56 protein-coding genes (1 of these 56 cut by a window edge) are annotated in these 50108 nt (G+C 61.0%); 28 read left to right on the forward strand and 28 right to left on the reverse strand.

Annotated elements, in window-relative coordinates:
• Positions 1-299: the start of an ABC transporter ATP-binding protein gene (locus AC07OP_RS22495; RefSeq protein ID WP_005786391.1), read on the reverse strand. The gene continues 385 nt to the left of window position 1, outside the view; the window shows 299 of its 684 coding nt (coding positions 1-299); its start codon is at positions 297-299; its stop codon lies off the left edge, out of view.
• Positions 300-309: 10 nt separating this feature from the next.
• Here AC07OP_RS22495 and AC07OP_RS22500 point away from each other — a divergent pair, with 10 nt between their 5' ends.
• From AC07OP_RS22500 to AC07OP_RS22510, 3 genes are all read left to right on the forward strand, one after another.
• Complete coding sequence (locus AC07OP_RS22500) at positions 310-915, forward strand: arylesterase (RefSeq protein ID WP_065939983.1); 606 nt, start codon at positions 310-312, stop codon at positions 913-915.
• A 58-nt stretch (positions 916-973) separates the two neighbouring features.
• A complete protein-coding gene (locus AC07OP_RS22505) occupies positions 974-1267 on the forward strand; it encodes a hypothetical protein (protein ID WP_003172705.1) in 294 nt (97 codons plus the stop codon).
• A 73-nt stretch (positions 1268-1340) separates the two neighbouring features.
• Positions 1341-2309: a L,D-transpeptidase family protein gene (locus AC07OP_RS22510; RefSeq protein ID WP_027606975.1), complete on the forward strand. Its 969-nt coding sequence runs from the start codon at positions 1341-1343 to the stop codon at positions 2307-2309.
• Positions 2310-2447: 138 nt separating this feature from the next.
• Here AC07OP_RS22510 and oprI read toward each other — a convergent pair whose 3' ends face one another.
• A complete protein-coding gene (oprI, locus tag AC07OP_RS22515) occupies positions 2448-2699 on the reverse strand; it encodes an outer membrane lipoprotei OprI (RefSeq protein ID WP_003172710.1) in 252 nt (83 codons plus the stop codon).
• A 611-nt stretch (positions 2700-3310) separates the two neighbouring features.
• Here oprI and AC07OP_RS22520 point away from each other — a divergent pair.
• Positions 3311-3592, forward strand: a complete 282-nt coding sequence (locus tag AC07OP_RS22520) for a GNAT family N-acetyltransferase (RefSeq protein ID WP_027606976.1) — start codon at positions 3311-3313, stop codon at positions 3590-3592.
• A gap of 77 nt (positions 3593-3669) precedes the next feature.
• On the opposite strand, the gene AC07OP_RS22525 is transcribed toward AC07OP_RS22520, so the two are convergent.
• A complete protein-coding gene (locus tag AC07OP_RS22525; RefSeq protein ID WP_495101271.1) occupies positions 3670-4746 on the reverse strand; it encodes a 3-deoxy-7-phosphoheptulonate synthase in 1077 nt (358 codons plus the stop codon).
• 130 nt (positions 4747-4876) lie between these two features.
• Complete coding sequence (locus AC07OP_RS22530; protein WP_065924429.1) at positions 4877-5311, reverse strand: PilZ domain-containing protein; 435 nt, start codon at positions 5309-5311, stop codon at positions 4877-4879.
• Between AC07OP_RS22530 and AC07OP_RS22535 the strand changes: the two genes are divergently transcribed.
• The 5 genes from AC07OP_RS22535 (at position 5310) to cysB (ending at position 9212) form a co-directional block, all read left to right on the forward strand.
• On the forward strand, positions 5310-5696 hold the full coding sequence (locus AC07OP_RS22535; protein WP_027606979.1) for a thioredoxin family protein: 387 nt from the start codon (positions 5310-5312) through the stop codon (positions 5694-5696). The genes AC07OP_RS22530 and AC07OP_RS22535 overlap by 2 nt on opposite strands.
• Positions 5693-6646: a putative 2-dehydropantoate 2-reductase gene (locus tag AC07OP_RS22540; RefSeq protein WP_495101272.1), complete on the forward strand. Its 954-nt coding sequence runs from the start codon at positions 5693-5695 to the stop codon at positions 6644-6646. The genes AC07OP_RS22535 and AC07OP_RS22540 overlap by 4 nt, the downstream gene beginning before the upstream one ends.
• Positions 6647-6661: 15 nt before the next feature.
• Entirely contained in the window at positions 6662-7579 is a 918-nt protein-coding gene (locus AC07OP_RS22545; RefSeq protein WP_027606981.1) for a 5'-nucleotidase, read from the forward strand.
• A gap of 53 nt (positions 7580-7632) precedes the next feature.
• Positions 7633-8133 carry a universal stress protein gene (locus AC07OP_RS22550; protein WP_027606982.1) on the forward strand — a complete coding sequence of 167 codons (501 nt, stop codon included), beginning with the start codon at positions 7633-7635 and terminating at the stop codon, positions 8131-8133.
• Between the two features lie 104 nt (positions 8134-8237).
• Positions 8238-9212 carry an HTH-type transcriptional regulator CysB gene (gene cysB / locus AC07OP_RS22555; protein WP_003189876.1) on the forward strand — a complete coding sequence of 325 codons (975 nt, stop codon included), beginning with the start codon at positions 8238-8240 and terminating at the stop codon, positions 9210-9212.
• Between the two features lie 5 nt (positions 9213-9217).
• On the opposite strand, the gene AC07OP_RS22560 is transcribed toward cysB, so the two are convergent.
• Together AC07OP_RS22560 and AC07OP_RS22565 are read right to left on the reverse strand one after the other, a co-directional pair.
• On the reverse strand, positions 9218-9700 hold the full coding sequence (locus AC07OP_RS22560) for a GreA/GreB family elongation factor (protein ID WP_027606983.1): 483 nt from the start codon (positions 9698-9700) through the stop codon (positions 9218-9220).
• Between the two features lie 5 nt (positions 9701-9705).
• Complete coding sequence (locus AC07OP_RS22565) at positions 9706-10074, reverse strand: hypothetical protein (RefSeq protein WP_115488068.1); 369 nt, start codon at positions 10072-10074, stop codon at positions 9706-9708.
• Between the two features lie 132 nt (positions 10075-10206).
• On the opposite strand from AC07OP_RS22565, the gene earP reads away from it, so the two are divergent.
• Both earP and AC07OP_RS22575 read left to right on the forward strand, forming a co-directional pair.
• The gene (gene earP, locus AC07OP_RS22570) at positions 10207-11340 is read left to right on the forward strand and encodes an elongation factor P maturation arginine rhamnosyltransferase EarP (protein WP_495101273.1); all 1134 of its coding nucleotides are present in this window, start codon (positions 10207-10209) and stop codon (positions 11338-11340) included.
• A 48-nt stretch (positions 11341-11388) separates the two neighbouring features.
• On the forward strand, positions 11389-11961 hold the full coding sequence (locus AC07OP_RS22575; protein ID WP_003172723.1) for an elongation factor P: 573 nt from the start codon (positions 11389-11391) through the stop codon (positions 11959-11961).
• Between the two features lie 63 nt (positions 11962-12024).
• Here AC07OP_RS22575 and AC07OP_RS22580 read toward each other — a convergent pair whose 3' ends face one another.
• From AC07OP_RS22580 to AC07OP_RS22595, 4 genes are all read right to left on the reverse strand, one after another.
• Entirely contained in the window at positions 12025-13041 is a 1017-nt protein-coding gene (locus AC07OP_RS22580; protein WP_495101274.1) for an alpha/beta hydrolase, read from the reverse strand.
• 27 nt (positions 13042-13068) lie between these two features.
• The gene (locus AC07OP_RS22585; RefSeq protein ID WP_027606987.1) at positions 13069-13488 is read right to left on the reverse strand and encodes an organic hydroperoxide resistance protein; all 420 of its coding nucleotides are present in this window, start codon (positions 13486-13488) and stop codon (positions 13069-13071) included.
• Positions 13489-13725: 237 nt separating this feature from the next.
• The gene (locus AC07OP_RS22590; RefSeq protein WP_495101275.1) at positions 13726-14178 is read right to left on the reverse strand and encodes a MarR family winged helix-turn-helix transcriptional regulator; all 453 of its coding nucleotides are present in this window, start codon (positions 14176-14178) and stop codon (positions 13726-13728) included.
• Positions 14179-14257: 79 nt separating this feature from the next.
• Positions 14258-15208: a LysR family transcriptional regulator gene (locus AC07OP_RS22595; protein WP_065924436.1), complete on the reverse strand. Its 951-nt coding sequence runs from the start codon at positions 15206-15208 to the stop codon at positions 14258-14260.
• 108 nt (positions 15209-15316) lie between these two features.
• Between AC07OP_RS22595 and AC07OP_RS22600 the strand changes: the two genes are divergently transcribed.
• Entirely contained in the window at positions 15317-16066 is a 750-nt protein-coding gene (locus AC07OP_RS22600; protein WP_495101276.1) for a sulfite exporter TauE/SafE family protein, read from the forward strand.
• On the opposite strand, the gene AC07OP_RS22605 is transcribed toward AC07OP_RS22600, so the two are convergent.
• Positions 16056-16937, reverse strand: a complete 882-nt coding sequence (locus tag AC07OP_RS22605; protein ID WP_043293698.1) for a LysR family transcriptional regulator — start codon at positions 16935-16937, stop codon at positions 16056-16058. The genes AC07OP_RS22600 and AC07OP_RS22605 overlap by 11 nt on opposite strands.
• Positions 16938-17007: 70 nt before the next feature.
• Here AC07OP_RS22605 and AC07OP_RS22610 point away from each other — a divergent pair, with 70 nt between their 5' ends.
• Complete coding sequence (locus tag AC07OP_RS22610; protein ID WP_227451553.1) at positions 17008-17214, forward strand: DUF1127 domain-containing protein; 207 nt, start codon at positions 17008-17010, stop codon at positions 17212-17214.
• 45 nt (positions 17215-17259) lie between these two features.
• A complete protein-coding gene (locus AC07OP_RS22615) occupies positions 17260-18480 on the forward strand; it encodes a winged helix-turn-helix domain-containing protein (protein ID WP_495101277.1) in 1221 nt (406 codons plus the stop codon).
• Between the two features lie 61 nt (positions 18481-18541).
• Here the strand turns inward: AC07OP_RS22615 and AC07OP_RS22620 are convergent, their stop codons facing one another.
• On the reverse strand, positions 18542-19888 hold the full coding sequence (locus AC07OP_RS22620) for a class II 3-deoxy-7-phosphoheptulonate synthase (RefSeq protein ID WP_027606994.1): 1347 nt from the start codon (positions 19886-19888) through the stop codon (positions 18542-18544).
• Positions 19889-20012: 124 nt separating this feature from the next.
• Between AC07OP_RS22620 and AC07OP_RS22625 the strand changes: the two genes are divergently transcribed.
• Positions 20013-20768 (forward strand): spermidine synthase, encoded by a 756-nt coding sequence (locus tag AC07OP_RS22625; RefSeq protein WP_027606995.1) that lies wholly within the window; start codon positions 20013-20015, stop codon positions 20766-20768.
• A 1-nt stretch (position 20769) separates the two neighbouring features.
• On the opposite strand, the gene AC07OP_RS22630 is transcribed toward AC07OP_RS22625, so the two are convergent.
• A complete protein-coding gene (locus tag AC07OP_RS22630) occupies positions 20770-21561 on the reverse strand; it encodes a crotonase/enoyl-CoA hydratase family protein (RefSeq protein ID WP_065924442.1) in 792 nt (263 codons plus the stop codon).
• Positions 21562-21984: 423 nt separating this feature from the next.
• On the opposite strand from AC07OP_RS22630, the gene AC07OP_RS22635 reads away from it, so the two are divergent.
• Positions 21985-23658, forward strand: coding sequence for a DEAD/DEAH box helicase (locus AC07OP_RS22635; RefSeq protein WP_027606997.1), 1674 nt, complete (start codon positions 21985-21987; stop codon positions 23656-23658).
• 69 nt (positions 23659-23727) lie between these two features.
• Here AC07OP_RS22635 and AC07OP_RS22640 read toward each other — a convergent pair whose 3' ends face one another.
• Positions 23728-24495, reverse strand: coding sequence for a DODA-type extradiol aromatic ring-opening family dioxygenase (locus AC07OP_RS22640; RefSeq protein WP_495101278.1), 768 nt, complete (start codon positions 24493-24495; stop codon positions 23728-23730).
• Positions 24496-24600: 105 nt separating this feature from the next.
• Here AC07OP_RS22640 and AC07OP_RS22645 point away from each other — a divergent pair, with 105 nt between their 5' ends.
• Positions 24601-25257, forward strand: a complete 657-nt coding sequence (locus AC07OP_RS22645; protein WP_495101279.1) for a thiopurine S-methyltransferase — start codon at positions 24601-24603, stop codon at positions 25255-25257.
• Between the two features lie 54 nt (positions 25258-25311).
• Here the strand turns inward: AC07OP_RS22645 and htpX are convergent, their stop codons facing one another.
• Both htpX and AC07OP_RS22655 read right to left on the reverse strand, forming a co-directional pair.
• The gene (gene htpX / locus AC07OP_RS22650) at positions 25312-26199 is read right to left on the reverse strand and encodes a protease HtpX (RefSeq protein ID WP_495101280.1); all 888 of its coding nucleotides are present in this window, start codon (positions 26197-26199) and stop codon (positions 25312-25314) included.
• Positions 26200-26502: 303 nt separating this feature from the next.
• Positions 26503-27714 carry a pyridoxal phosphate-dependent aminotransferase gene (locus AC07OP_RS22655; RefSeq protein WP_027607001.1) on the reverse strand — a complete coding sequence of 404 codons (1212 nt, stop codon included), beginning with the start codon at positions 27712-27714 and terminating at the stop codon, positions 26503-26505.
• Between the two features lie 202 nt (positions 27715-27916).
• Between AC07OP_RS22655 and msrB the strand changes: the two genes are divergently transcribed.
• The 3 genes from msrB (at position 27917) to AC07OP_RS22670 (ending at position 29501) form a co-directional block, all read left to right on the forward strand.
• The gene (msrB, locus tag AC07OP_RS22660) at positions 27917-28309 is read left to right on the forward strand and encodes a peptide-methionine (R)-S-oxide reductase MsrB (protein ID WP_495101281.1); all 393 of its coding nucleotides are present in this window, start codon (positions 27917-27919) and stop codon (positions 28307-28309) included.
• A 218-nt stretch (positions 28310-28527) separates the two neighbouring features.
• On the forward strand, positions 28528-29013 hold the full coding sequence (locus AC07OP_RS22665) for a glutathione peroxidase (protein WP_027607003.1): 486 nt from the start codon (positions 28528-28530) through the stop codon (positions 29011-29013).
• Positions 29010-29501 carry a MarR family winged helix-turn-helix transcriptional regulator gene (locus tag AC07OP_RS22670; protein ID WP_027607004.1) on the forward strand — a complete coding sequence of 164 codons (492 nt, stop codon included), beginning with the start codon at positions 29010-29012 and terminating at the stop codon, positions 29499-29501. Before AC07OP_RS22665 ends, AC07OP_RS22670 begins: the two co-directional genes overlap by 4 nt.
• Here the strand turns inward: AC07OP_RS22670 and AC07OP_RS22675 are convergent.
• The gene (locus AC07OP_RS22675; RefSeq protein WP_495101282.1) at positions 29455-31764 is read right to left on the reverse strand and encodes a hybrid sensor histidine kinase/response regulator; all 2310 of its coding nucleotides are present in this window, start codon (positions 31762-31764) and stop codon (positions 29455-29457) included. The genes AC07OP_RS22670 and AC07OP_RS22675 overlap by 47 nt on opposite strands.
• A 163-nt stretch (positions 31765-31927) precedes the next feature.
• Between AC07OP_RS22675 and AC07OP_RS22680 the strand changes: the two genes are divergently transcribed.
• A complete protein-coding gene (locus tag AC07OP_RS22680; RefSeq protein WP_027607006.1) occupies positions 31928-32818 on the forward strand; it encodes an ATP-binding protein in 891 nt (296 codons plus the stop codon).
• Positions 32815-33297 (forward strand): GAF domain-containing protein, encoded by a 483-nt coding sequence (locus AC07OP_RS22685; RefSeq protein ID WP_281111999.1) that lies wholly within the window; start codon positions 32815-32817, stop codon positions 33295-33297. Before AC07OP_RS22680 ends, AC07OP_RS22685 begins: the two co-directional genes overlap by 4 nt.
• A gap of 29 nt (positions 33298-33326) precedes the next feature.
• Here AC07OP_RS22685 and AC07OP_RS22690 read toward each other — a convergent pair whose 3' ends face one another.
• The 8 genes from AC07OP_RS22690 to AC07OP_RS22725 all read right to left on the reverse strand — a co-directional run bounded on the left by AC07OP_RS22690 (position 33327) and on the right by AC07OP_RS22725 (position 42105).
• Positions 33327-36959, reverse strand: coding sequence for a transporter substrate-binding domain-containing protein (locus AC07OP_RS22690; protein ID WP_495101283.1), 3633 nt, complete (start codon positions 36957-36959; stop codon positions 33327-33329).
• 8 nt (positions 36960-36967) lie between these two features.
• Positions 36968-37588, reverse strand: coding sequence for a response regulator transcription factor (locus AC07OP_RS22695; protein ID WP_065939963.1), 621 nt, complete (start codon positions 37586-37588; stop codon positions 36968-36970).
• A 256-nt stretch (positions 37589-37844) separates the two neighbouring features.
• Entirely contained in the window at positions 37845-38240 is a 396-nt protein-coding gene (locus AC07OP_RS22700; RefSeq protein ID WP_115488081.1) for a response regulator, read from the reverse strand.
• A gap of 171 nt (positions 38241-38411) precedes the next feature.
• Positions 38412-39743, reverse strand: a complete 1332-nt coding sequence (locus AC07OP_RS22705; protein WP_495101284.1) for a deoxyguanosinetriphosphate triphosphohydrolase — start codon at positions 39741-39743, stop codon at positions 38412-38414.
• Between the two features lie 71 nt (positions 39744-39814).
• The gene (locus AC07OP_RS22710) at positions 39815-40978 is read right to left on the reverse strand and encodes an EAL domain-containing protein (protein ID WP_495101285.1); all 1164 of its coding nucleotides are present in this window, start codon (positions 40976-40978) and stop codon (positions 39815-39817) included.
• 90 nt (positions 40979-41068) lie between these two features.
• Positions 41069-41407 carry a hypothetical protein gene (locus AC07OP_RS22715; RefSeq protein WP_141157130.1) on the reverse strand — a complete coding sequence of 113 codons (339 nt, stop codon included), beginning with the start codon at positions 41405-41407 and terminating at the stop codon, positions 41069-41071.
• The gene (locus AC07OP_RS22720) at positions 41404-41787 is read right to left on the reverse strand and encodes a phage holin family protein (RefSeq protein WP_065939958.1); all 384 of its coding nucleotides are present in this window, start codon (positions 41785-41787) and stop codon (positions 41404-41406) included. The genes AC07OP_RS22715 and AC07OP_RS22720 overlap by 4 nt, the downstream gene beginning before the upstream one ends.
• Before the next feature lie 3 nt (positions 41788-41790).
• The gene (locus tag AC07OP_RS22725) at positions 41791-42105 is read right to left on the reverse strand and encodes an ElaB/YgaM/YqjD family protein (RefSeq protein WP_012723021.1); all 315 of its coding nucleotides are present in this window, start codon (positions 42103-42105) and stop codon (positions 41791-41793) included.
• A gap of 347 nt (positions 42106-42452) precedes the next feature.
• Here AC07OP_RS22725 and AC07OP_RS22730 point away from each other — a divergent pair, with 347 nt between their 5' ends.
• Positions 42453-43661, forward strand: a complete 1209-nt coding sequence (locus AC07OP_RS22730) for an ammonium transporter (protein ID WP_065940001.1) — start codon at positions 42453-42455, stop codon at positions 43659-43661.
• Here the strand turns inward: AC07OP_RS22730 and AC07OP_RS22735 are convergent.
• Positions 43648-45384, reverse strand: a complete 1737-nt coding sequence (locus AC07OP_RS22735; RefSeq protein WP_495101286.1) for a cation:proton antiporter — start codon at positions 45382-45384, stop codon at positions 43648-43650. The genes AC07OP_RS22730 and AC07OP_RS22735 overlap by 14 nt on opposite strands.
• Before the next feature lie 194 nt (positions 45385-45578).
• On the opposite strand from AC07OP_RS22735, the gene AC07OP_RS22740 reads away from it, so the two are divergent.
• From AC07OP_RS22740 to AC07OP_RS22750, 3 genes are all read left to right on the forward strand, one after another.
• Entirely contained in the window at positions 45579-45815 is a 237-nt protein-coding gene (locus AC07OP_RS22740; protein ID WP_027607016.1) for a glutaredoxin family protein, read from the forward strand.
• A 74-nt stretch (positions 45816-45889) separates the two neighbouring features.
• Positions 45890-46225 (forward strand): hypothetical protein, encoded by a 336-nt coding sequence (locus AC07OP_RS22745; RefSeq protein WP_010565034.1) that lies wholly within the window; start codon positions 45890-45892, stop codon positions 46223-46225.
• 67 nt (positions 46226-46292) lie between these two features.
• On the forward strand, positions 46293-47183 hold the full coding sequence (locus tag AC07OP_RS22750) for a pseudouridine synthase (RefSeq protein WP_027607017.1): 891 nt from the start codon (positions 46293-46295) through the stop codon (positions 47181-47183).
• Positions 47184-47238: 55 nt separating this feature from the next.
• Here AC07OP_RS22750 and AC07OP_RS22755 read toward each other — a convergent pair whose 3' ends face one another.
• Together AC07OP_RS22755 and mobA are read right to left on the reverse strand one after the other, a co-directional pair.
• Entirely contained in the window at positions 47239-47460 is a 222-nt protein-coding gene (locus tag AC07OP_RS22755; RefSeq protein ID WP_010211805.1) for a YgdI/YgdR family lipoprotein, read from the reverse strand.
• Between the two features lie 81 nt (positions 47461-47541).
• A complete protein-coding gene (gene mobA, locus AC07OP_RS22760; protein WP_098480108.1) occupies positions 47542-48144 on the reverse strand; it encodes a molybdenum cofactor guanylyltransferase MobA in 603 nt (200 codons plus the stop codon).
• A 76-nt stretch (positions 48145-48220) separates the two neighbouring features.
• Between mobA and moaB the strand changes: the two genes are divergently transcribed.
• Both moaB and AC07OP_RS22770 read left to right on the forward strand, forming a co-directional pair.
• Positions 48221-48760 (forward strand): molybdenum cofactor biosynthesis protein B, encoded by a 540-nt coding sequence (gene moaB / locus AC07OP_RS22765; RefSeq protein ID WP_027607019.1) that lies wholly within the window; start codon positions 48221-48223, stop codon positions 48758-48760.
• Positions 48744-49970: a molybdopterin molybdotransferase MoeA gene (locus AC07OP_RS22770; RefSeq protein ID WP_495101287.1), complete on the forward strand. Its 1227-nt coding sequence runs from the start codon at positions 48744-48746 to the stop codon at positions 49968-49970. The genes moaB and AC07OP_RS22770 overlap by 17 nt, the downstream gene beginning before the upstream one ends.
• Positions 49971-50108 lie beyond the last annotated feature (138 nt).

Here is a 50108-nt window from a genome sequence, read left to right on the forward strand (position 1 = left end):
TCGAGCAGTTGGAACGACTGGAACACAAAGCCCACGTGTTCGGCACGGATGCGCGCGCGCTGGTCTTCGTCGAGGGTGCTGAGGGCCTGGCCGGCGAGGGTGACTTCACCGCTGCTGGGCAGGTCGAGGCCGGCGAGCAGGCCGAGGAGGGTGGATTTACCTGAACCGGAGCTGCCGACGATAGCCAGGCTATCGCCCTTGTTCAGTTCCAGGCTCAGTTCGTGCAGGATAGTCAGTTCACCTTCCGCGCTGGGAACCACTTTGCTGAGGTTCCGCGCGGTGAGAATGCTTGCGCCCATGGAGAATCCGATGCGAATGTGGTTTTTGAGTGCTGGCCTGGCCTTGATGTGCATGGCCCAGAACGCAGCGGCGGGTACAGTCCTGATCGTTGGCGATAGTATCAGTGCCGGTTTCGGCCTGGATACCAGCAAAGGGTGGGTTGCATTGCTGCAGCAACGGCTCAAGAAGGAAGGTTTCGACGATAAAGTGGTCAATGCCTCGATCAGCGGCGACACCAGTGCCGGAGGCCTGGCGCGCCTGCCGGCGGCGCTTGCAGAGCATAAGCCGGACGTGGTGGTGATCGAGTTGGGCGGTAACGATGGCTTGCGTGGGCAGCCACCGGCGCAATTGAAACAAAATCTTGCGTCGATGATTGATCAGTCCAAGGCCGGCGGTGCCAAGGTGCTGTTATTGGGGATGCAGTTGCCGCCCAATTATGGTCCGCGATACACCACGGCATTCGCCGAAGTCTTTGGCACGCTGGCCAAGGAAAAAAACATCCCCCTGGTACCGTTTTTCCTTGAAGGCGTGGGTGGTCATCCGGAGCTGATGCAGGCTGATCAGCTTCACCCGGCTCTCGGCGCCCAGGGCAAATTGCTGGAAAATGTCTGGCCGACGCTAAAACCGCTGCTATGACGCTTTTCTACCGGCAGGCTTTCGGCTAAGGTGGCGCCCCCCCGATCTGGAGCCCCCGATGTCGCGTCCTGCCTGGTCCCTGTTTAACTACCAACTGATCGAGCCGGACGAGCAGCTGGATCTGTTCGCCTGCCAGGAAGTGCGGGTGCATCTGGTGACGCGTCAATTGGAACTGGGCGGCTCCATCGATCGCACCTTGTGCGGTACGTTATTGCCGGCGCAGCCGCGTTGGTCCCTGGTCGACCGTTCGATTTTCCAGGACCAGCGCCTGTGCCCTTTGTGCCGGGCGATCCTCGAGTCGCAGAAGCGTGGCACGCCGCCAATCTGGCCCGAGTTGCGTTTCGAGTTGTAGGGGGCAGCTAGAAGCCCGCTTCACGTATACAATCGATTTTTACCTACCCGTCGTTCTGCGAAGGATTTTCCGGATGTTGTCGCGCCTTTCCGTCGTCACCTGCTGCCTGTCTCTTGCTGCCTTGTGTGCGGCCGGTCCTGCCGCCGCCTTGCAGTTGCCTCTGCCTCCACCCGGCGAAGACATCGTCGGGCAGGTCCAGGTGATCAAGGCCAAGTACGAAGACACCTTTGCCGACCTGGGTACCACCTACGACCTGGGCTATTCGGAAATGGTCGCGGCCAATCCGGGCGTCGATGCCTGGTTGCCGGGGGCGGGGACCGAGATCGTCCTGCCGACACGCTTCATCCTGCCGCCGGGCCCCCGTGAAGGCATCGTGATCAACCTGGCGGAGTATCGGCTCTACTACTTCCCCAAGGGGCAGGACGTGGTCTACACCTTCCCGCTTGGGATTGGCCGTGAAGGCTGGGGCTCGCCCATTGCGCACACCAGCATCATCGCCAAGACGCCGAACCCGACCTGGACGCCGCCGGCCTCGATCAAGGCTGAGCACGCCGCCAACGGCGACCCGCTGCCCAATGTGGTGCCGGCCGGCCCGGACAACCCCCTGGGGCCGTTCAAGTTCACCCTGGGGACGCCGGGGTATCTCATCCACGGTTCCAACATGAAGTTCGGCATCGGCACCCGTACCAGCCACGGTTGCTTCCGCATGTTCAACAACAACGTGTTGGAAATGGCCGGCATGGTCCCGGTGGGGACGTCGGTGCGTATCATCAACGATGCCTACAAGTTCGGCAGCAGCGGCGGCAAGGTCTACCTCGAGGCGCATACGCCCTTGAACGACGATGGCACGCCGTCGGTGGTCGACAAGCACACGGCAGTGATCAACGCTTTGCTCAAGCGTGAAGACCTGGCCAATAACCTGCGGGTGAACTGGGATCAGGTGCGTGATGTGGTCGCGGCCGAAGATGGCCTGCCCACCGAGATCGGTGTGCCAGGTGCTGCACCGATAGCGTCCAGCGCGCCGATCGACCTGCAGCAATAAGCGACTGGCCCGTTCCTGAGCCCGCCACGGCCTTGCGCTGCGGCGGGCTTTTTATTGCGCGGGGTTCTGGTTCGAATCGCAGGCAATAAAAAAGCCGACCCAAGAATGGATCGGCTTGATAACAATCCCGAGGGATTATTACTTGCGGCTAGCTTTTTCAAGCATACGCAGAGCGCGCTCGTTAGCTTCGTCAGCAGTCTGTTGTGCTTTTTGAGCAGCAGCCAGAGCTTCATCAGCTTTACGGTAGGCTTCGTCTGCACGGGCCTGGGAGCGAGCTGCTGCGTCTTCAGTTGCAGTCAGACGAGCTTCGGTTTCTTTGGAGACGCTGCTGCAACCGGTAGCCAGAACTGCGGCCAGAGCCAGAGCAGAGAATTTCAGAACGTTGTTCATCGTGTTCCCCTTCAAGGACTTTCTATTAAATGGCTACTTTCTCAGAGTGAGCTAATAGCCGGCGTACATACTACCCATTACTTGTAGTAAGTAAACTGACGTAGCGCAAGAAGCAAAAAAAATTCTTGTGCCGAATCTATTTTGGCTAATCTTTTGGACATTCGTATAAAAACCGTACAGTTTTTTGCAGTCTGACGGAGATTGGATCCAGGCTGAGAGGGCCGGCCCGCATGTGTTAAGCCTTGTAAATAGATGAAATTTTATATATCGAAGCTGACACTTTCGTTTGGCTGGCCTTTACCACGCCCCGCATCTTTTGTGCATGTTGAGGTGACTTTAAGAGCGTCTGTTCGTCTCAAGGTTCAACTGCCGGCAATGTTCAGGCCTTCGATCACCGGTTGATCGAGGCCCTTTCTATATCCGCCAGCGGCAGGGATGACGGGTACGCCTTGAGCAATTATAGGATTGGTGCCTACTATTCCCTACGTGCTGGTTGTGAGCGCTCAAGGTTTTCTCGTTGTCGAAACCGGCACGGGGTGGCGTAGATGTTCCTTCGCCGGAAAAACATCGGTAAGGTAGGGGTCAGAATCCAAGACCCGCGAGGAGTAGTGATGAGCGAGGCGTTGTCCATCCACCATGACCAGGCTGGTCATCAGTTCGAGACCAATGTGGACGGTCATCGTGCCTATCTGACCTATATGGACCTCGGGAAGCAGACCCTGGACATCTATCGGACCTTCGTGCCCAACGCACTGCGCGGCCGTGGCATTGCTGCCGCGTTGACCGAGGAAGCGTTGAAGTTTGCCGAAGAGCAAGGCTACACGGTGATCCCGTCGTGTTCCTATGTCGAACGCTACATGGAGCGCCACCAGCGCCATGCCGCGAAGCTATAACGCACAACATAAAATGCAGCATGAAAAACGCCGGGCTCAGCCCGGCGTTTTTGTGTGCGCACCCTTCAGATACAGGTTCAGCTGCGTTTGCGTTTCGGCAATACGCCCTTGAGCTTGGCGTGCATGCTGCGCAGGGTGTTCTCGGTGGCGGACCAGTCGATGCAGGCATCGGTGATCGATACCCCGTACTGCAAGTCGGCCAGGTCCTTTGGAATCGCCTGGCAGCCCCAGTTCAGGTGGCTCTCGACCATCAGGCCGATAATCGACTGGTTGCCTTCGAGGATTTGGTTGGCGACGTTTTCCATTACCAGCGGCTGCAGGGCCGGGTCCTTGTTGGAGTTGGCGTGGCTGCAGTCGACCATGATGTTTGGCTTGATCCTGGCCTTGTTCAGCGCCTGCTCGCAGAGCGCCACGCTGACCGAATCATAGTTGGGCTTGCCATTGCCGCCGCGCAACACCACGTGACCGTAGGCATTGCCCTTGGTGGTGACGATGGAGACGCCGCCTTCCTGGTTGATACCCAGGAAACGGTGAGGGCTGGAGACCGATTGCAGCGCGTTGATCGCCACGGTCAGGCCGCCGTCGGTGCCGTTCTTGAAGCCTACGGCCGAAGACAAGCCGGATGCCATTTCGCGGTGGGTCTGCGACTCGGTGGTGCGCGCGCCGATGGCCGACCAGCTGATCAGGTCCTGCAGGTACTGCGGGGAGATCGGGTCGAGGGCTTCGGTGGCGGTGGGCAGGCCCATTTCGGCCAGGTCCAGCAGCAATTTACGACCGATGTGCAAGCCGTCCTGGATCTTGAACGAGTCGTCCAGGTACGGGTCGTTGATCAAGCCTTTCCAGCCCACGGTGGTACGCGGCTTCTCGAAATACACGCGCATCACCAGGTACAAGGTGTCGGACACTTCCGCCGCCAGCACTTTGAGGCGCTCGGCGTATTCGTGGGCAGCCTTGAGGTCGTGGATCGAGCAAGGCCCGATCACGACGAAGAGGCGGTGGTCGGTGCCATCGAGAATGTCACGGATGACTTCGCGGCCTTTGGTGACGGTCTGCAGGGCAGCGTCGCTCAGAGGGATTTCGCGCTTGAGCTGATCGGGTGTGATCAGGGTCTCGTTGGATTCGACGTTTAGGTCATTGATCGGTAAATCAGCCATCGTGTTACTCGCCAGGGTCACGGGTGCCGGCCGCCAGCCATCCCCGTGCGGCGGGCACAGCATGATTTGAATGCAGGGGGGAGGAACCTTAGCGCGTAACACGGGCCCGCGACAATGGGCAAAGCCCGCTTTAATCCAGCGCTGGCCGCACAAACGTCTCGTGGGCGAACTCGCCGGCATGGCGCGCCACCCACTCACGGGCCAGGGCTTCGAGTTGCTGCGGGGTCGGCTCGGCATCTTCGTGCTGGCGGCAGTAGCGCTCTATCCGGCATGCTTGCTCACCCATTCGCGCCCCGAACAACGCATGTTCATCGGTAAACGAAATGCCCACGCGGTAGCCGTTTTCCACCTTGCGACACCACGCCACATACCCCGGATAGCGGGCCGTGGCGCCCAGGGAGGGAATGTGCAGGTCAACGGCCGTGCCCTGGCGCCATGCGCGGGGCCAATTGCAGGCAACGCCGCCCAGGCCGATAGTGTGCAGGCGTTGGCGGGGGATGGCGGGAGAGGGGCGTTGGATTAACTCGACAGCGACATCATCAGGGTGAGGTAAAAAACGACCCATGTACACGGACTCCGAGCACCGTCCAGTTGACGGCGGTGGCAGCAGTATAGTGAAGGAACTGGAATTGACCGACTTGGATATTGACCAGCAATTGCTGGGATTGCCAGGTATTTCGCTGGTGGTGTTCACCAGCGTGGGGTGTTCCAGTTGCCGTTGGGCGCGCCAGCAGTTGCCGGGCTGGCGTTTGCCGGTGGACCGCGTGTGCTGGGTGGATGCCGGGCACAACGGCGGTGCGGTCGAACGCTACCAGATCTTTCATTTGCCGGCGTTGTTCGTGGTGTGCGAGGGTCAGTTCCTCGGGCAAATACAGACACGTCTTACGCTTTCTGACCTGACCGAAACCATTGACCAAGCACTTAGCCGCACTCCGGAGGAACTGCCATGACAGTACAGTCGCCACGTATCGGCATTATCGGCACCGGCGCCATTGGTGGCTTCTATGGAGTGATGCTGGCACGTGCTGGCTTCGACGTGCACTTCCTGCTGCGCAGCGAATATGCAGCGGTCAGCGAGCACGGCCTGCGCGTCAATAGCAGTGTGCATGGCAACCTGCAACTGCGCCCGGTGCAGGCCTACGCCCATGCCGCCGACATGCCGCCGTGCGATTGGTTGCTGGTGGGCACCAAGTCCACCGGCAATGTCGAGCTGGCCCCGACCCTCGCCCAGGTCGCGGCGCCGGACGCCAAGGTGGTGTTGCTGCAAAACGGCCTGGATGTCGAAGACAGTCTGCGTGAACACCTGCCGCCATCCCTGCATCTACTGGGCGGGCTGTGCTACATCGGCGTACACCGCTCCGCGCCTGGCGTCGTCGAGCATCAGGCGCTGGGCCGGGTCAACCTGGGCTACCACAGCGGCACGGCCGCCAACGATGAGGCCCGCCAGAAGGCTATTGTCGAAGCCGGTGCCGCGTTGTTTCATAAGGCCGGCATCGAGTCCCAGGCCATGGCCAATGTGCATCAGGCCCGCTGGCACAAGCTGGTGTGGAACGTGCCTTACAATGGCCTCTCCGTACTGTTGGGAACGGGTACCACGGCAATGATGGCGGACGAATCCAGCCGCGAGCTGATCCAGGCGCTGATGGCCGAAGTGGTGCAGGGCGCCCATGCCTGCGGCCATGAAATCCCCGCCAGTTACGCCGAGCAGATGTTCGCCATGACGGAAACCATGGACGATTACCTGCCCAGCATGTACCACGACCATATACATAAACGCCCGCTGGAACTGGCGGCGATCTATGCGCGACCGCTCGCTGCCGCCAAGGCCGCGGGTTGCGAATTGCCACGAATGCAGGCGCTGTACCAGGCCTTGAGCTTTATTGATCGGCATAACCGCTGATTCGGGGGACGTACCATGGCAAAGGGATTGGGCGACAAACTGGTGCTGGCGATTTCCTCGCGGGCCCTGTTCGACCTGAGCGACAGCCATAAGGTCTACCTGGCCCAAGGGGTGGAGGCCTACCGTAAATACCAGATCGAACACGAGGAAGAGATCCTCGAGCCCGGTGACGCCTTTCCGCTGGTCAAGAAGCTGCTGAGCCTCAATGCGAGCCTGGGGCGTGCTCGGGTCGAGGTGGTGCTGGTGTCGCGCAACAGTGCCGACACCGGCTTGCGCGTGTTCAATTCCATCCAGCATTACGGCCTGGATATTTCCCGCGCAGCCTTTGTCGGTGGGCGTAGTCCTTATCCTTATTTGGCGGCGTTTGGCTGTCATCTGTTTCTTTCCACCCATGCTGAAGATGTACGCAGCGCCCTCGATGCCGGCTTTGCCGCCGCGACGATTCTGTCGGGCGGTCCGCGCCGGGCGTCCAGCGAAGAGCTGCGGATCGCCTTCGACGGTGACGCGGTGCTGTTCTCCGATGAGTCGGAGCGCGTGTACCAGGCCGGTGGGCTGGAGGCGTTCCAGGCCAGCGAGCGCGAGTCGGCACGCCAGCCTTTGCACGGTGGCCCGTTCAAGGGTTTCCTGGCGGCACTCAACTTGTTGCAACGCGAGTTTCCTGACGAGGCCTGTCCGATCCGCACAGCCTTGGTCACCGCCCGTTCGGCGCCTTCCCACGAGCGGGTGATTCGGACCTTGCGTGAGTGGGACATCCGCCTGGACGAGTCACTGTTTCTCGGCGGCCTGGAAAAGTCCGCCTTCCTGGAGGCGTTTGCCGCGGATGTGTTTTTCGATGACCAGGCTGGTCACTGCGAGAAAGCCAGGGAGGTGGTGGCTACCGGACATGTGCCCCATGGCATCAGTAACGAGGTGAGGATTCAGGCCGAGACCTAGGCGCGCTGCTAAGCTCATTCAATCTCCTCCATCCTGGCCGTCCGGGAGGTTTTATGATTCGTTCGATGCTGTACGCCACGGACCTCGGTCTGTACGCGCCGTATGTGATGCAACACGCACTGGCGCTGGCACGAACGTTCAAGGCTGACCTGGATGTGATTCATGTGGTCGAGCCCATCGGGTTGTTCGCCGAATCGGTGTTGCAGAGCTACCTTGATGAGAAGGCCTTGAGTGAATGGCAGAGCCAGGGGCTGAGCACTGTCATGGCGACCATCGAGCAACGGGTGCTGGACAGTTTTCGCGAAGAATTGGGGGATGAGGGCCAGGACCTTGAACTGATTCGCTCGGTACGGGTGATCCAGGGCGACCCGTGCGAAGTGATACTCGAGCAGTTGCGCAAATTGTCCGTCGACCTGTTGATCGTCGGCAGCCACAGCCATGCCACGGCGGCCGCCACACCGCTTGGGCGCACCGCTGCACGGGTGCTGCAGTTGTCTAGCGTGCCGGTTTACCTGGTGCCTGCGTTACAGCGTCGACGCAGTGATGACGTGTGACGGGTAAAAAACGATAAAAAGTTCTAGATTTATCCGTCAAACCTTTAATATAGTTATATACCGTCGCTGATACCTGTGGCGTCTATCTGCTTTGAGGGACACATATGAAGCTTCAACAACTGCGCTACATCTGGGAAGTGGCGCACCACGACCTCAACGTTTCCGCTACCGCTCAAAGCCTTTACACCTCCCAACCCGGTATCAGCAAGCAGATCCGCCTGCTCGAAGACGAGCTGGGCGTCGAAGTGTTCGCACGCAGCGGCAAGCACCTCACCCGTGTCACCCCGGCCGGTGAACGCATCATCACCACCGCCGGCGAGATCCTGCGCAAAGTCGAGAGCATCAAGCAGATCGCCCAAGAGTTCTCCAACGAGAAGAAAGGCACCTTGTCGATTGCCACGACCCACACCCAGGCGCGTTACGCATTGCCGCCGGTGATCCGCGATTTCATCAAGCAATACCCGGACGTGGCGCTGCACATGCATCAAGGCTCGCCGATGCAGATCGCCGAGATGGCCGCCGACGGCACCGTCGACTTCGCCATCGCCACCGAAGCCCTGGAGCTGTTCGGTGACCTGGTGATGATGCCGTGCTACCGCTGGAACCGTTGCGTCGTCGTGCCCCAGGGGCACCCATTGGCCAAGTTGCCGAAGCTGACCCTGGAAGCCCTGGCCGAGTACCCGATCGTCACCTACGTCTTCGGTTTCACCGGCCGCTCCAAGCTCGACGAAGCCTTCAGCCATCGTGGCCTGACGCCGAAAGTGGTGTTCACCGCCGCCGACGCCGACGTCATCAAGACCTATGTGCGCCTGGGCCTGGGCGTGGGCATCGTCGCCAAGATGGCCGTCGATACCAACCTCGATAAAGACCTGGTGGTGCTGGATGCCAGCGAGCTGTTCGAGTCCAGTGTGACCAAGATCGGCTTCCGCCGTGGCACCTTCCTGCGGGGCTTCATGTGCGACTTCATCGAGAAGTTCGCCCCGCACCTGACCCGCGAAGTCATGGCCAAGGCAATCCAGTGCCACAACAAGCAGGAACTGGAAGAGCTGTTCGACGGCGTGGAATTGCCCGTCCATTAAGGGGGTTATTTGGCCTCGGTAACCGTAAAATGTTGCCGGGCGCCTGCTACCAGAATCTCCACCTCATCACCTTCGAACTTGCCCAGCAGGCTTTTGCCCAAGGGTGAACGCGGGGTGATGACGGTCACCGGTTGCCCGACCACGTCCACCTTCAAACCCGCCGCATCCGGTGCCAGGAACAGCCACTGTTGGCGGCCGTTCTCGTCTTCCAGGCCCAGCAATGTGCCGACTTCTATGCCACGTTGATCATCGTACGCACGCAGTGGCAGGTTCTGGCACAGCGCCAGCGCCTGCTTGATTTCCTCGACGCGCCTGGCTTGCCCGGCTGCCAGGTAAGACGCCTCCAGCCCGAGGGTGTCGTATTTGTTTTCGGCGATATTTTCTTCGTGGGTCGCGGTTTCGTAGGCGGTCTGCGCGGCGCGCTGGGCGATGTCGAGGTCGACGGTGAGTTTTTCCAGGATCAGCTGGTGAACAGCGTGTTTATTCATGGTCATCAATCGCAGAATTGCAGGACATTGGCCCGGGTCTTTTCATTCGGTGCGTTCTGGTCCTGCTGTAGCCAGAACTGGCATTTTGGGTTGGACAGGTTGCGTGCGTTATTGCGGGCCTGGTCCAGGGCCTGCTGTTGTTCCTGCTTCTGCAGGTTCTGTTGGTACTGCTCGAACATACGGTTCGGCGGCTCCGGTGCAACCGCCGCAGGTTTGCCCAGTTGCTCAACGGCCTGGGCTACAGGCGCCAGGCTTTGCGGGAACAGATAGCGCGACGCCAGCCAACTGGTCAGCGCAATGGCGATAAATCCCAGCCACAGCCCCAGGGCAATGGCGAGCGTGAGTTTGGGCAGCGACAACGAGCGATCGGACATGATGGCCTCCTGGCAGGCATTAACGGCATGGCGGCGATTGTCGCACAGCCACTGTGCAGAATAATCGCGATCAAGCCTTCTGCATCGGCGCATTTATGCGGACAATCGAGCCTTTGAGCGTTGGAGCCCGGAATGAAAGCCCGCTGGGATATTTTTTGCAGCGTCGTCGATAACTATGGCGACATCGGCGTGACCTGGCGCCTGGCCCGGCAATTGGTGGCGGAGCAGGGGTGCGAGGTGCGCTTGTGGGTCGACGACCTGCGCGCCTTCGAGCGTATGTGCCCCGAGATTGATGTGCGCCTGGACCAGCAATGGCAAGAGGGTGTCGATGTGCGCCATTGGCCGGCCGTGTGGTCGAGCGCACCGGCAGCCGATGTGGTGATCGCCGCCTTCGCCTGCCAGTTGCCGCCTGACTACATGGAAGCCATGGCCGTGCGTGAACGTACGCCGTTGTGGATGAACCTGGATTACCTCAGTGCCGAAGACTGGGTAGTGGGGTGTCATCGGTTGCCCTCGGTGAAGTTCAAGGGCGTGCAGAAGTACTTCTTTTTCCCAGGGTTCCGACCCGGTACGGGCGGGCTGTTACGCGAGGCCGGGTTGCTGGAACAGCGTCAGGCGTTTCAGCAGGATGCCGCTGCACAGCGGCAATTCCTGCAAGGTCTGGGTGTGTTTCCGGCACCGGGTGCGCGGCTGATCTCGTTGTTCGCCTACGAAAACGCCGGGCTGGCCAGTTGGCTGGATGCACTCTCGACCGACGGGCACGCCACTCATCTCTTGGTGCCGGAAGGGCGCATCCTCGGTGATGTGCAGCATTGGCTCGGTGTCGAAGGCCTGGCGGTGGGGGACGTCCATCAGCGCAACGCCCTGACGGTGCAGGTGCTGCCGTTTGTGCGCCAGGAGCAATATGACCGCTTGCTGTGGTGTTGCGACTTCAATGCCGTGCGCGGCGAAGACTCGTTCGTGCGCGCCCAATGGGCCGGGCGGCCGCTGCTGTGGCACATCTATCGCCAGGACGAAGACATCCACCTGGACAAGCTCGACGCCTTCCTGGACCTGTACACCGCCGGCTTGTCACCGGCCGCAAAGATCGCCTTGGTCGAGCTCTGGCAAGCCTGGAACACTGATGGCGATATGGCACAAGCTTGGAAAATGCTGTTGGAGCACTGGCCAGAGTTGACTCGGCACGCGCAGAGGTGGTGTCTGGAACAAGGCTTGCAGGCCGATCTTGCGACGGCGCTGGTACAGTTTTATGAAAGTTGGATATGATACGCGACCTTGATTTTTGTAATCCCATCCAAATTTCGGATATACGCAATGAAAACTGGTAAAGAACTGAAACCCGGTACAGTGATCCGTCTCGAAAACGACCCTTGGCTGGTTCAGAAAGCTGAGTTCACCAAGTCTGGTCGTAACAGCGCAATCATGAAGACCAAGCTGAAGAACCTGCTGACCGGTTACAAGACCGAGATCGTCTACAGCGCCGATGACAAACTGGACGACGTGATCCTCGACCGCAAGGAAGCGACCCTGTCCTTCATCAGCGGCGACACCTACACGTTCATGGACACCACCGACTACACCATGTACGAGCTGAACGCTGAAGATATCGAAGCCGTTCTGCCGTTCATCGAAGAAGGCATGGAAGACGTCTGCGAAGCTATTTTCTTCGAAGAGCGCCTGGTTTCCGTAGAGCTGCCGACCACTATCGTGCGTAAGGTTGCCTACACCGAAGGTTCCGCTCGCGGTGACACTTCGGGCAAAGTGATGAAGCCTGCCAAGCTGAGCAACGGTACCGAACTGCAAGTTGCCGATTTCATCGAAATCGACGACCTGATCGAGATCGACACCCGCGAAGGTGGTTCGTACAAAGGTCGCGCCAAGAAGTAATTCTGGCCCCGCCGATACGAAAAAGCCCGACCTAGCGTCGGGCTTTTTCGTGGGCGCTGCTTTTTACTTCAGGTGCTGCTTCAGCTCGTCGGATGCCTGCAGCAAGGCCGAACGCACCGCTGGTACCTGGCTGACCACATTGAGCAAACCGTAGTCGTGGATCATGCCGTTATAGCGCACGGCCGTCACGGGAACCGCGGCCTGGTCCAGCTTGCGCGCATAGGCTTCGCCTTCGTCACGCAACACATCGGCACCGGCGGTCTGAATCAGCGCGGGCGGCAAGCCCTTGAGCTGATCCGCGGTCGCCCGCAGCGGCGAGGCGTAGATCTCGGCGCGCTGATTGGCGTCGGTGGTGTAGTTGTCCCAGAACCACTTCATCATGTTCCTGGTGAGGAAGTGCCCTTCGGCGTACTGGTTGTAGGAAGCCGTCTCGAAGTTGGCATCGGTCACCGGCCATAACAGCAGTTGGAACTTGATCGCAGGTGTGCCCTTGTCCTTGGCCATCAGGCTGACGACGGCTGCCATATTGCCGCCGACACTATTACCCGCGACCGCCAGGCGTTTGCCGTCGACGTTGATGTCCTTGCCATGCTCGGCGACCCACTTGGTTGCGCCGTAGGCCTGGTTGATCGCCACCGGATAGCGGGCTTCCGGTGAAGGCGTGTAGTTGACGAAGACCGCCACGGCCCCCGAACCCGCCACCAGATCGCGCACCAGGCGCTCGTGAGTCGGGTAATCCCCCAACACCCAGCCGCCGCCGTGGAAGAACATGAACACCGGCAATGTGCCCTTGACCCCGGCTGGCCGCACGATGGTCAGGTCCAGCGGCTGGCCATCGACCTGAATGGTCTTCTGGCTCACGTCCGCCTTGGGCAGGGTCAACTTCACACCGGCCTGGGCACCCGTCAGCACGGCACGGGCTTGCGTGGGCGTCAGTTGTTCCATCGGTTTGCCGGTGCCGGCGTTCAACACATCCAGGAAGGCCTGGGTACTGTGTTCAACGTCGCCATTGGCGGCAAACGCGTGAGTGACGGACAGGGCGAGCAGGCTGCCGGTCAGCACGTTGGCAAATGTGTTCATGTTCTTCTCCAGTGACAGCGGCAGTGGTTAGACGGTTACGTGCAGGCGCACATCGACGTTGCCACGGGTGGCGTTGGAGTACGGGCAGACTTGGTGCGCGGCGTCGACCAGGCTTTGCGCATCGTCCTCGGCCAGGCCTGGCAGGCTGACGTGCAGGTCGATATCCAGGCCGAAACCGCCAGGGATCTGGCCGATGCCGACGTGGGCAGTGATCGAGGCATCATCCGGGATTTTGCGTTTGGTCTGGCTGGCGACGAATTTCAGGGCGCCGATAAAGCAGGCCGAGTAACCGGCAGCAAACAGTTGTTCCGGGTTGGTGGCCTGGCCGCCGGCGCCGCCCAATTCCTTGGGGGTGGAGAGTTTGACGTCGAGGATGTTGTCGCTGGAAACAGCGCGACCATCACGGCCGCCGGTGGCGGTGGCTACTGCGGTATAGAGCGTTTGCATGGTGTCGTCCTCTTTGTTTTTAGCGCTAAAGTTTTGCGCGCTAAGTAGTTGGTGAGGCAAATGTATAGCGCTAATGTTTAGTGCGCAAGATAAATGTATAAATATTTTTTCAGTCGCTGCAAACCAGTGTGGGAGGAGGCTTGCTCCCGATAGCGGTGTTTCAGTCAAAAGATTCGTCGACTGATAAACCGTCATCGGGAGCAAGCCCACTCCCACAGGTTGAGTGTTTTGCCGTGTTCAGATCGCGTTCTGCAGGTTGCCCCGCAACGCAAGCAAGTCAGCCTGCAGCTTGCGCAATTGGTCCAGATCCAAACCGCTGGCGCCGAGAATGCACTGTGGAATGCCCATGGCGTTTTCCTGCAAGGCGCGCCCGTCGCCGGTCAGTTCCACCACCACCACGCGCTCATCTTCACGGCTGCGGGTGCGGCTGAGCAGGCCTTCGGCTTCCAGGCGCTTGAGCAGTGGCGTCAGGGAGCCCGGGTCGGTCAGCAGGCGGCTGCTGATTTCACCGACGGTCAAACCATCTTCTTCCCACAGCACCATCATGGCCAGATACTGCGGGTACGTCAGGCCGAGGGCTTGCAGCAGCGGTTTGTAGACCTTGGTCATCAGCAGCGACGTGGAGTGCAGGGCGAAACACAGTTGGTTGTCCAGCAACAGGGATTCGCACGGGGCGGGATTTTTGCTCATGGTGGTGCCTCAAAAAAGCGTGTCTGCCTGGAATCTAGCGGGCAAATCTTTAATGCGCCAGATAATTCTGTCCGGATGGTCAGACCAGTCCGCTTTGCAGTGCCAGATCCCAAGGCGGCACGGGGCTGAATCGGGACTTGAGGTATTCCAGCAGCAACCGGCTGCGCGCATTGGGCTGCTGTTCCAGGCGCAGTGCATAGATCCCGGTGGTCTCCGGGTTAGGCAGGCCGTCTTGGCAAAACAGTGGCAGTAACTCGCCGCGCACCAGGTACTCACTGGCCAGCCAGGTGGGGAGGTGGGCGATCCCCAGCCCGGCGAGAGCGCCCGATAGCAGCGCTTCAGCGTTGTTGGCGCTCATGCGGATGCGCCGCGGGCGATGCGTTGCACGTCGCCCGTCCAACTCGAAGCGCCACGCGAACATCGGCGCCAGGCCGTCCCAGTCCAGGCCGTCATGCTCGCTCAATTCGCGAGGGTGGGCCGGGGTGCCACGGCTTTTCAGGTAGGCCGGACTGGCGCAGGCGATGCGCACGATACTGGCCAGGGGCGTGGCGATCAGCCGGGTATCGACGATATGCCCGGCGCGCAGCACCAGGTCGACCTTGCCCAAGTGCGCGCCCTGCATATCGACAAAGCTGTCGATCAGATGCAGGTGCACATCCAGCCCCGGGTACACATTCAGGAAGTCGGCGATCACGGGCGCCAGATGCCGTCGCCCAAACGCTGCCGGTGCGTCCACACGGATCAAGCCCTCGGGTGCATGGCTCAAGGAGACTGCTTCCGCCCGCGCCAGTTGCAGCTCGCTGACAATCCGTCGTGCCCGCTCGGCGAAGGCCAGGCCCGCCGGGGTCGGCACCACCGCGTGAGTGCTGCGCTGGAACAGGCGGCTGCCCACGGAGCTTTCCAGGCTGTCGATGCGCCGCGCCACCGCCGAGGGCGTCAGCGGATGGCGACGGGCTGCGGCGGAAAAGCTGCCGGTTTCCAGTACATCGAGAAACAGGCTCAGTTGATCGGTCAGCGTGTTGGGATTCATCGATGCGCGCTTATGCGAGATTGGCATAGCCATTGTGCGTTGCTGTGCGTTTCCACGCCAGAGTCGACTGCGTAGCATGCAGGGCCTGGGAATGTGGAGTAGCGAGCGGTGTTGGATTTAGCGGTGTATCTGGTATTGGGCGTGGCCCTCGGCACGGTGGGTGGCCTGTTTGGTATTGGCGGTGGGCTGATTGCGATCCCGGTACTCGGCGTATGGTTCGGCCTGGACCAACAACTTGCCCAAGGCACGGCGCTGGTGATGGTGGTGCCCAACGTGATGCTGGCCCTGTGGCGTTACCACCAGCGCAATCGCATCGAACTGCGCCACGCCCTGCCGTTGGGCATCATGGGCTTCAGCTTTGCCTGGCTCGGCTCGATCTGGGCCGTGGGGCTGGACGCAGGCGCCATGCGTATCGGATTTATCGTGTTCCTGCTGACGCTTTCGGCTTACAACCTGCTGCGCATGTTCACACGCAATGCACCGCCGACGGCACACATGCGTTATTCCTGGCCCTGGCTTGGCGTATTGGGCGCGGCGTCCGGTTCCATGGGCGGTTTGTTTGGGGTGGGTGGCGCGGTGGTGGCCACGCCGATACTGACCAGTGTGTTCGGCACCACCCAGGTGGTCGCCCAGGGCTTGTCCCTGGCCTTGGCCCTGCCCAGCACCGGCGTGACCCTGGTCACCTATGCCTGGCACCACGAAGTGGACTGGCTGATCGGCATCCCCCTGGCCGTCGGTGGCCTGCTCAGTATCAGTTGGGGCGTGAAAGTCGCCCACGCCCTGCCGGAAAGGCTGTTGCGCGGCCTGTTCTGCGGCTTCCTGGTGCTGTGTGCGGTCATGCTGACCTTTAAAGTCTGAAGCCTTCGAGGATGTACTCGGCCAGGCAATCGGTGATCGGTGAGGCCATCAGGGGGTTACGCAGCAAACGCAGGTTCATTGACGGCAAGGGCGGTAGCCCTTCCTCGCTGCCGAGTATGCGCAGGTCTGCAGTCACCAGGCTTTCCATGCTGACCATGGCCGCCAAGCCCGCGCTGACGACTGCCTGGATCGCCGCCCCATTGGTGCTGTGATAGGCGAGGCGATAACTGCGCTCGACCGAATCCAGTGCCCCCAGGGCCCACTGGGTGTAAAGGCAGTCAGCACCGGAAATCGCCAGGGGCAGGGCGTCGTGCTCGTCTACGCAAAAGCACGGTGCTGCGGCCCATACCATGCGTTCGGAACGCAACAGTTCCCCGACATCATTCCCGGGCTCTCGGCTGATCACGGTCAGGGCCAGGTCCCGGCGCTGCATCAGCACCGTGGACGCCTCGCAGTGCATCTCAATCTGGATCAGCGGGTACGCCTTGGAAAACCGCTGGAGAATCCCCGGCAGGAAGCGCATCACGTAGTCATCCGGTGTACCGATGCGTACCAGCCCCACCATATGCGGCTCGCGCAGGGTGTTGAACACTTCGCTGTGCAATTTCAGGATGCGCCGCGCATAGCCCAGCAGCACTTGGCCCTCGGGGGTAAGCCGCACTTGCCGGCCATCGCGCTCGAACAATTTGCGCTGCAGCACGTCTTCTTCCAGGCGCTTCATCTGCATGCTCACCGCCGATTGGGTGCGGTTGACCCGTTCACCGGCGCGGGTGAAACCGCCCTGGTCGGCGATGGCGACGAAAGTACGCAGTACCTCAGTGTCGATGCTCGGGTAGTCGGACAATTGATCAATCTCCGAGATGTATTGCATAAGAAACATTCGTTGGATTGATCTTAAGGCCAGGCACACACTCGCGTCATCCCCATTGGAGGGCGAGAAGATGAAAGGTCAAAGAGGCTTTGTGTTGATGGCAAAACGTCCGTTTTCCGGGCTGTTTAACAGGATTGCCCGTTGGCAGGCGCTGCATGGGGAGCGTCAGGTCCTGGCCAGCTTGAGCGATGATGCGCTCAAGGACATCGGGCTCAATCGCGGCGACGTTGAGCAGGATCGCCATCTGCATTTCTGGCAAGACCCGCTGCGAAAATGACCCCGGATGCAGTAGGGTGGTTGGCGAGCCCACATGGAGATCCTCATGGCCGCCGACCTGTCTTTTTCCCTCAAGCACGCTCGGCGCATGGCGCTGGCGGCCCAGGGATTTTCCGGGCGCCAGGCGCCCGTACTGATAAAAGCTGCGCACATCAACCGCGTGATCGAGCGCTTGGGCGTGTTGCAGATTGACTCGGTCAATGCGCTGGTGCGCTCTCATTACTTGCCGCTGTTTTCCCGCCTGGGCGGTTACTCGCCGTTGATGCTTGAACAGGCGGCCTGGAGCCAGGGCCGGCGGCGTTCGCTGTTTGAGTATTGGGGGCACGAGGCCTCGTTGCTGCCGATGGCGTTGTATCCCTTGATGCGTTGGCGTATGGAGCGGGCGCAGCAGGGACGGGGCATCTATTCGCAGATGGCGCGCTTCGGTCGTGAGCAACAGGCCACGATCCAGCGCGTTTTGCAGACTGTCGAACAGCAGGGCGCGCTGGGCGCGGGCAGTTTGTCGACCCGCGAAGAGCGAGCCGGACCCTGGTGGGACTGGAGCGATGAAAAGCATGCGCTGGAGTGGTTGTTCGCCGCCGGCCTGGTGACCGTTGCCGGCAGGCGTGGTTTCGAGCGGCTCTATGACTTGCCCGAGCGCGTCATCCCTGGCGATATCCTCCAGCAGACGCCGTTGACCGAGGCCGAGGCCCAGCGTGGCCTGTTGCTGCACAGCGCCACCGCCTTGGGTGTAGGCACCGAAAAAGACCTGCGCGACTACTTCCGCCTTGACCCCGCCGACAGTCGCAGTCGCCTGGCGGAGTTGGTCGAGGACGGGCAATTGCAGGTGTGCCAGGTGCAAGGCTGGAAGCAGGCAGCATACTGCCTGCCCGAGCCCAAAGTGCCACGCAAGGTGTCGGCCAGCGCACTGCTGTCGCCCTTCGACTCGCTGGTCTGGGAGCGCAGCCGCACCGAGCGCCTGTTCGATTTCCGCTACCGCCTGGAGATCTACACCCCGCAACACAAACGGGTGTACGGCTACTACGTGCTGCCGTTTTTGCACAACGAGCGCATCGCTGCACGTATCGACCTGCGGGCCGAGCGCGCCAACGGGCGCCTGGCCGTGCATGGGGTGCACGAAGAGGAGCCGGGGCTGGATGATGAGGGGATGCAGGCGCTGGCCCTGAACCTGCGGCAAATGGCCGACTGGCTGGGGCTGGAACAGGTGCAGCTCAATTGCCAGCGGCCGAGTGCCGACCGGTTGCGGTTAGCCATGCTGCGCGTGTAGGAGGAAGGTACTTTCGTGGCGAGCGGGCTTGTCACTACAAGCCCTATTTTCCAAACGTCTGCTAGCGTTTGACCTGCTTCAACGTCTCGGCAATCAGGAATGCCAACTCCAGCGACTGATCGGCGTTCATCCTTGGGTCGCAGTGGGTGTGGTAACGGTCCGACAAGCCATCTTCGGTGATCGGCCGCGCGCCGCCGATGCACTCGGTGACGTTCTGCCCGGTCATCTCGATATGAATCCCGCCGGCATACGTGCCCTCGGCCTGGTGCACCTGGAAGAACTCCTTGACCTCGCCGAGGATCTGCGCAAAGTCGCGGGTCTTGTAGCCGCTGCTGGCCTTGATGGTGTTGCCGTGCATCGGGTCGGAGCTCCACAGCACCTGCTTGCCTTCGCGCTGCACCGCGCGAATCAGCTTGGGCAGGTGGTCGCCGACTTTGCCTGCGCCCATGCGCGCGATCAGGTTGAGGCGGCCGGGGTCGTTGTCGGGGTTGAGGATGTCGATCAGGCGGATCAGGTCATCGGGGTTCATGCTCGGGCCGACCTTCACGCCGATCGGGTTGTTCACCCCGCGCAGGAATTCGACATGGGCGCCATCCAACTGACGGGTGCGGTCGCCGATCCACAGCATGTGGGCCGAGCAGTCGTAGTAGTCGTTGGTCAGACTGTCGCGGCGCACGAAGGCTTGTTCGTAGTTGAGCAGCAGCGCTTCATGGGCTGTGAAAAAGCTGGTTTCGCGCAACTGTGGCGAGCTGTCCATGCCGCAGGCGCGCATGAAGGCCAGGGTTTCGTCGATGCGGTCGGCCAACTGGCTGTATTTTTCCGCCAGGGCGGAGTTGGCGATAAAGTCCAGGTTCCACTTGTGCACCTGGTGCAGGTCGGCAAAACCGCCCTGGGCAAAGGCGCGCAGCAGGTTGAGGGTGGCGGTGGACTGGTGGTAGGACTGCAGCAGGCGGTCCGGGTCCGGCACACGGCTTTTTTCGTCGAAACCGATGCCGTTGACGATGTCGCCACGGTAGGCGGGCAGGGTGATGCCGTCGAGGGTTTCATCGTTGGCCGAGCGCGGCTTGGCGAACTGGCCGGCCATGCGCCCGACTTTCACCACCGGGCAGCCGGCGGCGAAGGTCATCACGATTGCCATCTGTAGCAGCACCTTGAAGGTGTCGCGGATTTTTGCGGCGGAGAACTCGGCAAAGCTCTCGGCGCAGTCGCCACCTTGCAGCAGGAACGCGCGACCCTGGGTCACCTCGGCAAACTGACGGCGCAACTCGCGGGCTTCCCCGGCAAACACCAGCGGCGGATAGCTGGCCAGGCTCTGCTCCACTTGCAACAAGTGCGCGGCGTCCGGGTACTGGGGTTGTTGCTGGATTGGCAGGGCGCGCCAGCTGTCGGGGCTCCAGGGTTGGCTCATCATGAACTCGATTGGGTGGTTGACGGTCGGGCGCCAATGTTATCAGCAATTAGTGCGTGACCTGTTGCCGCCGGTTGGCCGACAATCGCGCCTTTGCCGTGGGGTAACCCCTTTAGGAGTAGTGATGAGCGAGGAGCGTGTCGAGCGCCTGCTGGCCGAGGTCCATGATGATTTCGGCATGATTCGTGTGCTCGAGGTGGCCGATTACCGGTTTCTCGAGTTTGGCGACGCCATCGAGCAAAGCTGCGTGTTCACCGCTGACCCGAGCTGGCTGGAGTACGACTACACCCGCGCGATGCTGATCGGCGCGTTGTGCCATGAGCAGCCGGAGAGCGCACTGTTCCTCGGCCTGGGAGCTGGCACCTTGACCCAGGCCTGCCTCAAGTTCCTGCCGCTGGAGGATGTCGAAGCCATCGAGCTGCGCCCCGATGTGCCGCGCCTGGCCATCGAATACCTGGGGCTGGATGATGATCCGCGCCTGTATATCCGCATCGGCGACGCCTTGGAACTGTTGGAGAGCGCTGAATCGGCGGACCTGATTTTCGTCGACCTCTACACGGATGTCGGTCCCGGCGTCGGACACCTGGCCTGGACCTTCCTGGAAAACTGCCAGAAGAAACTCAACCCCGGCGGTTGGCTGGTGATCAACCAGTGGGCCACCGACGATGGCAAACCCTTGGGCGCGGCGCTGCTGCGTGGTTTGTACCACCGGCATTATTGGGAACTGCCGGTGAAGGAGGGCAATGTGATCCTGTTGGTGCCTTCGGAGCTGGACCAGGCGCTGGATATGGAGGCGCTTTCTGCTCGGGCTGAGTTGTTGGCGCCGCGTCTGGGTTACTCGTTGCAGGCGTTGATCAAGGCGATTCGTCCGGCTACATAAGCTAGATGCCCTTGAACACCCCCGGCCGCTTCTCGACCATCGCCCGCACGCCTTCCTTGGCATCCTCGCTGTTCAGCAATTTATCCACCATCGGCGGCAGCGCGGCGGCGGCAACGGTTTCGCCTTCCATGTGTGCCAGGCGGGCCGACATCAAGGTGGCCTGGACGCCAAGCGGCGCCTGGCGCGCGATGCGGCTGGCGAGTTCGATGGCGCGGGGCAGCAGGTCTTCACTGGCCATGACTTCCTGCACCAGGCCCAGGCGCAGGGCTTCATGGGCGTCGAACTCATCGCCGGTGAGCAGCCAGCGCATGGCGTTGCCCCAGCCGGCGATCTGATGAAAGCGCAATGTCGCGCCTCCAAACGGAAAAATCCCACGTTGCACTTCCATCTGCGCAAAGCGGGTATTGCTCGCGCACAGGTTGATATCCGCCGCGAGCATCAACTCGATACCGATGGTCAGGCAGTAGCCCTGGGCCGCGACGATCACCGGTTTGCTGACCCTGGGGCCGGCGAAAACGCCCCAGGGATCGCAACCGCCCAGGGGCGGTTGCCAGCCTCCAGCCATCACGGCGCTGACATTGGCCAGGTCCAGGCCGGCGGTGAAGTGGTCACCGTGGGCAAATACTACGGCCACCCGTGCTTCGTCATTTCGATCAAATTCGCCATAAGCCAGGCTCAGTTCATTGAGCAGGTCCAGGTCAAAGGCGTTGCGCTTGGCGACCCGATCCAGTCCCAACAGCAGGACATGGCCCTGGAGTTCACGGCTGACGCGGCTGCTGCTGGCTTGATTCATCGGGTGTGCCCTCGGGCGCAATGTCAGGGTTTCAGACCAAAGGGTCTCGATGCAAGGTGAACCGTTTAAGCGTCATGACCAACAGGGCCGGGCCTTTGAAAAATAGACCCTGCCGCGCTTATCTGCAAAGACTGTGATGCAGCGCGGTTTATCGGCGCCTGGCGATAAAAAAAGCTCCCTTTTTCAGGTATTTCCGGTATAGTGCGCGCCGGCCTTTAACCGGGCCGCGTTTAGGTAGCGCAATTCCCCGAAGTCAGCTTCGGCTGCACGTCCGCACAGCGGACTCTCCCTTGACGAATCTTTTTCATTCATTCGTTTTCGCAAATCCCCGCCGACAAAGCAGCCAGGGCGACTCTTGAGTCTCAACACGGCATGCGCAGCTTTGGAGCATGGGTCTTTGCGGATGCACTTAGAGGCAGACCCATGACCCAGGAAACCGGCGGCTTCGCCGCTTTTAATCTTAACCCGAACATTCTCGCTGCCGTCATCGCGACCGGCTACGAAGAACCTTCGGCGATTCAGCAGCAATCGATCCCGATCATCATGGCCGGCCAGGACATGATTGGCCAGGCGCAAACCGGTACCGGTAAAACCGCCGCGTTCGCCCTGCCTATCCTGCACTGCATCGATCCTGCCAAGCGCGAGCCGCAAGCCCTGATCCTGGCGCCAACGCGTGAGTTGGCGCTGCAAGTAGCAACCGCTTTTGAAACCTACGCCAAGCAAATGCCAGGCGTTACCGTTGTTGCCGTCTACGGCGGCGCGCCGATGGGCCCGCAACTGAAAGCCATCCGTAATGGCGCCCAGATCGTCGTGGCCACCCCGGGCCGTCTGTGCGACCACCTGCGTCGCGACGAGAAAGTCCTGTCGACCGTGAACCACCTGGTTTTGGACGAAGCCGACGAAATGTTGAAGCTGGGCTTCATGGATGACCTGGAAGTCATCTTCAAGGCACTGCCACCGACCCGTCAAACCGTCCTGTTCTCGGCTACCCTGCCACAGTCGATCCGTGCCATTGCCGAACGCCATCTGCGCGATCCGCAACACGTGAAGATCCAGACCAAGACTCAGACCGTTACCGCGATCGAACAGGCTCACCTGTTGGTTCACGCTGACCAGAAGACCTCGGCTGTATTGAGCCTGCTGGAAGTCGAAGACTTCGACGCCCTGATCATGTTCGTGCGTACCAAGCAAGCGACCCTGGACCTGGCCAGTGCCCTGGAAGCCAAAGGCTACAAAGCCGCTGCGCTGAACGGTGACATCGCCCAGAACCAACGTGAGCGCGTGATCGACTCCCTCAAGGATGGCCGTCTGGACATCGTTGTGGCGACCGACGTAGCCGCTCGTGGTCTCGACGTTCCGCGTATCACCCACGTGTTCAACGTTGACATGCCTTACGATCCGGAATCCTACGTTCACCGTATCGGCCGTACCGGCCGTGCCGGTCGCGAAGGTCGTGCACTGCTGCTGGTGACGCCACGTGAGCGCCGCATGCTGCAAGTGATCGAGCGTGTAACCGGTCAGAAAGTTGCCGAAGTACGCCTGCCGGATGCCCAGGCCGTTCTCGATGCCCGCATCAAGAAACTGACCAACAGCCTGTCGCCGCTGGTGGCTGACGCTGAATCGACCCACGGCGACCTGCTGGACCGCCTGACCGCCGATATCGGTTGCACCCCGCGTGCCCTGGCTGCAGCCCTGCTGCGCAAGGCTACCAACGGTCAGGCCCTGACCCTGGCGGCCATCGAGAAAGAGCGCCCACTGGTGCCGAACAACGCGCCACGCGGTGATCGTCCAGAGCGTACCGGCGACCGTCCGGACCGTGGTGATCGTGAGCGTCGCGCTCCGGTTCCATTGGCTGAAGGCCGTGCCCGTTGCCGTACCGCGCTGGGAGCACGTGATGGTATCGCTGCCAAGAACCTGCTGGGCGCTATCCTCAACGAGGGTGGCCTGGCACGTGAAGCCATCGGTCGCATCCAGGTCCGTGACAGCTTCTCCCTGGTGGAGCTGCCGGAAGACGGTCTGGAAAAACTGCTGACCAAGCTGAAAGACACCCGCGTTGCCGGCAAGCAATTGAAGCTGCGTCGCTACCGCGAAGATTGATCCGCCCTTGGGCTGATTGATCGCACATAAAAAATCCCCGACTGGTTCGGGGATTTTTTTTGTCCGCTGTTAACCGAAGCGGTAGATGTCCATACCCAGCGCGCCCATGGTGAACCCCTGGTGTGCAACGCTGAAGTCACCCCCGGCGCCGCGCGCAAAGTACAGCGGCAACAAATGTTCATCGCTGGGATGGCTGCGCACGGCGTGGGGCGCCTGGCGACGGTAATCATGCAAGGCCGCCTCGTCGTTGGCGGCGAGTGTCTCCACCATCCAGTCACGGAAGTCGCGTGCCCAAGGCTCGATACGCTGAGGTCCGGCCTGCCAGTTCAGCTCCCCCAGGTTATGGGTGATGCTGCCGGAGCCGATCAACAGCACGCCCCGTTCGCGCAAGCCGGCCAAGGCATGCCCGACGCGGGTTTGCAGGGCAGGGCCCATGTGGCTGGGCAAGGAGACTTGCACCACTGGAATATCCGCTGCCGGGTACATCAGCGAGAGCGGCACCCAGGTGCCATGGTCAAACGGGCGGCGCTCATCGATTCGCGCCTGCAAGCCGTCGGCATGAAGCAGTTCGACAATTTCGCCGGCCAATTGCGGGTCGCCCGGCGCTGGGTACTGCACGGCGAACAGCTCGCGGGGGAAACTGCCGAAGTCGTGCCAGGTCTCGGGCGCAGCACTGCCGCTGACCAGCAGTTCCTGGCTTTCCCAATGTGCCGACACCACCACAATTGCCTTCGGCCGCGGCAGTTCAGCGGCCAGGCGCTGCAGGGCGGGGCCGCTGGCGCCGGGTTGCAGGGCAAGCATGGGCGATCCGTGGGAGATAAACAGGCTGGGCAACATAAGGAAGGTCCTGAGGTTTAACATGGGCCCATCTTCAATCAGATCATTGATCTAAATCTAATATAAGTTTTAGCGCTTTTTGATCGAATTTTCGGAGGTGATTCCATGGAGCCCAAATTTTGGCAGGAGCGCTGGGCGCGCAATCAGATTGGCTTTCACCTGCCCGAGGTCAATCCTTACCTGCTGCGGTATTGGCCTGTGCTTGGCCTTGCCCAGGGCGCCAAGGTGCTGGTGCCGCTGTGTGGTAAAAGCCTGGACCTGATGTGGCTGGCCAGCAACGGCTATCACGTATTCGGCGTTGAGCTGTCGGAGCAGGCGGTAGAAGCCTTTTTCAGCGAGCAGAACCTGACGCCGCGCATCACTCGGCACGGCGTGTTCAAGGTGTACCAGGCTGATTTGATCGAAATATGGTGCGGCGATTTCTTTGCCTTGGACGCCGGGGCACTGGCTGACTGCGCTGCGCTTTACGACCGTGCCGCACTGATCGCCCTGCCGCCGTTGATGCGTGCGCAGTACGCCGAGCAGTTGAATAGCCTGCTGCGGCCAGGCTGCCAGGGGCTGCTGATCACCCTGGACTACGACCAGACGCAAAAAGCCGGCCCGCCCTTTGCGGTGCCGGATGACGAGGTGAAGGTGCTTCTGGGTTTGCAGTGGAGCCTGGAGGTGCTCGAAGCCCAGGATATCCTGGGTGAGAGCTGGAAGTTCGTGCAGGACGGAGTCGCGCGCCTCGAAGAGCGCGTGTATCGGCTCACCAAGCTGTAAAACCCGCGCACAAAAAAAGGGGCGATCCAATCGCCCCTTTTGCATTACCGGGTATCAGCCCCGACGACGCAGCGCGTCGATACGCTCTTCCAGCGGCGGGTGGCTCATGAACATGCGAGCCAGGCCCTGCTTGACACCTCCGTTGATGCCAAAGGCGGTCAGGCTGTCGGGCATATGCACCGGCAGGCCCTGTTCGGAGCGCAGGCGCTGCAGCGCACTGATCATTGCACCGGTGCCAGCCAGGCGCGCGCCGGCTTCGTCTGCACGGAACTCCCGTTTGCGCGAGAACCACATCACAATCGCGCTGGCCAGGAAGCCCAGTACCACTTCGGCAAAGATGGTCGCTACGAAGTAGGCGATCCCGCGGCCGCCTTCGTTCTTGAAGATCACCTTGTCGACAAAGTTGCCGATGATCCGCGCAAAGAACATCACGAAGGTGTTCACCACGCCCTGCACCAGCGCAAGGGTAATCATGTCGCCGTTGGCTACGTGGCCGATCTCGTGCGCGAGGACCGCCTTCACCTCATCGGGTGAAAAGCGCTCGAGCAGCCCTTGGCTGACCGCCACGAGGGCGTCGTTCTTGTTCCAGCCCGTCGCAAAGGCGTTGGCCTCGTAAGCAGGGAAAATCCCGACCTCGGGCATTTTTATACCTGCTTCCTGAGACAACTGCTCCACGGTCTGCATCAGCCATTGTTCATGGCGGGTGCGTGGTTGAGTGATGATCTGGGTGCTGGTGCTCATCTTCGCCATCCACTTGGAGATGAACAGCGAGAACAGCGAACCGGCAAAACCAAAGACCGCACAGAAAATCAGCAGCTGATTGAGGTTCAGATCAACCCCGTTGGCCGCCATGAACCCGTTGAAGCCGAAAAGGCTCAGGGTGATGCTGGCAATCAGCACGACCGCCAGGTTGGTGGCCAAGAACAGCAGGATGCGCATCATGGTTGTAGAGTTCTCCTCATGCTTAATATGTCGCGTACTGCGGGGTATATAAGGTGCGGCTTGGGGTGATTCAACCGAGCGACTATTTCAAACTGTGTCCTACAGCCTGAATGTAGAGCCTTGAAGGGATTTTCCGATGACGAATATTGTCCGTGAAAAGCTATTTTTTGCCTTGCGGGCCCGTAACTACAGGGGCTTGTGGATGTAGAAACGCAAATGCAGTGCGGGGAAAGTGCATAGCCAGAGAAGTGTTGCCAGATAATCGCTGTACGACCGAATGCCGGTCGTACAGCGCCATGCCGGTTACTGGCGATAGGACTTGAGGAAATTGCCGATACGGCCAATGGCCATATCCAGGTCATCCACGCGGGGCAGGGTCACCACTCGGAAGTGATCCGGCCACGGCCAGTTGAACGCCGTGCCCTGGACCACCAGCAGCTTTTCCGAGAGCAGCAGGTCCAGCACGAACTTCTCGTCGTTGAGGATCGGGCAGACCTTCGGGTCGATCCTCGGGAAGGCGTACAGCGCGCCCATGGGCTTGACGCAGCTCACGCCCGGGATTGCATTGAGCAGCTCCCAGGTACGGTTGCGCTGTTCCAGCAGGCGGCCCTGGGGCAGGACCAGGTCATTGATGCTCTGGTAGCCGCCGAGGGCGGTCTGGATTGCGTGCTGGCTCGGCACGTTGGCGCACAGGCGCATGTTGGCCAGCATGTCGATGCCTTCGATGTAGCTCTGGGCATTGTGCTTGGGCCCGGAAATCGCGATCCAGCCGGAGCGGAAGCCTGCCACGCGGTAGGACTTGGACAGGCCGTTGAAGGTCAGGCACAGCAGGTCCGGCGCCAGGGAACCGGTGCAGATATGCACCGCATCGTCGTAGAGGATCTTGTCGTAGATCTCGTCGGAGAACACCACCAGGTTGTGCTGGCGTGCCAACTCGAGCATGCCCAGCAGCACTTCCCTGGAGTACACCGCACCGGTGGGGTTGTTCGGGTTGATGATCACCAGGGCCTTGGTGTTCGGCGTGATCTTGGCCTTGATGTCTGCCAGGTCCGGGAACCAGTCGGCGCCCTCGTCGCACAGGTAGTGCACCGGGTGGCCGCCGGCCAGGGTCACGGCGGCGGTCCACAGTGGGTAGTCCGGTGCTGGCACCAGCACTTCGTCGCCGTTGTTGAGCAGGGCCTGCATGGACATCACGATCAGCTCGGACACGCCATTACCCAGGTAGATGTCTTCGATGCCGACGCCTTCGACCTGCTTCTGCTGGTAGTACTGCATCACGGCCTTGCGCGCGCTGAACAGGCCCTTGGAGTCGCTGTAGCCCTGGGCGGTGGGCAGGTTGCGGATCACATCCTGGAGGATTTCATCCGGCGCTTCGAAACCAAAGGGCGCCGGGTTGCCGATGTTCAGCTTGAGGATGCGATGGCCTTCCTCTTCCAGGCGCTTGGCGTGCTTGAGCACCGGGCCGCGAATGTCGTAGCAGACGTTGGCGAGCTTGTTCGATTTGCTGACCTGCATGGCGATGTGATCCTGAAAATGAACGATCCAGACGGTGTGGGCACTACCGTACTGTGAATGCTGCAAGGCCCGCACCCATAAATACGTTTGAATGCCGGTAGCGCGGGTGCCAGACTGGCGTTTTGAAGAGGCGCAATCATACGTGCCGCCTGATCCATGGAAAAGATACAGATCAGGCTTTTTCAGTTGCCGAGGTGTACCGATGGAAAAGTTGCAGAAAACCGTTGAAGAATGGAAGGCAATGCTCGATCCGGAGCAGTACAACGTGTGCCGTCTCAAGGGCACCGAGCGTCCTTTCAGCGGCAAGTACAATGAGACCCGCACCGATGGGGTGTATCACTGCATCTGCTGCAATGCGCCACTGTTCGATTCGGCCACCAAGTTTGATTCCGGCTGCGGCTGGCCGAGTTTCTACGCGCCGATCGCCGACAGCGCAATGATCGAGATCCGTGACGTCAGCCACGGCATGATCCGCACCGAAGTCACCTGCGCCCAATGCGATGCGCATCTGGGCCATGTGTTCCCGGACGGTCCTCCGCCGACGGGGCTGCGGTATTGCATCAATTCGGTATGCCTGGATCTTGTGCCCCGTTAACTCGACTGACGTCGGGCCCCTGTAGGAGCGAGCTTGCTCGCGAAAGTCGTCAACGATTACACGGGCATTCTGGTTCAGCCCGGTGTCCTTGAGTTTTTCGCGAGCAAGCTCGCTCCTACAGAGTGTTGATGAGGTGTCATCAGTGCGGTCAATTAAATTGCACACAATTGAATTGCCTACTATGTTTCATCCCCTTTCTCCCTTATCGAGGCACTGCCATGAGCAACAACCTGCTGAGCATCCCTTGCACCACCATCAAGGGTGAGCAAAAGACCTTGGCCGATTTCGCCGGCAAGGCCGTCCTCGTGGTCAATACCGCCAGCAAATGCGGCTTCACCCCGCAGTACAAGGGCCTGGAGCAACTCTGGCAGCAGTACAAGGACCAGGGCCTGGTGGTATTGGGCTTTCCTTGCAACCAGTTCGGCAAGCAGGAGCCCGGTGACGAAGGGGCGATTTCCGAATTCTGCGAGCTGAACTTCGGTGTCAGCTTCCCGTTGTTCAAGAAGATCGACGTCAATGGCAGCGATGCCCATCCACTGTTCGTGCAACTGAAAAAACAGGCACCGGGCCTGCTGGGGTCCAAGGGCATCAAGTGGAACTTCACCAAGTTCCTCATCGGCCGCGACGGCCAGGTGGTCAAGCGCTTCGGTCCTGCCACCAAGCCGCAGGACTTGACCCAAGAGATCGAAGCCTTGCTCAAATGACCGACCTGCCCAGCGTGTCCCTGGCCCTGGACAACCAGCTGTGTTTCAAGCTCTACGCTGCGTCACGCGCTGTCACCCGTGCCTATAAGCCGATGCTCGACCAGTTGGGTCTGACCTACCCGCAATATGTGGTGATGCTGGTGTTGTGGGAGTGGCACGCCACGCCTGCGCTGCAGCCGACGGTCAAGGCCCTGGGGGAGCGCCTGATGCTCGACTCGGGCACGCTGACGCCGCTGCTCAAGCGCCTTGAGCAGCTTGAGTTAGTGACGCGTCGGCGCAGTGCCAGGGATGAGCGTGAAGTGCACTTGAGCCTGACCGAGGCCGGTGTGCAACTGCGGGACCAGGCCCATGGCCTGAAGACCCGCCTGTTGTGTGATCGCGGCATCGACCTGAATCAGGCCGATGCCTTGCGCGATGGCCTCGACCAGTTGCTTGCGCAGCTTAAAGACTTGTCGTCCCAGGCACCCACAAGTCCAGCAGGGCATTGAGTTCTTCGCGGCGGAATGGCTTGGCCAGGTAATCATTCATCCCCGCCGCACGGCAGCGCTCGCGCTCTTCGGACAGGGCATTGGCGGTCAACGCGACAATCGGCAGGTCCGGCCAGCGTCCGCTGCGCCGAATCTGCCGGCTGGCCTCATAGCCATCCATCACCGGCATGTTGCAGTCCATCAGCACCATATCGAAGCGTTGTTCTTCAAGAAACGTGAGCGCTTCGCCACCGTGGGCAGCCACGATCACTTCGCAGCCCAGTTTGCTGAGCATGCCCTTGGCCACCAGTTGGTTGACCGGGTTGTCCTCCACCAGCAGGATGCGCGCCCGATGTGCGAGCGGTGCGGCATCCAGTTGGACGGGGTCAAGCACCAGGTGCGCGTCGGTGCGCAAGTTGCGTTGCAGGATCTGGTACAGCGCGTTGCGGCTTAAGGGGCGTGCCTGTTGGTGCAACGGCGCCAGTGCCGCCACTTCTTCGCTGGGCATGAAGTTGCCATAGGCGGTCACCAGCAGGATGGGCGCGGTAATGCCCGGCCGTATGCGGAACAGGCATTCCGGGCAGTCGGTAATCAGCAGGTCGGGGGTTTGCCCGCTCAAATCGTCATCCATGGTGAAACAGCGCAGGGACAGTCCCCAGCAGGGCAGCAGGGCCGTGAGCAACTCTGTCAGGCCGCTGCCGGCGTTGGTGATGGCGATGACCTCGCCTTTGAGAGGCGCTGGCTGCACCGCGGGCAAATGGGCCGGCAGTGGCAGGTCTGCGCAGAACTGGCTGCCAAAGCCCACTTCCGAGCTGATACTCAAGCGCCCCTTCATCGCTTCGCACAGGTTGTGCGTCAGTGCCAGGCCCAGGCCCGTCCCGCCATACTGGCGAGTGATACCGGCGCCGGCCTGGGTGAACGGTTGGAAGATTTTCACTTGGGCTTCCTGCGCAATGCCGATGCCGGTATCGCAGACTTCAATGCGTACGCCGCCGTCGTGGGTACGCAGGCGCACATCAACCCGACCAAAGCGGGTGAACTTCAAGGCGTTGGAGAGCAAGTTGCTGACAATCTGCCGCACACGGGTCGGGTCACCCAGCACCTGGGCCGGGAACTGCGGGTCGATCAGGCAGCTCAGTTCCACGCTCGGTGCGGCGTTCTGCGATAACAGGTTGGCGGTGTCTTCCACCAGTGCGCCGAGGTCGAACGGGATGCGCTCCAGCTCCAACTGGCCGGCGTCGAATTTGGACAGGTCGAGAATATCGTTGAGCAGTTCCACCAGCACTTTGCCGGAGTCATGGGCGATAGACAGTTGCTGGCGTTGTTCGGCGTTCAACGGGCTGTCCAGCGACAGTGCGATCATGCCCAGCAGGCCGTTGAGCGGGGTGCGGATTTCGTGGCTCATGTTCGCCAGGAAGGCCGCCCGGGCCTGGGCCATGCCCAATGCATGCATCTTGGCGGCTTCCAGCTCATCGTTGGACTGGGTCAGCCGCTGGTTGCTGGCCTTGAGTTCAAGGGTGCGCGCGGACACGATATGTTCCAGTTGCCCCAGGTATTCGGTCAGCCGATCCTCGGCGTGGCGGCGCTGCTGGATTTCGGTTTCCATGTTTTCGAATTGCTGGTTGGCGACGTCCACCAACACCCCGATTTCATCGTGCTCATGCCCCGGCGGGCAGTCCAGGCGTGCCTGCTTGCGGGTGCTCAGTTCACGAATAATGCGCACCAGCGGTTGGGTCAGCATGACGTAGAACAGGCCCAGCAAAATCCCGGTCAACAACAGGCTGCGTGCGAACCCGTTGAGCAGGGTGATCTCGGCGCGGCGCAGGAACCGGCTGCCAAAGGCGTAGGTGTCGACGTCCAGGCGCAGTACGCCAAGTGACTCGTCGGGCATGTGGCTCAGGAACAGTTGGTCTTCGAACTGGCGGTTGGCGCCAAACATGAAGTCACTGATAGGCCGGTAGGTGCTTTCCTTGCGTGGCCGGTCGACATCGGCCAGCACCACGCCATTGTTGTCGATCAACTGCGCGCGAATGATGGCGGGGGAGTGCAGCAGGCCCAGGGTCAGTTCCTGGGCCAGTTCGGCATCGATGTTGTAGGCGATACGTGACGCGGGGTTATGGCTGATTTCGATCAGCGAACGTATTTCGCGGTTGATGGATGCGTCTTCGCTGGCATAATCAATGCCGATTTGGATCAGGCTGAGCAAGGTTCCCAAGACGAAACCGACCAGCACCGTCAATCTGGCTTGTTTATAAGACAAGCGGTGGGCGAACTTGATATCCATTGAGTGTTGAACCACTTCACGTTTCCCTTCGCCCGGCAAGCATAGCTGAACATCCACACGCCCAGGCCTGCCCGGCATGAATCGGTTTTTACGCAGCCCCAAGCGGTCTGTCGCAGGGTTGCCAATACGCCATCTTTTGCAAAAACTTGCCAGAGGAATAATCGTGGATTCTCGATTGAGTGCCTTTCTGGAGCGAGCCGATGCCGTGCTCGCTCGCCTGGAACCCTTGTTGCCCGCGCCGCGCCAAACCATCGACTGGAACCAGTGCCTAGCGGCCCGCTGGCAGCGTGAGGGCCGCAGTGGCTTCCTGCTGCCGCTGGACGTGAGCTTGGACATGCGCTTGTCCGACCTGATCGGCGTGGACAAGCAACGTGAAACCCTGGCGCGCAACACCCAGCAGTTCCTGGATGGCCTGCCTGCCAATCATGCGTTGCTGTGGGGGTCGCGGGGCACCGGTAAATCGTCCATGGTGCGCGCTTTGCTCGCCCAACACGCCAAGGCCGGTCTGCGCCTTATCGAAATCGAGCGTGACCACTTGGCCGACCTGCCGCGTGTGGTTGAGCAACTGCTCAAGTTGCCGCAACGTTTCATCCTGTTCTGCGACGACTTGTCATTCGAGGCCGGCGAGGGCGACTACCGGGTGCTCAAGAGCGTGCTGGATGGTTCCCTGGAACAGGCCCCTGAAAACGTGCTGCTGTATGCCACGTCCAACCGCCGCCACCTGGTGCCGGAAAACCAGAGCGACAACGATAACTGGAAGCGCGTGGACGGTGAGTTGCACCCGAGCGAGGCGGTGGAAGACAAGATTGCCTTGTCCGACCGCTTTGGCTTGTGGCTGTCGTTCTACCCGTTCACCCAGGAACATTTCCTGGACGTGGTCGAGCACTGGATCGGCGAGCTGGCGAACAAGGCGGGTTTGCAGTGGCAGCGTGATGAGGACCTCGACATTCTCGCCGTGCGCTGGGCCACCGGGCGCGGCAACCGCAACGGTCGTTGCGCGTATCAATTCGCCCGTTACTGGGTGGGTCTTAAATTGCTGGAGCGTCAACCATGATCGATTTACAACAAGCCGGCGCCGGCCTCGGTGGCTATGCCCTGCTGAGTGCCCAGCTGGAGTCGCTGCTGGCCGATGAGCGTGATTTCATCGCCAACAGCGCCCAGTTTTCGGCTTTCCTGTTCAGCCAGCTGGATGACCTGAACTGGGCGGGCTTTTACCTCAACCGCAATGAAGAGCTGGTGCTTGGCCCGTTCCAGGGGCAGATCGCCTGTGTGCGTATTCCGTTCGGCCGTGGGGTGTGCGGCGCGGCCGCGGCCTCGCGGCAAACCCAGCGAGTAGACGATGTGCACGCGTTCCCCGGGCATATCGCCTGTGATAGCGCGTCCAACAGCGAATTGGTGGTGCCACTGGTCAAGGACGCCAAATTGATAGGTGTCCTTGACCTCGATAGCCCGTCGTTAGCCCGCTTTACCCCTCAGGATCAGGCGGGTATCGAACAGCTGGCGGCGATTTTCCTGCGCTTGACCGACTGCTGATCGAAATAGGGGGCGCGACCCGCCCCTTATCAGCCATCCAGTTCCTCAAGCCGCACTTGCAGCATCCTCTCCAACTCCAGCATCAGCTTCTCCAGGGACTTTACACCTGCCTCGATCAGGGGCCGATCATCACCCCGGGCACAGGCCTGTTCGACGGCTTCGCATTGCGAGGCCAGCGCAGAGGCTTGAACGATGCGCGCGGCCCCCTTGATCTTGTGAGCCTGTTCGATGATCTCTTCGGGCAAGGCCTGCGCTGCGATCAGTGCGACCAGCTCCTGGCGATCCTGGCGACTGCTGCTCAGCAACTCTTCCAGCAAGAGGCGGCTCATGTGCGGATCGCCACCGGTAAGGGCCTCGAAGTTGCCGATGTCCAGGGTCATGCCGCTGGGTTGAGGACTGATCTTCGCCAATTGCCGCTCCAGCGCCGTAAGGTTGATGGGTTTGAACAGGCAGTCATCCATGCCTGCCTGCGCACAGCGTTGCTTCTCTTCGGGCTGGGCATTGGCCGTAAAACCCAGTACCACGCAAGGCGTCAGCTGTTCGCGTTCCTCGTATTCGCGTATCGAACGACTCAGCTCGTAGCCATTCATGATCGGCATGTTGCAATCGGCGATCACCAGGTCAAAGCGCTCCTGGCGCCAGGCCTGGAAGCCGGAGGCGCCGTTCTGGGCGGCGGTGTATTGATGACCCAGGTAGCCGAGCTGCTGGCACATCAACAGGCGATTCGCCGGATGATCGTCCACCACCAGCACATTGAGCACCGGCACGTTCGAGGTTGCGGCGGGTTGGAGCTCTTCGGCCACCTGCAGCGCCTGCAGGCGGTTCATCTTCAGGCTCACATGCACCTGGGTGCCCACCATGGGCACGCTGCTCAGGCTCAGTTGCCCGCCCATCATCGCGCAAAGGCTGCGACAGATCACCAGCCCGAGGCCCGCACCGCTCCTGGCCAGCTGTCCTGAGTTGTCCGCCTGGGCAAAGGGTTCGAACAGGCGCATCTGGTCCTCCCGGCTGATACCGATGCCGGTGTCCTCCACCACCAGTTTCATCTCGACCTGCTGCGGCAGTTCGGTGGCCGATACTTCCACCTTGATCTTTACCTGGCCACGTTCAGTGAACTTGATGGCGTTGCTGATCAGGTTGGACAGCACCTGCTTGAAGCGCAGCGGGTCGATCAGCACTTCGGTGTGTTCCAGATCAGGCGTGAACTCCAGCAACAGGCTAAGGGTCTTTTGGCGTGCCAGGCCGTCGAAGACACGTACCACCGACTCGATCACCTCCCTCAGGTTGACGCGTTCCGGTGCCAGGCTGAGGCGACCGGATTCAATCCGCGCAATGTCCAGAATGTCGCCGATAAGCTCCAGCAGATCCTTCGCCGAGTTGTAGGCGACCTCGATGGCCGGGCGGTCGAGGTGGCCCTGGTCCGCCCGCTTGAGGGTCAGCTCGAGCATGCCGATCACCGCGTTCATCGGCGTACGGATTTCGTGGCTCATGGTTGCGAGGAACGTGCTCTTGGCCCGATTGGCTTCGTCGGCCCGCTCCTTGGCGGTGCGGAGTTCGTCGAACAACTGGCGTCGTTCACTGATATCGATCCAGCCACCGATGATGCCCTGGACTTCACCGACGGAGTCGCGGTACGGCAGGATCCAGTGATAGATCGTCAGTTTTTTTCCGCGAATATGCAGGGTGCGGTCCAGGATCAGCGGGTTGCCCTCGGCCACCACGCGCTGATAGTCGGCATGGTATTGCGCCGCCTCGACGGCGAGGGCTGTGCTGATCTGGACCGCGCTTTTACCTATCACGTCCTCGCGCTTGACGTCGAACGCCTGCAGGTAACTGTCGTTGCAGGTCTGCAGCAGCCCCTTGTTGTCACGTACGTAGATCGGGTGCGGGGTTTCATTGACCAGGGCGCGCATGAACTCGAACTGATCATTGAGGGCGCGCTCGGCCATTTTCCGGTGCTTGATCTGGCGGCGCATGTACGCGTTCCAGCTCAGGGAAATCAGCAGCAGCAGGCCGGTCCCGATGACGATGCGCGCAATCAGTTGGTGATAGTCGCGCCAGTAACTGTCTGAGGCGGCGGTATAGCCGCGCCAACGACTGTTGATCACGCCCAGTTCGTCCGGGGCGATGCTGAGCAACGCCTTGTCGAGAATCGAGCTGAGTTCGGTGGCGCTGCGTGATGTCGCCAGCCCGAAGGTGGCCGGCATCGTGCCAATGCTGAAGCTGATTTGGATCTTGTCCTGGAGTATCTGCGAGGACAGGAAGTAATTGGCGACCACCAGGGTATTCACCGCGCCCTCTACATGGCCTTGTACCAGCAGTTCGGCTGACTTGAACGTGTCGCCGGTATCTACCAGCTGAATCTTTGGGAAGTGCTCACGCAGGAATTTTTTCAGCGGACTGCCTTGCGTGATCGCCAGGCGCTTGCCCTCCATTTCCTCAAGGCCTGTGGGGGCCAGGCCGTCCTTGCGTGTCAGCATCACGTAGGAGTTTTCCAGGTAGGGACGACTGAAGTTCAGTTGGGCTTCTCGCTCGACGCTGGGGATGATCGCTCCGACGATGTCCGCTTTGCCGGTTTCAACGTGCTCGATCATGGTGTTCACATCACGCCCGCGCTGAATCTCGAAGCGCAACCCGGTGCGCAGGCGAATCAGCTCCAGCAGGTCGGCGGTAATGCCGCGAAAATTGCCATCGGCGTCGAAGAAGGTCAGCGGCGCAAAGGTGGGGTTCACGATCACTTTGACGACCGGGTTTTCCCTCAGCCAACGTTCTTCGCGAAGGCTCAGTTGCAACTTTTGGTCGGTCAGGAGGATGTCGCTGCCGGCACTCCAGCGTTTGGCAATGGTTTCCCGTTCGGCAGTGGGCACGGCCCTCAGCACGGCGTCGACGATGCTCAACAGTGTCTGCTGGGCCTGGGGCATTGCAAAGCTGAATCCATAGGCTTCATGTTTGCCGAAATTCGCCATGCGGATGTTTTTCAGGTAACCCTTGTTGATCATGTAGTGGGTGGAAATGGTATCGCCGAGAAAGACGTCTGCCTGGTCGAAAGCCACGGCATTCAAGGCGTTTTGATAAGAAGGGTAGGCACGGATGATTGCCTTGGGGTATAGCCTTTCCACTTCGTGCAGTGGCAGATAGTGATAGACCAGTGCCAGGCGCATGCCGGCCAGCCCATCATTCAGGCTGCGGGTTTCGCCTTCGCGGGTCACCAATACCGGGCGGTCCACGGCGTACGGTTCTGACAGCGTCAGGTTGGGATTTGCCGCTTCAAAGCTGTTGGAGGAACCCAGTAAATCGATTTCCCCTGCTTCGAGGGCACGAATGGCGGCCTCTCGGGAGGAGTAGCGCAACACTTTTACCGGCACGTCCAGCGCCATTGCCAGCAGGCCGGCGTAGTCGGCGGTGAGCCCCTCATAGTCACGTCCGCTGGAGGTGAGGTCGAAGGGCGGGTAGTCAGGAAACGCCGCGCCCAGTACCAGTTCGCGTTTGTTCTGGAGCCATTGGCGTTGGGCCTTGTTCAGGTAGGGTTCCAGCTGCACGGAGCTCGCGCGACTCAATAGGTTGAAATGCTCCGGGCTCGCTGGAGGGGTTGCGGGCACGGCGGTGCTGAAGCACAAGCCGGCACTCAATATAATCAAATAGTCCTTTATACGCCTGGGCATCCGGTTTCTCACACTAGCGCGTTTCGTTTTGCCATCTCGATAAGTTCTACCAAGGACTTGGCTTGAAGTTTTTGCATCAGCCTCTTTTTATATGTGCTTACTGTTTTGTTGCTCAGAAACATGCCTTTAGCTATTTCCTTATTGGTGCGGCCCTGTGCGAAAAGTTGCAATACCATCAACTCACGATCATTTACGGCCTTGAACAGTTCAAGTTCCTTGCCGCTTTCATCGCAGGGGGTCAAGGCCTGGCTGGGGAAGTAGTTGTAACCGGACAGTACGGCGCGGATGGCGCTCATCAGCTCGCTCAGGTCACCTTCCTTGCACACGTAGCCATCGGCCCCCGAACGCATGCAACGCGTGGCAAACAGAGTTGGGGATTGAGCCGTCAGCACCAGGGTTTTCATCGAGGCGTTCATGGCGTTGAATCGGCACAGCACTTCCAGGCCATCGAGTTTTGGAATGCTGATGTCGAGGATGATCAGGTCCGGCATGCATTCGCGGACCATTTGTATGGCGTCGCATCCGTTATCCGTTTCGCCGACTACTTTGAAGTTTTCTTCGTGCTCCAACAACATTCGTATGGCCAGTCTTATAACGGGATGGTCATCAATAATAAAAACTGTGTTCATGATCATATTCCATGCAGGTACAAATAAAGCGGGCACATTAGCTCAGAAGCCGATGGGTAAGCATGAACTTGGGTGGCAACAGGTATAAAACAGGAAAGTTCCTACATTAAAAAAGGTAAAAGCCTACCTGTCTCTAAGGAGTCGTAACGCGAAAGGCCAATGCTCCGCAGAGGCGCGGGCTGAAGGAGCATGGCAGGGACTTTACGGTTGTTGTGCGCGAATTTTCTGACCGATCAATTTGTTTAAAGTCCTACATTTATAACGTGAGTAATGTATGGGTCAAACGTGCAAGCTCATCTTTATTCAATGGCTTTGGTAAGTAACCGAGTAATGGCAGGCCACGTTTGTGGGCTTGGGTTTGCAACGTTGAAAGTTCTGCCTCGGGAAGTCCGCTGAGCAAGATGGCGGCCTTGATAAAGCATTGGCGACTGGCGATTTCAATCAATTCAAGCCCGGGCAGGTCGGGCAGGCACTGGTCACAGAGGATGATGTCGAAGGGCGCTTCGGCCTGGGACATCAGACGGATCGCCTGTTCGGCGTTTTCGGCCGGGGCCAGGTGCTCGAAGCCGAAGCTCCTCAGCAGGCATTGGGTGGCGAGGAGTTGAAAGGGATGGTCCTCCACCAACAGGATCCGAAGGGGGTAACGGGGCATAGAAGGCACACGGTGAGTCAAGCGTCGATAGGGGGCACGTAGGAACTGTTCGCCAGACCTGCCCGGAGCGTGCGCGATTATTCTTCGGGTGCTTGTGCGAATTCGATCAGGCCGCTCTGTTCCCATCGTAGGCAGATTCTGTTCAGTGAACAGGCGGCGTGATAAGCCAGGTTATTGAGGGCTGGAGCGCCCGGTCATCTCCCGTGCCATCTCGGTGGCATAGCTGTCGGTCATGCCGGCGATGAAGTCGATCATGCGCAGGAACGACCTGTGCAGCGGCCACGCAGGGTCCGGCGCGTTGTTGCCCAGCAGGTCGAGAATGCGCCGGTTCTTGAACGACGGCGTGCGTCCGCCGTGCTGCTCCAGGGCCGCGCCGCAAAAGGCGTTCAACAGGATTTCCAGGGTGGTGTAGGCACCGATCTCGTGCAGGGTCTTGCGCTTGTCCTGGAAGATTTTCTTGCGCGCCATGTCCTTGGCATCCAGCACGCAGCGTTTGGCGGGGCCGTGCATGTGTTCCACCAGGTCGCCGGACAGGGTGCCGGCAAGCAAGGCATCCTGTTGTTCGACGAAGGCGCGCGCCGCGGCGTTGGTCAAGTGCTCGATGGCCTTGCCGCGCAGGATCGCCAGCTTGCGTCGGCGCGAGTCCTGGGCGCCCAGTTGCCGGTAGGTCTGCGGCAGGTCGTCGCCCACCAGGTCGAGCAGCAGTGACTCGACTTCGGTGTACTCCAGCAGGTCCATTTCCAGGCCGTCCTCCAGGTCGATCAAGGCGTAGCAGATGTCGTCTGCCGCCTCCATCAGATAGACCAGGGGATGGCGAGCCCAGCGTTGTTCCTCGAGTTGCGGCAAGCCGAGCTTGCCGGCGATCTGTTCGAGGATCGGCAGTTCGCTCTGGTAGCAGCCGAACTTGTGTTTCTTGTAACCCAGGGAATCGGCGTGGCGGGCGGTCCAGGGGTACTTGAGGTACGTGCCCAAGGTCGCGTAGGTCAGGCGCGTACCGCCGTCGAACTGGTGGTATTCCAGTTGGGTCAGTACCCGGAAGCCTTGGGCATTGCCTTCGAAGTTGAGGAAGTCATTGCGCTCGGCGCTGCTCATGTCGTCCAGCCAGCCGCGCCCCGCTGCCTGCTGGAACCAGTGGCGGATGGCGTCTTCGCCGGAATGCCCGAACGGCGGGTTGCCGATGTCATGGGCCAGGCAGGCCGATTGCACCACCATGCCCAAGTCGCTGGGGTCGCACCAATCGGGCAGGGCGCTGCGCAGGGTTTCGCCCACGCGCATGCCGAGGGAGCGGCCTACGCAACTGACTTCCAGGGAGTGGGTCAGGCGTGTATGGATATGGTCGTTGCTGGACACCGGGTGCACTTGGGTCTTGCGGCCCAGGCGGCGAAACGCGCCGGAGAAGATAATGCGGTCATGGTCTTTGTGAAACGGGCTGCGGCCGAGTTCTTCCGGGCTGTGCAGGGGTTTTCCAAGGCGTTCGCGGGTAAGCAGGGTGGGCCAATCCAAGGCAGGTACTCTCCGTACGGTGAATGACCCGCCCAGCTTCCCGGTTCCGCCTTGGCGGGGCAAGCGAAAATCTACAGCCCGGCCGCGTCGATATCGATTAACAGCAAGCGCTGACCGTTATCGAAGAATTGTCCGGCGGTGAGGCAGTACTGGTTGGTGGTGGCGTCGCGGTAGGTCGAGGACAGCGTCAGGCGACGCTCTTCCCAACCTTCGGCCAGCAGGTGATAGAAGTACGGGCGCCATGACCAGTTGTGGCCCAGGTAGCGGCTGTCGGCTTGCCAGGCGTCCTGGCGCCATTCGAAGTTGGGGGTCAGCTGGGTGCCATGCCGGTCGCACTGGTAAAAGCGCAGCAGCCAGGGGAAGGCCGGCAGTTGGGGCAAGTGATCCAGCGGGGCTTGGGCCTGTGCCCAGGATTGCAGGATCTTCATCAGTTCGGTCAATTGCCGGCGCAGTTGCATGATGCGCCCGCGTTCGGCCAGCTTCTGCTGGACATACGCCGCGCGCAGCTGGTCAAAGCGCGGCACGAAGGCGTCGGTGGCGAACCAGTCCAATTGCGCCTGGGCAAACAGATAGCCCTGCACGTAGCGCGAACCGCATTCCAGGGCGAAGCTCAGCTGCGCCTCGGTTTCCACGCCTTCGGCAATGATCCAGCAGCCGGTCTTTTCCGCCATCTGCGCCAGCGCCCGCACGACGTCACTGCTCGGTCCGCCCCTGGCGGCTTGCTGGAACAGGCGCATGTCCAGCTTGAGGATGTCCGGCTGCAGCGCCAGTACCCGGTCAAGCTGGGAATAGCCGGCACCGAAATCATCGATGGCGATGCGCGCACCGGCCTCGCGATAGCGCGCCACCACCTCGGCCAGGCGCTGGATATCGCCGCCCAGTTCGGTGATCTCGAACACGATGCGCTGCGGGTCGACGCCATGGCTGTGGATCTGTTTGAGGCTCGGCAGCGCCTGGCCCGGACGCAATTGGTTGATCCAGCGCGGCGAGATATTCAGGCTCAGGAACCAGTCTTCCGGGGCTTCATGCAGGCGGCTCAAGGCATTGTCGCGAATCTGCCGGTCGAGACGGCGCAAGGTCGCGCCTGGCGTGCGTGGGTCGGCGAACAGCGGACCAACGGTCAGCAGGCGGCCATCAGCCTGGCGTAGGCGCCCCAAGGCCTCGACGCCGGCAATGCGCCCGGTGGCGGTATCGATAAACGGCTGGAAGCAGGCGAGCGGTTGCCCGTCGATCACGGGGCCTCCTTAAAAGCATTGGCGAAAAAAGGCCCGGCCCTCGAAAACGAGGACCGGGCCATTCTGTTAGCAAGAATGCAGCCAGCAGGCTCAACCTTTGCGTGAATTGCCCTGCATGGCCAGTTTGATCAGTGGGATCAGGCCGGCACCGAGGCGCACCAGGCGCGTCACGCTGCTGATACCGCCGCCCTTGGCGCCTTTGCCGGTCAAGAACCCCATCAGCGTCACCGCGGCCACACCCCACAGTGGCGCGTGCTTGATGCCCAGGCCACCCTGAAAGCTCTGGCCCATGTTGCGCACCTTGTTCAACGGCACCATCAATTGCTGGGATTCGTGGCGAATCTCCTGGCGGTGCATTTCCATGCGCAAGCGGATCAACGCCTTGCGCATTTCCCGGCGGGAGGTTTGCTGGATTTCATTCGAGCTCATGGCAGCAGGCGCTCCCGATCATTGGCCAGCTCTTCGAGGGTGGCGTGGAACGGCGTGGATTCATCGAACACCGCCGCTTTCAAGCGCACCCCGCAGAAGGCAGCGGCCAGGCTGTAGAACACACAGAGGCAGATGATCCCGGTCAGGCGGTAGCCGGTGTCCCATACCAGGATCATCACCAGTGTCGACAACCCCACCAGCAACAACAGGGCAAACACCAGCGCCAGGCCGGCAAACAGCAGCAGGCTGACGGTACGGGCCTTTTGCTCCTGCAATTCGATGCCAAACAGTTCGACGTGGCTGTGCAGCAAGCCAAGAACGGCCGCGCCCAGGCGTCGTGAAGTTGAGCCCGTGGACGAGCTGCTTTCGCCGATAGACATGATTTAGCGCCTTGTAGCCAGAAGGCCGATCAAAAAGCCCACGCCGGCGGCAATGCCTACCGACTGCCAAGGGTTGGCCTGCACGTAGTCTTCGGTCGCGGTGACCGCCGCCTGGCCGCGTTCGCGCAGGGAATCTTCGGTTTGCTTGAGGGTTTCGCGGGCCTGCAACAGCGTGTCATGAATCTTGGCGCGCAGCTCATCGGCCTGGTCGCCCGCAAGCACCTTGGTGTCGTCCAGCAACCTTTCGGTGTCAGTGACCAGGGTTTGAAAATCCGCCATCAGTATTTCTTGAGCAGTCTTTGCAGTTCTTCTGGCCATGGTTATCTCCGTGATTGGCTGATCGGTACGTGTGGTTTCGAGTCACCGGTATCGGTGAAGGTTCAGTGCAATTGTGTGGTACAGCTTTTGCTTTGCCTTGGTGCGCACGCCCTGGGGCTTGCGCTGAATCCGGGCGGTCGGGGCTCAAGTCTCGAAAAACCTTACCCTAAATAACTGAAACTCGCGGAAAAACCCTGTCGGCAACGGCCTGTTGTGTTGAACGCTGCGCTAAAGCGGTTCACGCCCTCTGAAGAGGGGCGGTGCCGGTGGTGCCAATTTAGTGCGCGCAACCCCTGGCTTGAACCGCTTTGGTGCTTTTTGCCTTTAACGCAGGCCTGCCAACCTCCATGGAAAATCTGCAAAGTGCGGTGGACACCCTGGTCCACAGCTCCAATACCCTGTTTATCCTGATCGGTGCGGTCATGGTCCTGGCCATGCACGCCGGCTTCGCGTTTCTGGAAGTCGGGACGGTGCGCCAGAAAAACCAGGTCAACGCCCTGTCGAAGATCCTCAGCGACTTCGCCATCTCCACCCTGGCCTATTTCTTTATAGGCTATTGGATCTCCTACGGCGTGAGCTTCATGCAACCGGCGGCCGTGATCAGCGCCGATCATGGTTATGGCCTGGTGAAGTTCTTCTTCCTGCTGACGTTTGCGGCAGCGATCCCGGCGATCATCTCCGGCGGTATTGCGGAGCGTGCAAAGTTCGCTCCGCAGTTGTGCGCCACCGCGTTGATCGTGGCGTTTATCTATCCGTTTTTCGAAGGCATGGTGTGGAACGGCAATTTCGGTTTGCAGGCCTGGTTGCTCAAGACGTTCGGCGCCAGCTTCCACGACTTTGCCGGCTCTGTGGTGGTGCATGCGATGGGCGGCTGGCTGGCGCTGGCGGCGGTGCTGCTGCTGGGCCCGCGCAATGGGCGCTACCGCGAAGGGCGCCTGGTGGCGTTTGCGCCGTCGAGCATTCCTTTCCTGGCGTTGGGCTCGTGGATCCTGATTGTCGGCTGGTTCGGCTTTAACGTGATGAGCGCGCAGACCCTGGACGGCGTCAGCGGCCTGGTGGCGGTGAACTCGCTGATGGCCATGGTCGGTGGCACTGTCGCCGCCCTGGTGATCGGTCGCAACGACCCCGGCTTCCTGCATAACGGTCCGTTGGCCGGGCTGGTGGCGATCTGCGCGGGTTCCGACCTGATGCATCCGGTGGGCGCGCTGGTCACCGGCGTCGTCGCTGGCGGACTGTTTGTGTGGTGCTTTATCGCGGCCCAGGACCGCTGGAAGATCGACGACGTGCTGGGGGTGTGGCCACTGCATGGCCTGTGCGGTGTATGGGGCGGGATTGCCTGCGGCATCTTTGGCCAGACCGCGCTGGGTGGATTGGGCGGTGTGAGCCTGATCAGTCAATTGATCGGTACGGGGCTCGGCGTGGCCGTCGCCCTCGGCGGCGGCCTGCTGGTGTACGGCGTGATCAAGCGCGTACACGGGCTGCGCCTGAGCCAGGAAGAGGAGTATTACGGCGCGGACCTGTCGATCCACAAGATCGGTGCGGTCAGTCAGGATTGATCGGCGCCTCTTCGTCGGTGCTCGGGTGCGTGTAGAAACCGTGCAGCAGGCGATAGCGGTTATGCCGGACTTCATCGACCCGCGCCTGCACCTGTTGGTCCGGCAGGCCCAACAGGATCAATGCGTGGGAGGCGAGCATCAGGCTCGACTCCAGCAGCTCGGGCACCACTTCGCTGGCGCCCGCAGCTTTCAATTCAGCCAGTTGGCTGTCATCGCGGGTGCGCACCAGGATCGGCACCTCGGGGTTGATATGGCGGGCTTCCTTGAGCACCGCCAGGGCCACCTCACTGTTGTCCACGGCAATCACCACCAGGCGCGCCCGTTCCAGGCCCACGGCACTGAGCAAGGCGCCACGGCGACAGTCGCCGTAATGCACGCTGCTGTCTTCGGTGGCGGCTTCCTGGACCCGTTCCGGGTCGTCATCCAGGGCGATGAACGCCTGTTGCTCATTGCGCAGAAAGCGCCCGATGGATTGCCCGACCCGGCCATAGCCACAGATGACCGCATGCCCGCGTAATTGCGCATTGAGGGCGGCAATTTCTTCAAGTTGTACCTGTTGGTTGGGCTTGCGGTGCAGGCGCAGGGCAATCGCCGGTGCGGCGCGCAGCAGCAGTGGGGTCAACAGCATCGAACAGAACGTGGCGGCGAGCAGCAGGCCGTTGAACTCATCGGGTATCAGCCGGCTCTGTTGCATCTGCGCCATCAGGGCGAAACAGAACTCACCGCCCTGGGCCAGGGCCAGGCCGCTGCGCCAGGCGGTTTCACTGTCGCTGCCGCGCAGCTTGACCAGCGCGGCCACCACACCGCCCTTGATCAGCATCAGCGCGAGGGTCATGCCGAGGATCAACAGGCTGTGGCTGACGAACAACTGCAAGTCGATCAGCATGCCGATGCTGACGAAAAACAGCCCCAGCAGGATGTCGCGAAAGGGCCGGATATCCGCTTCGATCTGATGGCGGTAATGGCTTTCGCCCAGCAGCATGCCGGCCAGGAAGGCGCCGAGGGCGGGGGAGAGGCCCAGCAAGTGGGTGAGCCAGGCGGTCAGCAAGACGATCACCAGCGCCAGCAGCACAAACAGCTCTGCCGAATGGGAAGCGGCGACCTCATGAAACAAGCGCGGCAGTAACCAGCGGCTGGCGAGCAACAGGCCCACGAACAACACCACGGTTTTGCCCAGCGTCAGCGGCAACGCCCAGTACCAGGCCTGCTCGCTGCTGCCGGCGAACACCGGCACCAGCGTCAGCAGCAACACCGCCACCACATCCTGGAACAGCAATACGCCGATCGCATTCTGGCCATGGCTGCTGAAGATTTCGCCGAGGCTGGTCAGTTCCTTGCTGACGATCGCCGTGGACGAGAGCGCCAAGCCCGCACCCAGCAACAAGGCGATGCCCGGCGCCACGCCAAAGGCCATCAACAGGCCCCCCAGCAGCACGCTGCACCCCAGCACCTGCAAGCTGCCGAGGCCAAACACCACGCGGCGCAGGGCGAGCATCCTGGTCAGGGAAAACTCCAGGCCCAGGGAAAACAGCAGGAACACCACGCCCAGTTCGGCGAGGTCGGGCAGTTCTTCGCTGTCATTCACCCAGTCCAGGGCCGTCGGCCCTACGGCCAGGCCCACGCACAGGTAGCCCAGCACGGGTGGCAGTTGCAGCCGGCGAAACAGCGCAATCACCACCAGGGATGAGGCCAGAATGATCAGCAGGTTGGCGAACACAAGCATCTCCGTTGTAGGGTGAGCGGGCAAAAAGCCGCGAGAATCGCTGAATCAGTTATAGGTCATGGTGATCTGGGTCAGGGTTTATTGTGCTCGGCGGATTTCCGGAGAGCGAGCGCTGTACCTGTGGCTAGCCCGCTCGCCACAGGTTTTTGTCAGGCTTAGAATGCTCGTCTACTTACTGATCAGGGCCATTCGCCATGCTTCCTGAATGCCAGTTGTTCGGCACCCTGGGTTGCCATCTTTGTGAGATTGCCGAAGCCGAAATCATGCCGCTCGTCGAACGCGGGTTGCTGGTCGAGTTGGTTGATATCACCGACCCCGACGACCTGACCGACGCCTACGGCCTAAGGATTCCGGTGCTTCGGCGGGTGGACACGGGGGCTGAACTGGATTGGCCCTTCGATGCGGATCAGGTTGTTGCCTTCCTGCGCTGACGTTTATGCGATGGCGGGTTTCCGAATATTACGTTACTGTATGTTTGTACAGCGATTGAATAGAGGGAACGCCCGTGGTGAATGTTGAACAACTGAAAAGCAGCGTCAATCGCATGTCTGCCGATGTCGTGCGCGACGCGGTGAACGAGCTGCGCCTCGACGGCCTGGTCACGGAAGGCAAGACGCCGTTTAACAAAGTGCATTTCAATACCTGCTTTGCCGAGATCGAGGCGTTGTTCCAGCGCGCCGGTTATCACAAGCAGCTCGATGTGGTGGGTTACCAGGGCCTGTTGTACGCGCTGTACGATCCCGGCCGCTGGGAAGCGGTGGACGTGCTGCGCTGGCTCAAGGAGTTCACCGAGGCGGCGAGTGCTTCGCCGATCCTGCGCGCGGAATTGGCCAAGGCCTGAGATCCGCCCTAGGTTTCATCCCGCTTGATGCGGGATAATGCCCGCCTGTTTTTTCAAGGCTTCGAGCATGTCCACATCCGCTTTTTCCGCGTCCCAGCACCAGGCCAGCACCCTGTACCTGCCACCTGGCCCCTGGGCGACGGTGCTGGAGTGCCTGTGCGAGCACTTTGCGGCGATCAGTCGCGAACACTGGCTGGACCGCATCGCCCGCGGGCGGGTGCTGGATGTCACTGGCAGCCCGATCCCCCTGGACCTGGCCTACAGGGAAGGCCTGTGCATCTATTACTTCCGTGAAGTCCCCAACGAAAAAGTCATCCCGGTGCAGGAAACCATCCTCTACGCCGACGAGCACCTGGTGGTGGCGGACAAACCGCACTTCCTGCCCGTGACCCCGGCCGGCGAGTACGTCGAGCAAACCCTGCTGCGCCGCCTGATTCGCCGCCTGGACAACCCGGCGCTGGTGCCCCTGCACCGCATCGATCGACACACCGCCGGGCTGGTGTTGTTCTCGGCCAACCCGGCCAGCCGCTCGGCCTATCAGCAGCTGTTTCCCACGCGCCGGATCGATAAATTCTACGAAGCCATTGCCCCGGCCTTACCGGGACTGACATTCCCGTTGCTACACAAAAGCCGCCTGGTGGATGGCGAACCGTTCTTCCGCATGCAGGAAGGCCCTGGCGCCAGCAACACCGAAACAGCCGTGGAGGTGCGGGAAAAGAACGGCGACTTATGGCGCTACGGCCTGTTTCCCGTGACCGGCAAGAAGCACCAGCTGCGCGTGCACATGACCGCGCTGGGGGCGAGCATCTGCAACGATCCGTTCTACCCGGACGTGATCAAGGATGCCGTGGACGATTACGCCAATCCCCTCAAGCTGCTGGCCCAGGGCGTGCGGTTTATCGACCCCGTCACCGGTGAGGAACGCCATTTCTGCAGCCAGATCACCCTCGACTGGTAACCCCCGGAAACGACAAGGCCCGCGCGAGGCGGGCCTTGTGTGCAAGCGCTGAGGCTTACAGGTCTTTAACGGTGCGAACCTGATCTTTGTTGATGCGGGTACGCTTGCCATCAAGCTGTTCGAATTCGTAGAAACCCGAATCTTCGTTGTATTTCGGGGTGTCGACGGCCTGGATTTCGCGACCGTCATTCAGGGTGATCACTGTCGGCGAGGCGCAACCGGCGAGGGTAGCCAGGCCCAGTGCAAGCATGAGAGCGGCGATGGTCCGTTGAGTCATGGGTGTTGTCTCCAAGAGAATACTTTTTGATTGCTGACCTTGTGACGTGTGAGACGTCGCCAAAGTTCCTTGTGCGAAGGTTCATTCTGACACGTCAGACCTTGGGCGCAACAGCTCTGGTGTATTCAGGTTGGCCAGGCGCGGGTCATCGGTTGGGCATTCCACGCCGACGCCGCCCAATTGCAGGAGGATCTTTCGCGGGCTGCGTTCACCGGCATGCCAGGCCTGTTCTACCTCGGTTCGCAGGTCGATGGGGATGATGCAGATCAAGGGTTCCCAGAATTCACCGTGGCGCACCATCACCGGCAACAAGGGATGGCGTTGTGCGGTTTCACGCAGGTCGGCGAGGAGTCGAGCGTCGATATGGGGCACATCGCACGGCAGGATCAGCAAGTGCCCATGGCGCGCGGCGGCCAGTCCTGCGCGGATACCGGCCAATGGCCCGGGAAAATCCGGGCTGTCGTCGCTTACCAACTGGTCGGCATAGGCGGCGTACTGCGCCTGGTTGCGGTTGCACGAGATGATCAGGTCATCGGTCAGTGGCCGTACCAGGCGCTGCACGTGCGCGATCAAGGGCAGGCCGTGCCAGTCCAGGAGGCCTTTGTCCTGGCCGCCCATGCGCTGGCCGCGGCCACCGGCCAGCAGCAGGATCGAACAGGGCAGGGGGATTGAATCGAGTGGCATGTGGGTTCCGCGCAGGCAGCTGAACAGGGGCCTGTGATATAACATCGGGCCGTTCCTTCGACAACCGGACCGTGCCATGAAAGCCAAGGCCGATGCACCCTTCGTACCCCTGAATATCGCGGTATTGACCGTCAGCGACACCCGCACCCTGGACACCGACACCTCGGGCCAGGTCTTCGTCGACCGCCTCACCGCCGCCGGCCACCACCTGGCCGAGCGCGTGCTGCTCAAGGACGACCTCTACAAGATCCGCGCCCAGGTCGCCCACTGGATCGCTGAAGATGTGGTGCAAGTGGTGTTGATCACCGGCGGCACCGGCTTCACCGGCCGCGACAGCACCCCCGAAGCGGTCGGCTGCCTGCTCGACAAACAAGTCGACGGCTTTGGCGAACTGTTCCGCCAGATTTCCGTGGCCGACATCGGCACCTCCACCGTGCAATCCCGTGCACTGGCCGGCCTGGCCAACGGCACCCTGGTGTGCTGCCTGCCGGGCTCCACCAATGCGGTGCGCACCGGTTGGGATGGCATCCTCGCCGAGCAACTGGATAACCGTCATCGGCCGTGTAACTTCGTGCCGCACCTGAAGCTGGCCGAACCCTGTGAATCCCGTGGGTAAGCCCGGCAAGACCGGCGCCCTGATGCCGGTAGAACAAGCCCTGCATCAGCTGCTGGCGATGGCCGAAGCCGCGCCGATCCGCGATCAGCACGTGCTGCCCCTGGCCGAGTGCGACGGCCGTGTATTGGCCCAGGATCTGGTCTCCACCCTCGACCTGCCGCCCTGGCCCAACAGCGCCATGGACGGTTACGCCGTGCGCCTGGCGGATTGGACCGGTGAACCCTTGCCCGTCAGCCAGCGCATCTTTGCCGGCCAGGCACCGCAGCCGCTGGCCGCCGGTACCTGCGCACGCATCTTCACCGGGGCGCCGGTACCGGAAGGCGCGGACTGCGTGGAAATGCAGGAAAACGCCGTGGTCCACGCCGATGAGCGCGTGAGCTTCAGCGAACCGTTGCAGCTCAACCAGAACATCCGCCCCCAAGGCCAGGAAACCACCGTCGGTGAGTTGGTGCTCGCGGCCGGTACACGCCTGGGCCCGATCGAACTGGGCCTGGCGGCTTCCCTTGGCCGTGATCGGCTGGACGTGATCCGCCGCCCGCGTGTCGCGGTGTTGTCCACCGGCGATGAGCTGATCGAGCCCGGTTTGCCCCTCGGTCCGGGCCAGATCTACAACAGCAATCGCCGCGTGTTGTGTTCCTGGCTTGAGCGCATGGGGTGCGAAGTCATCGACGCAGGCATCCTGCCGGATGACCTGGAGCAGACCCGTTCCCGACTGGCAGGCTTGAGCGCGGTTGATCTGATTTTGTCCACGGGCGGTGTGTCGGTGGGCGAGGCGGATTTCCTCGGTATCGCCCTGCGCGAGGAGGGTGAGCTGGCGTTATGGAAGCTGGCGATCAAGCCGGGCAAACCCCTGACCTTTGGTCATTTCCGTGGCGTGCCGGTGATCGGCCTGCCGGGCAACCCGGCCTCGACCCTGGTGACCTTTGCGCTGTTGGCGCGCCCCTACTTGCTGCGCCGCCAGGGTGTGGCAGACGTGGAGCCGCTGCGTTTCGACGTGCCGGTGGGGTTCACCTGGCCCAAGCCGGGCAACCGCCGCGAGTATCTGCGCGGGCGCATCGAACAGGGCAAGGCGATCATCTACCGCAACCAGAGCTCCGGCGTGCTGCGCAGCGCGGCGTGGGCGGAGGGGTTTGTGGAGGTGTTGGAAGGGACGACGCTGGACATCGGCGATCGAGTCAATTTCATCCCTCTGAGTGAAGTCTTGAATTGACCCCCAATCCAAATGTGGAAGGGGGCTTGCCCTGATGCCAGTCAGTTAAGCGTACATCGCGTCCTGTAGGAGCGAGCTTGCTCGCGAAAAACGTCAACGATAACGCGTGCTTCCTGAATGAACGCGGCGCCTGTGAGT

It is taken from the genome of Pseudomonas sp. GW821-FHT09D08, from assembly GCF_059416305.1.

Excerpts from the sequence above, each read along its gene's own strand:
- AC07OP_RS22620 (WP_027606994.1), bottom strand. The coding sequence starts at position 19,888 with ATGAGCCAACCCTGGAGCCCCGACAGCTGGCGCGCCCTGCCAATCCAG.
- AC07OP_RS22700 (WP_115488081.1), bottom strand. The coding sequence starts at position 38,240 with ATGCCCCGTTACCCCCTTCGGATCCTGTTGGTGGAGGACCATCCCTTT.
- AC07OP_RS22755 (WP_010211805.1), bottom strand. The coding sequence starts at position 47,460 with ATGACTCAACGGACCATCGCCGCTCTCATGCTTGCACTGGGCCTGGCT.
- AC07OP_RS22505 (WP_003172705.1), top strand. The coding sequence starts at position 974 with ATGTCGCGTCCTGCCTGGTCCCTGTTTAACTACCAACTGATCGAGCCG.
- AC07OP_RS22675 (WP_495101282.1), bottom strand. The coding sequence starts at position 31,764 with ATGGATATCAAGTTCGCCCACCGCTTGTCTTATAAACAAGCCAGATTG.
- AC07OP_RS22565 (WP_115488068.1), bottom strand. The coding sequence starts at position 10,074 with ATGTCCGATCGCTCGTTGTCGCTGCCCAAACTCACGCTCGCCATTGCC.
- AC07OP_RS22590 (WP_495101275.1), bottom strand. The coding sequence starts at position 14,178 with ATGAGCAAAAATCCCGCCCCGTGCGAATCCCTGTTGCTGGACAACCAA.
- AC07OP_RS22750 (WP_027607017.1), top strand. The coding sequence starts at position 46,293 with ATGTCCACATCCGCTTTTTCCGCGTCCCAGCACCAGGCCAGCACCCTG.
- AC07OP_RS22560 (WP_027606983.1), bottom strand. The coding sequence starts at position 9,700 with ATGAATAAACACGCTGTTCACCAGCTGATCCTGGAAAAACTCACCGTC.
- earP (WP_495101273.1), top strand. The coding sequence starts at position 10,207 with ATGAAAGCCCGCTGGGATATTTTTTGCAGCGTCGTCGATAACTATGGC.
- AC07OP_RS22610 (WP_227451553.1), top strand. The coding sequence starts at position 17,008 with ATGAAAGGTCAAAGAGGCTTTGTGTTGATGGCAAAACGTCCGTTTTCC.
- AC07OP_RS22630 (WP_065924442.1), bottom strand. The coding sequence starts at position 21,561 with ATGAATCAAGCCAGCAGCAGCCGCGTCAGCCGTGAACTCCAGGGCCAT.
- AC07OP_RS22535 (WP_027606979.1), top strand. The coding sequence starts at position 5,310 with ATGTACACGGACTCCGAGCACCGTCCAGTTGACGGCGGTGGCAGCAGT.
- AC07OP_RS22670 (WP_027607004.1), top strand. The coding sequence starts at position 29,010 with ATGACCGACCTGCCCAGCGTGTCCCTGGCCCTGGACAACCAGCTGTGT.
- AC07OP_RS22605 (WP_043293698.1), bottom strand. The coding sequence starts at position 16,937 with ATGCAATACATCTCGGAGATTGATCAATTGTCCGACTACCCGAGCATC.
- AC07OP_RS22575 (WP_003172723.1), top strand. The coding sequence starts at position 11,389 with ATGAAAACTGGTAAAGAACTGAAACCCGGTACAGTGATCCGTCTCGAA.
- AC07OP_RS22625 (WP_027606995.1), top strand. The coding sequence starts at position 20,013 with ATGAGCGAGGAGCGTGTCGAGCGCCTGCTGGCCGAGGTCCATGATGAT.
- AC07OP_RS22735 (WP_495101286.1), bottom strand. The coding sequence starts at position 45,384 with ATGCTTGTGTTCGCCAACCTGCTGATCATTCTGGCCTCATCCCTGGTG.
- AC07OP_RS22530 (WP_065924429.1), bottom strand. The coding sequence starts at position 5,311 with ATGGGTCGTTTTTTACCTCACCCTGATGATGTCGCTGTCGAGTTAATC.
- AC07OP_RS22615 (WP_495101277.1), top strand. The coding sequence starts at position 17,260 with ATGGCCGCCGACCTGTCTTTTTCCCTCAAGCACGCTCGGCGCATGGCG.
- AC07OP_RS22690 (WP_495101283.1), bottom strand. The coding sequence starts at position 36,959 with ATGCCCAGGCGTATAAAGGACTATTTGATTATATTGAGTGCCGGCTTG.
- AC07OP_RS22730 (WP_065940001.1), top strand. The coding sequence starts at position 42,453 with ATGGAAAATCTGCAAAGTGCGGTGGACACCCTGGTCCACAGCTCCAAT.
- AC07OP_RS22640 (WP_495101278.1), bottom strand. The coding sequence starts at position 24,495 with ATGTTGCCCAGCCTGTTTATCTCCCACGGATCGCCCATGCTTGCCCTG.
- AC07OP_RS22595 (WP_065924436.1), bottom strand. The coding sequence starts at position 15,208 with ATGAATCCCAACACGCTGACCGATCAACTGAGCCTGTTTCTCGATGTA.
- AC07OP_RS22685 (WP_281111999.1), top strand. The coding sequence starts at position 32,815 with ATGATCGATTTACAACAAGCCGGCGCCGGCCTCGGTGGCTATGCCCTG.
- AC07OP_RS22725 (WP_012723021.1), bottom strand. The coding sequence starts at position 42,105 with ATGGCCAGAAGAACTGCAAAGACTGCTCAAGAAATACTGATGGCGGAT.
- AC07OP_RS22580 (WP_495101274.1), bottom strand. The coding sequence starts at position 13,041 with ATGAACACATTTGCCAACGTGCTGACCGGCAGCCTGCTCGCCCTGTCC.
- moaB (WP_027607019.1), top strand. The coding sequence starts at position 48,221 with ATGAAAGCCAAGGCCGATGCACCCTTCGTACCCCTGAATATCGCGGTA.
- AC07OP_RS22585 (WP_027606987.1), bottom strand. The coding sequence starts at position 13,488 with ATGCAAACGCTCTATACCGCAGTAGCCACCGCCACCGGCGGCCGTGAT.
- AC07OP_RS22715 (WP_141157130.1), bottom strand. The coding sequence starts at position 41,407 with ATGAGCTCGAATGAAATCCAGCAAACCTCCCGCCGGGAAATGCGCAAG.
- msrB (WP_495101281.1), top strand. The coding sequence starts at position 27,917 with ATGGAAAAGTTGCAGAAAACCGTTGAAGAATGGAAGGCAATGCTCGAT.
- AC07OP_RS22720 (WP_065939958.1), bottom strand. The coding sequence starts at position 41,787 with ATGTCTATCGGCGAAAGCAGCTCGTCCACGGGCTCAACTTCACGACGC.
- AC07OP_RS22665 (WP_027607003.1), top strand. The coding sequence starts at position 28,528 with ATGAGCAACAACCTGCTGAGCATCCCTTGCACCACCATCAAGGGTGAG.
- AC07OP_RS22655 (WP_027607001.1), bottom strand. The coding sequence starts at position 27,714 with ATGCAGGTCAGCAAATCGAACAAGCTCGCCAACGTCTGCTACGACATT.
- AC07OP_RS22540 (WP_495101272.1), top strand. The coding sequence starts at position 5,693 with ATGACAGTACAGTCGCCACGTATCGGCATTATCGGCACCGGCGCCATT.
- AC07OP_RS22645 (WP_495101279.1), top strand. The coding sequence starts at position 24,601 with ATGGAGCCCAAATTTTGGCAGGAGCGCTGGGCGCGCAATCAGATTGGC.
- AC07OP_RS22695 (WP_065939963.1), bottom strand. The coding sequence starts at position 37,588 with ATGAACACAGTTTTTATTATTGATGACCATCCCGTTATAAGACTGGCC.
- AC07OP_RS22635 (WP_027606997.1), top strand. The coding sequence starts at position 21,985 with ATGACCCAGGAAACCGGCGGCTTCGCCGCTTTTAATCTTAACCCGAAC.
- AC07OP_RS22520 (WP_027606976.1), top strand. The coding sequence starts at position 3,311 with ATGAGCGAGGCGTTGTCCATCCACCATGACCAGGCTGGTCATCAGTTC.
- htpX (WP_495101280.1), bottom strand. The coding sequence starts at position 26,199 with ATGATGCGCATCCTGCTGTTCTTGGCCACCAACCTGGCGGTCGTGCTG.
- oprI (WP_003172710.1), bottom strand. The coding sequence starts at position 2,699 with ATGAACAACGTTCTGAAATTCTCTGCTCTGGCTCTGGCCGCAGTTCTG.
- AC07OP_RS22740 (WP_027607016.1), top strand. The coding sequence starts at position 45,579 with ATGCTTCCTGAATGCCAGTTGTTCGGCACCCTGGGTTGCCATCTTTGT.
- mobA (WP_098480108.1), bottom strand. The coding sequence starts at position 48,144 with ATGCCACTCGATTCAATCCCCCTGCCCTGTTCGATCCTGCTGCTGGCC.
- AC07OP_RS22550 (WP_027606982.1), top strand. The coding sequence starts at position 7,633 with ATGATTCGTTCGATGCTGTACGCCACGGACCTCGGTCTGTACGCGCCG.
- cysB (WP_003189876.1), top strand. The coding sequence starts at position 8,238 with ATGAAGCTTCAACAACTGCGCTACATCTGGGAAGTGGCGCACCACGAC.
- AC07OP_RS22510 (WP_027606975.1), top strand. The coding sequence starts at position 1,341 with ATGTTGTCGCGCCTTTCCGTCGTCACCTGCTGCCTGTCTCTTGCTGCC.
- AC07OP_RS22525 (WP_495101271.1), bottom strand. The coding sequence starts at position 4,746 with ATGGCTGATTTACCGATCAATGACCTAAACGTCGAATCCAACGAGACC.
- AC07OP_RS22500 (WP_065939983.1), top strand. The coding sequence starts at position 310 with ATGCGAATGTGGTTTTTGAGTGCTGGCCTGGCCTTGATGTGCATGGCC.
- AC07OP_RS22545 (WP_027606981.1), top strand. The coding sequence starts at position 6,662 with ATGGCAAAGGGATTGGGCGACAAACTGGTGCTGGCGATTTCCTCGCGG.